At 63.8% G+C, this 57,671-nt stretch carries 48 protein-coding genes and 4 tRNA genes (2 of these 52 running past the window's edge); 16 read left to right on the top strand and 36 right to left on the bottom strand.

What is annotated here, in order from left to right; all coding sequences use genetic code 11:
• A protein-coding gene (locus K2U94_RS09030) for a S10 family peptidase (RefSeq protein WP_243066892.1) crosses the window boundary here: on the top strand, positions 1-612 show its 3' end. It extends 894 nt beyond the left edge of the window; 612 of the gene's 1,506 nt are visible here — the last part of the coding sequence; its start codon lies beyond the left edge, outside the window; its stop codon occupies positions 610-612.
• A gap of 254 nt (positions 613-866) precedes the next feature.
• On the opposite strand, the gene K2U94_RS09025 is transcribed toward K2U94_RS09030, so the two are convergent.
• Both K2U94_RS09025 and K2U94_RS09020 read right to left on the bottom strand, forming a co-directional pair.
• A complete protein-coding gene (locus K2U94_RS09025) occupies positions 867-2,336 on the bottom strand; it encodes a glycoside hydrolase family 15 protein (protein WP_243066891.1) in 1,470 nt (489 codons plus the stop codon).
• Positions 2,337-2,383: 47 nt separating this feature from the next.
• Positions 2,384-4,165, bottom strand: a complete 1,782-nt coding sequence (locus tag K2U94_RS09020) for an ABC transporter ATP-binding protein/permease (RefSeq protein ID WP_243066890.1) — start codon at positions 4,163-4,165, stop codon at positions 2,384-2,386.
• Between the two features lie 111 nt (positions 4,166-4,276).
• Between K2U94_RS09020 and K2U94_RS09015 the strand changes: the two genes are divergently transcribed.
• Entirely contained in the window at positions 4,277-6,409 is a 2,133-nt protein-coding gene (locus K2U94_RS09015; RefSeq protein ID WP_243066889.1) for a glycoside hydrolase family 3 N-terminal domain-containing protein, read from the top strand.
• A 200-nt stretch (positions 6,410-6,609) separates the two neighbouring features.
• On the opposite strand, the gene guaB is transcribed toward K2U94_RS09015, so the two are convergent.
• Positions 6,610-8,094, bottom strand: a complete 1,485-nt coding sequence (guaB, locus tag K2U94_RS09010; RefSeq protein WP_243066888.1) for an IMP dehydrogenase — start codon at positions 8,092-8,094, stop codon at positions 6,610-6,612.
• Between the two features lie 174 nt (positions 8,095-8,268).
• On the opposite strand from guaB, the gene K2U94_RS20530 reads away from it, so the two are divergent.
• The 6 genes from K2U94_RS20530 (at position 8,269) to K2U94_RS08985 (ending at position 13,491) form a co-directional block, all read left to right on the top strand.
• On the top strand, positions 8,269-8,481 hold the full coding sequence (locus K2U94_RS20530) for an FAD-dependent monooxygenase (protein WP_243080187.1): 213 nt from the start codon (positions 8,269-8,271) through the stop codon (positions 8,479-8,481).
• A 288-nt stretch (positions 8,482-8,769) separates the two neighbouring features.
• The gene (locus tag K2U94_RS09005) at positions 8,770-8,937 is read left to right on the top strand and encodes a hypothetical protein (protein ID WP_243066887.1); all 168 of its coding nucleotides are present in this window, start codon (positions 8,770-8,772) and stop codon (positions 8,935-8,937) included.
• A 232-nt stretch (positions 8,938-9,169) separates the two neighbouring features.
• A complete protein-coding gene (locus tag K2U94_RS09000) occupies positions 9,170-9,580 on the top strand; it encodes a hypothetical protein (RefSeq protein WP_243066886.1) in 411 nt (136 codons plus the stop codon).
• Positions 9,577-10,743: a GNAT family N-acetyltransferase gene (locus K2U94_RS08995; protein ID WP_243066885.1), complete on the top strand. Its 1,167-nt coding sequence runs from the start codon at positions 9,577-9,579 to the stop codon at positions 10,741-10,743. Before K2U94_RS09000 ends, K2U94_RS08995 begins: the two co-directional genes overlap by 4 nt.
• 30 nt (positions 10,744-10,773) lie before the next feature.
• Positions 10,774-12,177: a DHA2 family efflux MFS transporter permease subunit gene (locus tag K2U94_RS08990; RefSeq protein ID WP_243066884.1), complete on the top strand. Its 1,404-nt coding sequence runs from the start codon at positions 10,774-10,776 to the stop codon at positions 12,175-12,177.
• A 552-nt stretch (positions 12,178-12,729) separates the two neighbouring features.
• Complete coding sequence (locus tag K2U94_RS08985) at positions 12,730-13,491, top strand: outer membrane protein (RefSeq protein WP_243066883.1); 762 nt, start codon at positions 12,730-12,732, stop codon at positions 13,489-13,491.
• Positions 13,492-13,566: 75 nt separating this feature from the next.
• On the opposite strand, the gene K2U94_RS08980 is transcribed toward K2U94_RS08985, so the two are convergent.
• Positions 13,567-14,304, bottom strand: coding sequence for an RlmE family RNA methyltransferase (locus K2U94_RS08980; RefSeq protein ID WP_243066882.1), 738 nt, complete (start codon positions 14,302-14,304; stop codon positions 13,567-13,569).
• 66 nt (positions 14,305-14,370) lie between these two features.
• Positions 14,371-15,405: a Ppx/GppA phosphatase family protein gene (locus K2U94_RS08975; protein WP_243068837.1), complete on the bottom strand. Its 1,035-nt coding sequence runs from the start codon at positions 15,403-15,405 to the stop codon at positions 14,371-14,373.
• 244 nt (positions 15,406-15,649) lie between these two features.
• Between K2U94_RS08975 and K2U94_RS08970 the strand changes: the two genes are divergently transcribed.
• The 7 genes from K2U94_RS08970 (at position 15,650) to bcsN (ending at position 26,372) form a co-directional block, all read left to right on the top strand.
• A tRNA-Gln gene (locus K2U94_RS08970) sits at positions 15,650-15,723 on the top strand.
• Positions 15,724-16,023: 300 nt separating this feature from the next.
• Positions 16,024-16,848, top strand: coding sequence for a cellulose biosynthesis protein BcsS (gene bcsS, locus K2U94_RS08965; RefSeq protein WP_243066881.1), 825 nt, complete (start codon positions 16,024-16,026; stop codon positions 16,846-16,848).
• Positions 16,849-17,152: 304 nt separating this feature from the next.
• On the top strand, positions 17,153-19,465 hold the full coding sequence (bcsA, locus tag K2U94_RS08960) for a UDP-forming cellulose synthase catalytic subunit (RefSeq protein WP_243066880.1): 2,313 nt from the start codon (positions 17,153-17,155) through the stop codon (positions 19,463-19,465).
• A 2-nt stretch (positions 19,466-19,467) separates the two neighbouring features.
• Positions 19,468-22,182, top strand: a complete 2,715-nt coding sequence (locus tag K2U94_RS08955) for a cellulose biosynthesis cyclic di-GMP-binding regulatory protein BcsB (RefSeq protein ID WP_243066879.1) — start codon at positions 19,468-19,470, stop codon at positions 22,180-22,182.
• Positions 22,179-23,318: a family 8 glycosyl hydrolase gene (locus tag K2U94_RS08950; protein ID WP_243066878.1), complete on the top strand. Its 1,140-nt coding sequence runs from the start codon at positions 22,179-22,181 to the stop codon at positions 23,316-23,318. Before K2U94_RS08955 ends, K2U94_RS08950 begins: the two co-directional genes overlap by 4 nt.
• Positions 23,303-25,441, top strand: a complete 2,139-nt coding sequence (locus K2U94_RS08945; RefSeq protein WP_243066877.1) for a tetratricopeptide repeat protein — start codon at positions 23,303-23,305, stop codon at positions 25,439-25,441. Before K2U94_RS08950 ends, K2U94_RS08945 begins: the two co-directional genes overlap by 16 nt.
• Position 25,442: 1 nt before the next feature.
• Positions 25,443-26,372, top strand: coding sequence for a cellulose biosynthesis protein BcsN (gene bcsN, locus K2U94_RS08940; protein WP_243066876.1), 930 nt, complete (start codon positions 25,443-25,445; stop codon positions 26,370-26,372).
• Between the two features lie 40 nt (positions 26,373-26,412).
• On the opposite strand, the gene thyX is transcribed toward bcsN, so the two are convergent.
• On the bottom strand, positions 26,413-27,360 hold the full coding sequence (gene thyX, locus K2U94_RS08935; RefSeq protein ID WP_243066875.1) for an FAD-dependent thymidylate synthase: 948 nt from the start codon (positions 27,358-27,360) through the stop codon (positions 26,413-26,415).
• 153 nt (positions 27,361-27,513) lie between these two features.
• Here thyX and K2U94_RS08930 point away from each other — a divergent pair, with 153 nt between their 5' ends.
• On the top strand, positions 27,514-28,875 hold the full coding sequence (locus K2U94_RS08930; RefSeq protein WP_243066874.1) for a TAXI family TRAP transporter solute-binding subunit: 1,362 nt from the start codon (positions 27,514-27,516) through the stop codon (positions 28,873-28,875).
• Here K2U94_RS08930 and K2U94_RS08925 read toward each other — a convergent pair.
• The 30 genes from K2U94_RS08925 to K2U94_RS08775 all read right to left on the bottom strand — a co-directional run.
• Positions 28,856-29,110: a DUF1467 family protein gene (locus K2U94_RS08925; protein ID WP_243066873.1), complete on the bottom strand. Its 255-nt coding sequence runs from the start codon at positions 29,108-29,110 to the stop codon at positions 28,856-28,858. The genes K2U94_RS08930 and K2U94_RS08925 overlap by 20 nt on opposite strands.
• 10 nt (positions 29,111-29,120) lie before the next feature.
• Entirely contained in the window at positions 29,121-29,525 is a 405-nt protein-coding gene (gene mce, locus K2U94_RS08920) for a methylmalonyl-CoA epimerase (RefSeq protein ID WP_243066872.1), read from the bottom strand.
• A 14-nt stretch (positions 29,526-29,539) separates the two neighbouring features.
• Positions 29,540-31,207, bottom strand: a complete 1,668-nt coding sequence (locus K2U94_RS08915) for a ribonuclease J (protein ID WP_243066871.1) — start codon at positions 31,205-31,207, stop codon at positions 29,540-29,542.
• A 23-nt stretch (positions 31,208-31,230) separates the two neighbouring features.
• Positions 31,231-32,016 (bottom strand): biotin--[acetyl-CoA-carboxylase] ligase, encoded by a 786-nt coding sequence (locus K2U94_RS08910; RefSeq protein WP_243066870.1) that lies wholly within the window; start codon positions 32,014-32,016, stop codon positions 31,231-31,233.
• A gap of 49 nt (positions 32,017-32,065) precedes the next feature.
• Positions 32,066-33,499 carry an NADH-quinone oxidoreductase subunit NuoN gene (nuoN, locus tag K2U94_RS08905; protein ID WP_243066869.1) on the bottom strand — a complete coding sequence of 478 codons (1,434 nt, stop codon included), beginning with the start codon at positions 33,497-33,499 and terminating at the stop codon, positions 32,066-32,068.
• 10 nt (positions 33,500-33,509) lie between these two features.
• Positions 33,510-35,021, bottom strand: coding sequence for an NADH-quinone oxidoreductase subunit M (locus K2U94_RS08900; RefSeq protein ID WP_243066868.1), 1,512 nt, complete (start codon positions 35,019-35,021; stop codon positions 33,510-33,512).
• Positions 35,021-37,045, bottom strand: a complete 2,025-nt coding sequence (gene nuoL / locus K2U94_RS08895) for an NADH-quinone oxidoreductase subunit L (protein ID WP_243066867.1) — start codon at positions 37,043-37,045, stop codon at positions 35,021-35,023. The genes K2U94_RS08900 and nuoL overlap by 1 nt, the downstream gene beginning before the upstream one ends.
• A 4-nt stretch (positions 37,046-37,049) precedes the next feature.
• The gene (gene nuoK / locus K2U94_RS08890) at positions 37,050-37,358 is read right to left on the bottom strand and encodes an NADH-quinone oxidoreductase subunit NuoK (protein ID WP_243066866.1); all 309 of its coding nucleotides are present in this window, start codon (positions 37,356-37,358) and stop codon (positions 37,050-37,052) included.
• Positions 37,359-37,368: 10 nt separating this feature from the next.
• The gene (locus K2U94_RS08885; RefSeq protein WP_243066865.1) at positions 37,369-37,971 is read right to left on the bottom strand and encodes an NADH-quinone oxidoreductase subunit J; all 603 of its coding nucleotides are present in this window, start codon (positions 37,969-37,971) and stop codon (positions 37,369-37,371) included.
• A gap of 167 nt (positions 37,972-38,138) precedes the next feature.
• A complete protein-coding gene (gene nuoI, locus K2U94_RS08880; protein WP_243066864.1) occupies positions 38,139-38,627 on the bottom strand; it encodes an NADH-quinone oxidoreductase subunit NuoI in 489 nt (162 codons plus the stop codon).
• 9 nt (positions 38,628-38,636) lie between these two features.
• Complete coding sequence (nuoH, locus tag K2U94_RS08875; RefSeq protein WP_425332510.1) at positions 38,637-39,647, bottom strand: NADH-quinone oxidoreductase subunit NuoH; 1,011 nt, start codon at positions 39,645-39,647, stop codon at positions 38,637-38,639.
• A gap of 11 nt (positions 39,648-39,658) precedes the next feature.
• Positions 39,659-41,737, bottom strand: a complete 2,079-nt coding sequence (nuoG, locus tag K2U94_RS08870; RefSeq protein ID WP_243066862.1) for an NADH-quinone oxidoreductase subunit NuoG — start codon at positions 41,735-41,737, stop codon at positions 39,659-39,661.
• A 179-nt stretch (positions 41,738-41,916) separates the two neighbouring features.
• Positions 41,917-43,218 carry an NADH-quinone oxidoreductase subunit NuoF gene (nuoF, locus tag K2U94_RS08865; RefSeq protein WP_243066861.1) on the bottom strand — a complete coding sequence of 434 codons (1,302 nt, stop codon included), beginning with the start codon at positions 43,216-43,218 and terminating at the stop codon, positions 41,917-41,919.
• Between the two features lie 10 nt (positions 43,219-43,228).
• Positions 43,229-43,897, bottom strand: a complete 669-nt coding sequence (gene nuoE / locus K2U94_RS08860; RefSeq protein WP_243066860.1) for an NADH-quinone oxidoreductase subunit NuoE — start codon at positions 43,895-43,897, stop codon at positions 43,229-43,231.
• The gene (locus K2U94_RS08855; RefSeq protein WP_243066859.1) at positions 43,894-44,106 is read right to left on the bottom strand and encodes a hypothetical protein; all 213 of its coding nucleotides are present in this window, start codon (positions 44,104-44,106) and stop codon (positions 43,894-43,896) included. The genes nuoE and K2U94_RS08855 overlap by 4 nt, the downstream gene beginning before the upstream one ends.
• Positions 44,103-45,293, bottom strand: a complete 1,191-nt coding sequence (locus K2U94_RS08850; RefSeq protein WP_243068836.1) for an NADH-quinone oxidoreductase subunit D — start codon at positions 45,291-45,293, stop codon at positions 44,103-44,105. The genes K2U94_RS08855 and K2U94_RS08850 overlap by 4 nt, the downstream gene beginning before the upstream one ends.
• Before the next feature lie 72 nt (positions 45,294-45,365).
• Positions 45,366-46,007 carry an NADH-quinone oxidoreductase subunit C gene (locus K2U94_RS08845; RefSeq protein WP_243066858.1) on the bottom strand — a complete coding sequence of 214 codons (642 nt, stop codon included), beginning with the start codon at positions 46,005-46,007 and terminating at the stop codon, positions 45,366-45,368.
• A 71-nt stretch (positions 46,008-46,078) separates the two neighbouring features.
• Entirely contained in the window at positions 46,079-46,663 is a 585-nt protein-coding gene (locus K2U94_RS08840; protein WP_243066857.1) for a NuoB/complex I 20 kDa subunit family protein, read from the bottom strand.
• Complete coding sequence (locus K2U94_RS08835) at positions 46,654-47,019, bottom strand: NADH-quinone oxidoreductase subunit A (RefSeq protein ID WP_243066856.1); 366 nt, start codon at positions 47,017-47,019, stop codon at positions 46,654-46,656. The genes K2U94_RS08840 and K2U94_RS08835 overlap by 10 nt, the downstream gene beginning before the upstream one ends.
• Positions 47,020-48,161: 1,142 nt before the next feature.
• Positions 48,162-48,238, bottom strand: a tRNA-Asp gene (locus K2U94_RS08825).
• Positions 48,239-48,352: 114 nt separating this feature from the next.
• Positions 48,353-48,892: a COG3904 family protein gene (locus K2U94_RS08820; RefSeq protein ID WP_243066855.1), complete on the bottom strand. Its 540-nt coding sequence runs from the start codon at positions 48,890-48,892 to the stop codon at positions 48,353-48,355.
• A gap of 112 nt (positions 48,893-49,004) precedes the next feature.
• Positions 49,005-49,080: transfer RNA gene (locus K2U94_RS08815), tRNA-Val, on the bottom strand.
• A gap of 121 nt (positions 49,081-49,201) precedes the next feature.
• Positions 49,202-49,480, bottom strand: coding sequence for an HU family DNA-binding protein (locus tag K2U94_RS08810; protein ID WP_243068835.1), 279 nt, complete (start codon positions 49,478-49,480; stop codon positions 49,202-49,204).
• 323 nt (positions 49,481-49,803) lie between these two features.
• On the bottom strand, positions 49,804-52,227 hold the full coding sequence (gene lon / locus K2U94_RS08805; protein ID WP_243066854.1) for an endopeptidase La: 2,424 nt from the start codon (positions 52,225-52,227) through the stop codon (positions 49,804-49,806).
• A gap of 341 nt (positions 52,228-52,568) precedes the next feature.
• Positions 52,569-53,834: an ATP-dependent Clp protease ATP-binding subunit ClpX gene (gene clpX, locus K2U94_RS08800; protein WP_243066853.1), complete on the bottom strand. Its 1,266-nt coding sequence runs from the start codon at positions 53,832-53,834 to the stop codon at positions 52,569-52,571.
• A 279-nt stretch (positions 53,835-54,113) separates the two neighbouring features.
• Complete coding sequence (locus K2U94_RS08795) at positions 54,114-54,743, bottom strand: ATP-dependent Clp protease proteolytic subunit (protein ID WP_243066852.1); 630 nt, start codon at positions 54,741-54,743, stop codon at positions 54,114-54,116.
• A gap of 309 nt (positions 54,744-55,052) precedes the next feature.
• Positions 55,053-55,415 (bottom strand): hypothetical protein, encoded by a 363-nt coding sequence (locus tag K2U94_RS08790; protein WP_243066851.1) that lies wholly within the window; start codon positions 55,413-55,415, stop codon positions 55,053-55,055.
• 320 nt (positions 55,416-55,735) lie between these two features.
• Positions 55,736-57,094 (bottom strand): trigger factor, encoded by a 1,359-nt coding sequence (gene tig / locus K2U94_RS08785; protein ID WP_243066850.1) that lies wholly within the window; start codon positions 57,092-57,094, stop codon positions 55,736-55,738.
• An 89-nt stretch (positions 57,095-57,183) separates the two neighbouring features.
• Positions 57,184-57,268: transfer RNA gene (locus K2U94_RS08780), tRNA-Leu, on the bottom strand.
• 114 nt (positions 57,269-57,382) lie between these two features.
• Positions 57,383-57,671: the end of an AraC family transcriptional regulator gene (locus K2U94_RS08775; RefSeq protein ID WP_243066849.1), read on the bottom strand. The gene runs 719 nt beyond the window's last position; 289 of the gene's 1,008 nt are visible here — the last part of the coding sequence; its start codon lies off the right edge, out of view; the stop codon is at positions 57,383-57,385.

Genomic DNA, 57,671 nt, shown 5'->3' with positions numbered 1-57,671 from the left:
GACAAGGCTGCGCTGGAGCGAATCGTCAGCCGCCTCTCGGCCATGACCGGCCTGGCGCCCGAAAAACTGCGTCGGCTCGGCGGCCGCGTCAGCGCCGAGGATTGGACGCGCGATTCGGACCCTTCCGGCCGCACCGTCGCGAGCTTCTATGACGGCGCCACGCGCGGCCTCAGCCCGGACCCGAGGCGGCCTCCGTCCGAGTGGGCCGACCCCGTGCTCGACGCGCTGCGCGCGCCGTTGGCCGAGGCCATGGAGCAGGTCGTGACGGGAAGGCTCAAATGGCCGGTCGGCGATTCCAAATATGAAATTCTGAACGACAAGGTTTCGGAAAGCTGGGACTGGGGCCATGGTCGTCTCGGCCAGGAATCCCTGTCCGATCTTCACCGCGTCATGGCGCTCGATCCTCGCATCAGGGTTCTTGTGGCGCTGGGCCTCAACGATCTCGTGACGCCCTATTTCGGGACTTGCCTGCTGCTGGCTCAGAGCGCGGACATTGGTTCGCCGGAGCGGATCGATCTTCTTGCACTCGCCGGGGGCCACATGTTCTACGCCGAGGACGGCTCGCGCGCCGCCTTCCGCGATGCGGCGCGCAAAATGATCGAGGGAAAGTAACGGCCTTCCTCGTCCCACGATCCAGCGATGAGGCGCCAGCCGAAGGCATCATTCCGAACACTCGCTGCATTGTCGGCTTCCGGCGGATAGCGGAAGATCGCCCCCCCTCCCGCAAGGACTGCGTGCCTCATAAACCGGACGTTCCGCCCGCGACCGCTTTCCGACCAGCCCTTGAGAATGTGCTGTCTGTTCGGTTCGATCCGTCGAAGAGAGGAATTTGCGGCACGACCTGCTTCTGCTTGGGGAGAAGAATCTCACCGGTCCATCGAGCGCAAGGCCTGCCTGCGGCACGCGGACGCGATGATGAAGGAGGCGTAGCTCCAGGTCAGGTTCAAAGCCGAAGTCGGCGCGCCGTCGATATGGGAAAACTGCTCCGCGAGAACGCCCGATTCCGGCGCGAACCGGCGCACCGTGGCCATGACCGCGTCGCCGCGCTCGATCAGGACCCGCGCCAGCCTTTCGCGAAACTGCGGCCGGAGCGCCTCCTCGCCCAGGACCCAAGCCTCCTCGCCCAGCATTTCGGCGAGGCGTTCGCGATTGTAGAGCGAAAGAGCGATTGGTTCGCCGGTGGCGGCGGCTATGGCAAAACGGTAGTAGAATTCAGCCGCGCCGAGCGTGGAAAAGTAAAAAGCGCCGCCCGTGAAATAAACGTCGCCGTCATAGCGCCCGTGCGCAATTCCGCATTCCTTCGGCCGGTTGCGATTGATGAGATAGGCGCCATCGAAGAGTTGTTCGAGCCTGGCCAAAGTCGCCAGGGCTTTGGGATCGGCGGGACTGTGGGGACCGCTCAGCCGGGCCGCCTGGACCACGCCAAGGATGGCGGCGAAATCGAGCCGCATGGTCGGGGTGGGTTTCAGTGACGGATCGGGGAGCGGCGTCAGATAGGCGCCGGCGCCGGCGTCGAAATACTGATCGAGCGTTCGCGCCGTCTCCTGCGCCGCCAAGGCGCAATTTTCGGCGCGGCGCGCGTCGGCGAGCGATTGCGCCCATTCGGCTCCATCGCTCAGGACCGCGAATTGTGCGATCTGGGTGTGATAGTGGCGGCGACGATGCTCTTCCCAAATGTCGTAGCAGGGCTCCCGCCAATATTTGAGCGTATAGTCGAGATCGTCTTCGATCAGGGTCCGCATGGCGGCGATCGGCAGAAGCGGACGGAGGCTTTCGTTGCGCCAATAGCGCATCAGGGCGAGCGCCCGCAGCGCCGGGCCGTCATTCTGCGGACGCGACCATTGCAGAATGTCCAGCCGTCCGTCGGCGGTCAGACGCGCCTCGCCGAGCACGCTCTCGCCATGGATATCCGCCATTTCCTCGCGCGTGCGCACATATTTGACATGGTCCGGCAGGACGCCGGCGCGTTCTTCCTCGTCGTGCGGATTGGCGCGCCCGTCGAGCTGGCCCAACGCCAGACTGAATTCGACGAATTCCCCGAAAAGCCTCAGGCCCTCGTCGCCTAATGACCCGTCCTCGATGAGGTAGCGCAGGCCGTCGACGACCACGGAGGAATCGCGCAGCCAATGGAAGAAATAATCGGGATTTTCGGCGAGATCGGTGGAAGCGAGGATGGAGCCGCGCGCCGGACGGATGGTCTGACCGTAATTGGGGCGATGCTTGACCAGATGCGTCGCCGAAATGGCGCGCGGCATGAGTTCGGCGCAGCGCCGATATTGGCGCGCCAGCCAATCGTCCAGTCCTTGTGTCCAAGGCTCAGATCGCGGCTTGCTCATCGAGGACCTCATTCCGAAGACTGGCGACCGCCTTTCGGAAATCCTGCTCAGCCGGCGGCGCGGCGCTGGGCCAAGCTTTCACGTTGCGGTTTGCGGGTCAAACAGAGAATGCGCCGAAAGAACGGATCAGCGCCTTGCGATCCGGCAATATTGACCAGGGTCGAAGCGGAAAGCTCCTCGCTGAAAATGTCGAACAATGCCTTCCGCGACACGAGGGAGAGCGAATCGATGGCGGAATCGACGATGACCCAGAGCGGCTTGTGCAGCAGCACGCGGGCGAAGGCCACGCTCTGCTGCTCCGCGTCAGTGAGGTTCTGGTCCCAGCGTCCGCTCTCGTCCAGGCGGCCGACGAGGTGGGAGAGGCCCATCCGCGTCAGGGCGGCGTCGAACTGCTCCGCAGCGAAGATTTCCGTTTGCGCCGGATAGGCCAGAATCTCGCGCAAGGAGCCATCGGGAATATAGGGGCGCTTGGGCATGAACATGATCCGGTCATCCGACGGCAAGGCGATGCGCCCGGAGCCCCAGGTCCACAGGCCGGCCATTGCGCGAAACAGGCTGGTCTTGCCCACCCCCGGCGCGCCGACGATCAGCACATGCTCGCCCGCGGCGATTTCCACATGGGCCTCGTCGAACGTTATGCCGCCCGACCGTGACATGACCGTGAGATCGTCCAATAGCAGCCTGTTATCCGGCGAGACCGTCAACTCGATGCGGGGGCCGCCGCCGCCGATGCGGTCCATGGCCCCCAGCGCGCGACGAAAGGCGGCGACGCGCAACAGAGTGGCGCGCCAGTCCGCGATCACGCCGACATTGTCGACGAACCAGCGCAAAGACTGCTGCACCTGATCGAAGGCCCCGACCGCCATCAGCAGCCCGCCAAAGGTGAGGTTTCCGGCGAAATAGGCGGGCGAGGCGACGACGATCGGCGCGACGATGGTGAACCAGCCGTAGCCGGCAGTCACCCAGGTCAGCCGGGTGGTGACGCTGATCACCTGGCGCAGGATGACGAGAAGGCGGTCGAGCTGGGTGTTGAGCTGGGTCGATTCTTCGTTCTCGCCGCGATAGACGGCGATGCCTTCGGCGTGATCGTTGGCGTGCACCAGGGCGAATCGCAGGTTGGATTCGCGCGCATAGCGCTCGGCGTTGAGCTGAATGAGCCGCCGTCCGGCGCGCCAGGACAGCAATGAGGCCGCGCCGGCGTAAGTGAGCGCGGCCCAGACCATATAGCCGGGAATGCTGAAACGGGCGCCGCGGAACGACAGGACCACGCCCTCCGACAGGCCCCACAGCACGCCGATGAAACAGACGAGCAGCAGCGCGGCCTGCAGCAGGCCGACGCCGAGATCGGTCGAGACGTCGGAAAGATGATTGGCGTCCTCGTGGATGCGCTGGTCGGGATTGACGCCGATGGCCCCCGCCCCGGCGATGAGAAACGCGCGGCGGGGCGTCAGCCATTCAGAGATGAGGTCGCGCGTCAGCCCTTCGCGCAATTTCATCTTCATCGTCATGCTCAGCCACCTCTGAGCGACATTGAGAGCGAGCAGCGCGCCGGCGATGAAAACGTAGAGCAGGAGCTGCCGCCCAAAGCCGGCGATGTCCTTTTCGGAGAGAGAATCGTAAAAGGCCTTCGTCCATATGTTCAGGCGGATCTGCATGCCGGCGGTGGCGCCGACGACGGCGAGTAGCCCTCCCGCCAGGCTCAGAAGGGCGGCGCGCTGCGGCGAAGCGCCGAGGGCCCTCAGCAGGAGGCGCGCCAACGCGACGAAGCCGTCGTCCTGCGACTGCTTCTCGACCGCGGCCTCAGGAGCGGCGCCAGCATGTTCCGCCATCGATCCTCGACCGCTACCGTCGCCTCGCCAAGCGCCCGCTTTTGCATAATCCAGCTGCCTATAACATCATTGGCCGAGGCGTCGGGCAAGCGGGCAGGACGGGATTCGGGCATGGACTTGAACTGGATCGAAAAACTTCTCGCCAGAATGACCCTCGAAGAGAAACTTGGCCAGATGACCATGTCGCCGGCAGGCGCGGCGGCGACGGGACCGATTCGCGGCGAGGCGACGACGGAAAGCGTTCGCGCCGGCAAGGTCGGCTCCCTGCTGAATCTCTGGGGCCGGGAAGCGACCGATCGTTTCCAGAAGCTCGCGGTGGAAGAAACGCGGCTCGGCATTCCCCTGTTCTTCGGCGTCGATGTCCTGCACGGCCACCGGACTGTCTTTCCCATTCCCCTTGCCGAGGCGTCCGTGTTCGATCCCGATCTTTGGGAGCGCACGGCGCGGGCGGCGGCGCGGGAGGCCGCGGCCGACGGCGTCGATCTGACCTTCGCGCCCATGCTCGACACAACCCGCGACCCGCGCTGGGGCCGCATGGCCGAAGGCTTCGGCGAAGACCCCCTGGTCGGCGCGCGCTTCGCCGCCGCCAAGGTGCGCGGCTTTCAAGGCGGAGATCTCGCCTCGCCGGGCGCGCTCGCCGCGACCGCCAAACATTTCTGCTGCGGCGGCGCCGCGCTGGCGGGGCGCGAATATGCCGCCGCCGACATGTCCGAACGAACTCTGCACGAGACCTATCTGCCGCCGTTCCGCGCCGCCGTCGAAGCCGGCTGCGCCGCCATCATGTCGGCCTTCAACTCGCTTGGCGGCGTCCCGATGACCGCGCATGTTCCGTTGCTGCGCTCATATTTGCGCGGAAAGCTCGGATTCGACGGTGTGATCATGAGCGATTACGCCGCCATTGAAGAGCTGATCGACCATGGCGTCGCCGCCGACCGCGCCGAAGCGGCGGGCCTGGCGCTGAAAGCCGGCGTGGATATCGACATGGTGAGCGGCGTCTATCTTGCCGCATTGCCTGAAGCGCTTTCGCGCGGTCTCGCGGAATTGAAGGACATTGACGCGGCGGTGCGGCGAATCCTCACCCTCAAGATGAAACTCGGCCTGTTCGACGATCCCTACCGCCGAACGAAAGGGGCGCGCTCCGCATCGCGTGCGGCGAAAAAACTCGCCCTCGACGTCGCCCGGCGCGCCATCACCCTCCTCGCCAATGACGGGATCCTGCCGCTCGGCGAGAACATCCGCCGCATCGCCGTGGTCGGTCCGCTCGCCGAGGCGCGAGAGGAAATGGTCGGCCCCTGGACGCTGGCGGGCGACCCGCGCCAATGTGCAACCATTCTCGACGGCTTGCGCGCCGCCCTTCCGGAACGCGAAATCCATTGCCAGCTGGGCGTGACCATCGCCGGCGACGATGAAAGCGGCATTGCCGCGGCGCGGGCGCTTTGTCAGAACGCCGACGCCGCCATTCTCTGCCTGGGCGAGGCCGCAAACATGAGCGGCGAGGCGGCGAGCAGGGCGCGTCCCGAACTTCCGGGGCGCCAGCGCCAACTGGCGGAAGCCGTGCTGTCGAGCGGCCGTCCTGTCGTCGCCCTTCTCTCATCCGGCCGGCCTCTCATCGTTCCCTTTCTCGCCGAGCGCGCCCGCGCCCTGGTCGCGACCTGGTTTCTCGGCGCAGGCGCCGGCGAGGCGATCGCCGAGGTTCTGACCGGACGATTCGATCCAACCGGGCGGCTTCCCGTCACCTGGCCGCTGGACGTCGGTCAAATTCCGGTCTTTTTCGCCGAACGGCCCGCCGCCCGGCCGGCCAATCCGACCGATCCCTTCACCAGCAAATATATCGATTTGCCGAACGAACCTCTTTTTCCCTTCGGCCATGGCCTGTCCTACGCCCAGGTCAAACTGGACAATCTGCGCCTCGCCCACGCCGAATTCCGGCGGGGCGACCGCATCCGGGTTGCAATCGACGCGCAGAACCTTTCCGACCGGCCAGCGTTCGAAACCATATTCCTCTTTTCGCGTGATTGTGTCGCCACTGCCGCGCCGCCGGTGCTGGAGTTGAAGAATTGGGCCAAGGTGAAACTGGCGGCGCGGCAGAAAAGGACCGTTCGTTTCGCTCTCGCAGCCGAAGACCTGTCCTGCCTCGACGCCGATCTTCGGCCGATGCTGGAGCCGGGCGATTTCGACATTTTCGTCGGCCTCAACGCCGACCGGCGATTTCTTCTTTCCGCCCCCCTGCGCTGCCTGGACTGATCGGCTGACCCTGCCGCGAGTTTCCGCCAAGGCGCAAAGCCGCCCTTGCCGGAGGCTCTTGCGACCTTCCGCTTCGAGCCGGAAGCAGACCGTTGAGGGACGGCCGCTTACCGCCCATCTCGGACATGCGCCGAAGTCTTGATTTTCCAGTGCGCCGATCAACCCCGGCGTTCCGCGCTCGTCCGCGACGGCGCGCCCCCTCAGTGCCCGGTCGGATAGTTCGGGCTTTCTCGTGTGATCGTCACGTCGTGGACGTGGCTTTCGCGCAAGCCCGCGTTGGTGATGCGGACGAAGCGGGCGCGGGTCTGGAATTGGGGGATCGTGGAGGCGCCGACATAGCCCATGGCGGCACGCAAGCCCCCGGCGAGCTGGTGCAGGATCGGCCCGACCGGGCCGCGATAAGGCACTTGTCCTTCAACGCCTTCCGGCACCAGTTTCATCTGATCCTTGATGTCCTGCTGGAAGTAGCGGTCGGCCGAGCCGCGCGCCATGGCGCCGACCGAGCCCATGCCGCGATAGGCCTTGAACGAGCGGCCCTGATAGAGGAACGTCTCGCCCGGCGCCTCCTCGGTCCCGGCCAGCAGCGAGCCGATCATCACCGAATCGGCGCCCGCCGCGATCGCCTTGGCGAGATCGCCGGAATATTTGATGCCGCCGTCGGCGATCACCGGCACGCCGGCCTTTCTCGCCTCGGAGGCCGCTTCGAGCACCGCGGTAAGCTGCGGCACGCCAACGCCCGCCACCACCCGGGTGGTGCAGATCGAGCCCGGGCCGATGCCGACCTTGATGGCGTCGGCGCCGGCGTCGATCAGGGCCTTGGCGCCCTCGGCGGTGGCGATATTGCCGGCGATGACCGCGACCGCATTGGAGATGCGCTTGATTCGGGCGACCTGGTCGAGCACCGATTGCGAATGGCCATGGGCGGTGTCCACGACAACGCAGTCCACGCCAGCGTCGATCAGCATTTCGGCGCGCTCGAAACCCTTGTCGCCGACAGTGGAGGCGGCGGCGACCCGCAGGCGGCCGGCGTCGTCCTTGCAGGCCGAGGGGTGCAAAGTGGCCTTTTCGATGTCCTTGACCGTCACCAGCCCGACGCAGCGGTAATCGGCGTCAACCACCAGCAGTTTTTCGATGCGGTGCTGGTGCAGGAGGCGGCGGGCCTCGTCCTTGGTCACCCCTTCTCCCACCGTGACGAGTTGTTTCGTCATCAGTTCCGAGACCGGCTGGTCCGGATTGTCGGCGAAGCGCACGTCGCGGTTGGTGAGAATGCCGACCAGCTTGCCCGGCTTGTTGTCGACGCCGCGCACGACCACGGGAATGCCGGAGATCGCATTGCGGCTCATCAGGCCGAGGGCGTCGGACAGGGTCTCGTCGGGGAAAATGGTGATCGGATTGACCACCATGCCGCTCTCGTAACGCTTGACGCGGCGGACTTCCTCCGCCTGGTCGGCAGGCTCGAAATTGCGATGGATGACGCCGATGCCGCCGGCCTGAGCCATGGCGATGGCGAGGCGGGCCTCTGTCACCGTGTCCATGGCAGAAGACATGATCGGCAGGTTCAGTTCGATGTCCCGCGTCAGGCGGGTCTTTATGGAGACGCCGGACGGCATGACCTCGGAATGACCTGGACGCAGCAGCACGTCGTCAAAGGTCAGGGCTTCGGTCAGTTGCGGGAAACCGTTCATTGCCAGCTCCATCGGCGAAAAAGGCGCCGACCAATTCATTGAAGCGGCGGCCATTCGAGTTGGCGCGTGCTCATAGCATTTCTTTTGGCGGTTTCAAACCTTAGCGCGGCGCCAATCAAATATTATCGGGCGCGGGCGCTTAATGGGCGTGGAAAAGGGCCTGGAGCCACGAGAATGTCGAATCGGGAGCCGGACTATGCCGTGGCGGTGGTTGGCGCCGGCGCGGCGGGCGCGGCGCTTGCTCTCGTCCTGGCGCGCCAGGGCGTCAAAACCGCTACCTATCGGCGTGGCGATGCGCGGCAATCTCTTCGTCTATCGCGCGGCGGACGATCCCTGGATCGAGCGAATGAAGGCCTCGCCCGAACAGGAACTCCGCCGGATGATTGACCGGCCTCGGCCGCCTGATCGACGATTTCGCCCTGGACGACGCGCCGGCCTTGCGGTCGGTCAATCGTTATCGGAACGAGAATGTGACTCGGCCCGGCGTGGTTCTGATCGGCGATTCGTTCGCAACCGCCTGCCCCGCCAGCGGCTCCGGCCTCGACAAGGTCTTTTCCGGCGTCGCCCGCCTCGCCGTTTATCTGTCAGAATGGCTGGCGACGCCGGGCATGGGCGCGGAAAAGATCGCGCGCTTTCTATGCCGATCCGCAAAAGCGCGCCACCGACGCCGCCTCTTTGGCGCGCAGCCGCCAATTGCAGGAAATGTCCGTCGCCCCCGGCCTGCGCTGGCGGCTGCGCCGCGGCCTCGGCTTTCTTGCCCGGACCGCGCGCAGAGGCCTGCGCGCGGCGTTGCCGTTCGAGACGCCGCAAGTCCTCGCCGTCGCGCCGCATCGCGAAGCCTGACGAGGCGCGAGCGCCTTACCGCCGTCATTGCTTGGCTTCGCTCGCAATGGCGGCGTAGGATCGGACCAAGCGTTTCGTCCGCTGATGGCGCCGGCTCGAACCCGGCCGCGAGCGCTGTTTACGGTTAAAGCTAACCAATTCTTTAGACTTGCGCCGATTTGCCGCCGACTTCAGGCATGATGGAGCTGTGACCTTCCCGATTACGAACGGTCGAAACCCGTTGGAATGCGTTATGTCTGCCAATCTGCTCAAATGGCGCGCCGACGGCGCCGCCCATTTCGGCCGCCGCCCCTATCGCCGCTCGATGAGCGTGCTCATCTCCTCGCCCAAAATGTCGGCCGCCCATCACAGCGACGTCCCCGGCCAGAGCCTGTGGCAGGCGCGCGAGCGCAAGCGCGCCTGCCCGCATCGCGTGGTCAATGGCGATTGCGTCAACATATCCTTCACGACCGAACATTGGACCGACGAATTGCGCGCCGGCTATGCGGTGGATTACGCCAACGGCGTGCTGAGGCCCTGGTTGGGCGGCCACGATTTGTCGCGCCGCACACCGGCGCAACTCGCGATGACCATCGATTTCCGCGTCGATCCGTCCGCCCCCGGCGGCTTTGTCGACATCGAGCCCTGCCGGGTCGCGCGATGACCGAACCGGCGATCACCGCCCGCACGCTGGCGAGCCCCGCCGCGATCGAAAGCCTCGCGGCCGAATGGCGGGCGCTCGAAAAGGCGACGCCCGAGGCGACCGGCTTCCAGGCGCCGGCGTGGCGGCTGTGCTGCGAATCGGGCAAATCCGCCGCGCGGCTGGTCGCCGTTCGCGAGAACGGCCGGCTGGTCATGCTGCTGCCTTTGCAGATCGACCGCATGCGCGGGACGGCGGTCGCCCGCTGGCTCGGCGAACCGCTCGCCCAATATGGCGACGCGCTCGCTTTGCCCGGACCGCGCCGGCCGGACTGGCTCGCCGCGGCCGAGGCTGAAATCGGCCGCTGGGGCGACATCGATCTGCTCGCCCTGACCCGGCTGCGCGCCGATGGCGTTCTCGCCGCCTGCGGCGCCCCTCTCGTCCTGGCCAGCGCGTCTCGATTCGCCGCGCCCTTCGTCGACCTTGGCCGCGCGCCCCGGCGCCATCGCAGCATCGAGCGGCGAATGAAAAAGCTCGCGTCGCACGGCGAATTGCGCCTCGAAGCCGGCGCCGGCCCGCAGGATCGCCGCAACGCCGCCGAACAGGCGCTGGCCTTCAAGAGCGAATGGCTGCGCCGCCAGCGACGGTCCAGCGCCTCGCTGGCGGACCCCGACGTCGTGGCCTGCGCGCTGGCCCTGGCCGAAAAAGGCGTGCTCTGCGTCCACAGATTATGGGCCGGCGAAAGGCTCGTTTCCGTCGAGTTGGGCCTGCGCCGCGAGGACGCCTATCGCTCGCTGATCGCCGCCTATGATTCCGATCTGGCCGATTGCTCGCCCGGCCACGCCTTGACCTTGCTTCTCATGCCCCTGCTCGCCCGGCAGGGCGTCAAACATTTCGACTTCCTGCCGCCGGCGGACCCCTACAAACTGGCCTTCGCCACAGGCGCGACGACGATGGGCGCGCTCTATCGGCCGTTCAACGCCCGGGGCGCGGTCGCCGCATTCGCCCTCGCCCGCTTGCGGCCGCTCGCCAAGGATGCGGTCCATGCGCTGACCGATCCCGGGCTGCCGATAGGGTCCATGCTCCGCCATCTTGCGCGCGCCGCGGCGCGCTCCGACCGAGCTTGCGGCGAGTCTTCAAATATGGGGCAAAACAGGTTCCCCTCCGGCGCGGGGACGGCTATCTAAATTTTCCGTTTCCGCCGCCGGTTTCAAGCCTTGCGCCCTTTCATCCTCACGTCGCTGATCGTCGCCGTCGCTCTCTTCATGGAGAATCTCGACTCGACGATCATCGCGACGTCCCTCCCGGCCATTGCGCTCGATCTGAAACAGGACCCGATCGCGCTCAAGCTGGCGATGACCTCCTATCTGCTGGCGCAGGCGGTGTTCATTCCCGCTTCCGGCTGGGTCGCGGACCGATACGGCGCCAAGAGGGTTTTTCGCGCGGCGATCGTGGTGTTCACCGTCGGATCGATTCTCTGCGGCCTGTCCAGCAACCTGCCTGAATTCGTCGGAGCCAGGATTTTTCAGGGCTGCGGCGCGGCGATGATGACCCCGGTCGGCCGGCTGACCCTGTTTCGCTCGGTCGAGCGCAGCGAAATCGTGCGCGCCATGGCCTATCTCACCATTCCCGCGCTCGTCGGCCCGATGCTCGGCCCGCCGCTCGGCGGCTTCATCTCCACTTATCTCCACTGGCGCTGGAATTTCTGGATCAACGTGCCCGTCGGCGTCCTGGGGGTGGTCCTGTCGACGCTCTATATCCCCGACATCCGCGACGAAAACGTTTCCGCCTTCGATCGCAAAGGTTTCGCGCTGTCGGGACTGGGCCTGTCCAGCCTGATTTTCGGCCTGACGGTTTTGGGTCGCCACTTCATCCCGCGCAGCGCCAATATTGCCTTGATCGCATTCGGCGCAATCCTGATGGCCCTCTATATCCGCCACGCCATGACCTTCGCCAATCCCATTCTCGATTTGCGTCTGCTTCGGATCAGAACCTATTGGGCGAGCGTCGTTGGGGGCTTTTTCTTCCGGATCGGCGTCGGCGCCACGCCTTTTCTTCTGCCTTTGCTGCTCCAGCTCGGTTTCGGCATGACGCCTTTTCAATCCGGGCTGACCACTTTCGTCGCCACTGCCGGAGCCCTGGTGATGAAGGCGACGGCCGCGAGCGCCCTGAGTCGATTCGGTTTCCGCTCCACACTGCTGTTCAACGCCGTGATCAGCTCTGCCTTTCTCGCCCTGAACGGCTGGTTTCGGCCCGACACGCCGCAGGCGATCCTGTTGATCGCCCTTTTCATCGGGGGCTTTTTCCGCTCCCTGCAATTCACCGCCTTGAATTCGCTCGCCTTCGCGGATGTCGAACCCTCGCAGATGAGCAAGGCGACGAGCCTGTCGTCGGTCGCCCAGCAATTGGCGCTGGCTTCGGGCGTCGCGATCGCCGCCGCCGTCGTCGAAATGGCGCGGCGTTTTTTTCCCGGCGACGAGATCGGCTATCAGGTCTTCCCGCCCGCCTTTTTCGTCGTCGCCGCCATTTCGGCCGCCTCCGCCCTCATTTTCCTTCGTTTGCCGGTCGACGCCGGCGCGGCGCTCGCGGGGCGGGCCGCCGCCCGGGAGAGCGCGGAATAGAGTCGGCGTCATGCGCCGCGATCCCGAAGGTCGTTGTAAGCAAGAACGCGGCCGCTCTGGAGCGCGCAAAAATCTACGCCGTTCGGCAGGCCACGATTTCGGGGCGGCGATGGTAGAAACGCCTTAGTCAACTCTGTGGGAGTCCGCCGGGAGACCGCCAATTGCTGCAGGCATTTTTTTAAATAGATCACAAACAGTTAAAGCTAATACCTCGGATGATCATGCCGAATGAGCGACTCATCCGCGCCCCCACCGCCGTTTCTCAAGAACTCGGTCGGACTCTTTTCAAATTATGGCTAATAAATGGCAAATTTTACGCTCGCCACTTCGTCCTTAATGGAATATCAAATTTTCGTCATTGATTGTCATTACGCCGCGTCTCCGCCGAATCCCCGGCGAATACGGCCTGAAGTGAGGCACTTTTGCAACACGCCACGGCAATCAAGCCGACGAAGTTTTATTCGGCTAGCCTTGCCGGTTAAGTCGAATTATGGTCTTGCCACGATAGCGGCTTGCGGTCGTTTTGGCTTTTAGCAAGGAAGGAAATATCAAATGCGTACTCTTCTGCTCTCCACGGTCGCCTTTGCGGCTCTGGCGGGTTCGGCCTTCGCGGCCGACCTCCCCTCGCGCAAGGAAGCTCCCGTCTATGTCGCGCCCGTCCCGGCGTTCTCCTGGACCGGCTTCTACCTCGGCGCGGACATCGGCGGCGCGTTCGGCTCGACCAGCCTGCACTCCGACTGGACCGGCTGGAACTCGCACTCCCTCGACACCTCGGGCGTCATGGGCGGCGGCTATGTCGGCTATAACTATCAGTTCAACCAGAACTTCGTCCTCGGCATCGAAGGCGACTTCCAGGGCACCGGGGCCAACCAGAGCTACTCGTTCGTGACCCCGCCTCTGCCCGACGCTCCGCTCGGCGCGGCTCTGACCACCAAGACCGGCATCGACTGGCTGGCCTCGATCAACGGCCGCGTCGGCATCTCCTATGACCGCGCTCTGTTCTACGCCATCGGCGGCGCGGCCTGGGCTCAGGGCACCGCGTCCCTCACCGGCACCACCAACGGCATCTGGTACGGCACCGTCTCCAGGACCGCCGACCTGTCCGGCTACGATGTCGGCGGCGGCGTCGAATACGCCTTCACCCCGAACTGGGTTGGTCGCGTCGAATATCGCTACTACGACTTCGGCAACTACAACCTGAGCCCGTGGGTTGCTGCCTACACCCCGCTCCGCGAACAGACCTCGGTCAACACCATCCGCGTCGGCCTGGCCTATCTGTTCAGCGCCCCGGCTCCGGTCGTCGCCAAGTACTGAGAAAAGTACTGAGATCCGCAAGGATCAAGGAACTTCCCGATCAGGCCCGGTCTTACGACCGGGCCTTTTCTTTGTTCATTCGGTTTCCGCAAGATTGCTTCGCAATCCGCCGAAACGCATGGCGCGAAAGCCTGTCGCAAGGACATAGAGCTCGGCTGAATCCGCCCTGCTCGCGCCGGGCTTGACATGGCGCACGAGGGCATAGTCGCGTTTCAGCCGCGTCACCAATTCGCCTGTTTCGCCGCCCTGGAACAATTTGCAGAGGAAAAAGCCGCCCGGTTTGAGGACTTCGCCGGCGAATTCGACGGCAAGCTCGGCCAGGTGGATGATTCGCAAATGATCCGTCCGCTTGTGGCCGGTGGTGTTGGCGGCCATGTCGGAAAGCACGCCGTCCGCCTCCCCGCCGAGCATTGCCTTCAGCCGCTCTGGCGCTTCCGGCGCAAGGAAATCCTGCACTGCGAAATCGACGCCGGCGATCGGCTCGATGTCGAGCAAATCAATACCGACGACCTTACCGCGCCCTTCCGCCGACTTGACCTTCCTCGCCGCCGCCTGCGCCCATCCGCCGGGCGCCGCGCCGAGATCGACGATCTTCTGCCCCGGCTGCAGCAGATGGAACTTCTCATCGATCTCCAACAGCTTGAAGGCGGCGCGCGAACGCCAGCCCTCGCGCTTGGCGCGCGCGACATAGGGATCGTTCAACTGCCGCTGGAGCCAAAGGGTCGAAGAGAGCGTCCGCTTCCGCGCGGTTTTCACCCGCGTCTTCAATTCACGCCCGCCTGGTCCGCCCGGCCCTTTCGTCGTCTTCGCCATCCGCCGCCCTTTCGCCCGAGAAGACCCTCCCGTAGCTTCAAAAGCGCGGAATGAACAGGGCCCGTCTCAATCGACGGATCGGTCGGCCCGCATCAGTTCGAGCAGCATCCCCTCACGCAAGCCGCGGTCGGCGATTCGAATCCGCTCCGAGGGGAAGCAGCGCCGAATCCCCTCCAGAATCGCGCAGCCGGCGAGGACAAGGTCAGCGCGTTCCGGCCCGATGCAGGAGTTCTGCGAGCGCTCGGCATAAGACATGCGCCGCAGCCGATTCATCACGGCGTCGATTTCAGCGCGTGACATCCAAAGCCCGTCAACCCTCCGGCGGTCGTAGCGCGGAAGATTGAGGTGCACACCCGCCAAGGTCGTCACCGTCCCCGACGTCCCGAGCAGATGAAAGCGCTGGCAGCGCTCCTCGCACGACGCGCTGGCGAGAAAACTCTGCAATTCCGCCTCGACCAGATCGGTCATGGCCGAGAACTGCGCATAAGAAACTTCGGCGCCGCCGAAACGTTCGGCGAGCGTCACGACGCCGAGTTGAAGCGAAGTCCAATGGCGGATCCGGTCGCCCCCCGGGACGCCGGCGCCCGCCGCAAGCCAGACAATCTCGGACGAGCCGCCGCCGATATCGAACAGCACCACGCTTTTCGCCGCCGAATCGGCAAGCGACGCGCAACCCTCGGCGGCAAGCCGCGCCTCGGTTTCGCGGCTGATGATTTCGAGCTCCAGGCCGACGCGCTCGCGAACCCGTTCGATGAATTCGAATCCATTCGCGGCGGAGCGGCAGGCCTCGGTTGCAATCAGGCGCGAACGCGTCACCCCGCGCGCGGCCATTTTCTCGCGGCACACCAGAAGCGCGTCGATGGTGCGTTGGATCGCGGCTTCGGAGAGCCGGCCGGTTTGAGTCAAACCTTCGCCCAGCCGAACGATCCGGGAAAAAGAATCGACAATGCGAAAATGTTCGCCGGAAGCGCTTTCGGACTCACGAACTGGCCGCGCGACCAGGAGACGGCAATTATTCGTGCCAAGATCGAGTGCGGCATAGGTCGCTGACCGCCGCGCCAGCCGCCGGTCGCCGTTGGTGGAGAATCCCTGCAGGCGCACGGCCTGCTCGATGGAATTCCCGCTCCCTATCGCGTCGATCGACGACACAATTCCTCCCGCGCCTGGCGCCAGCGTCTTCTACCCATTGTCCGTCCAGCATAAAGCCCCGCGAAGAGGCCAGACAAGGCTTTTATGTGGAAAACCATCACAATGGCGCCACTTAGATCCTTGGTCGAAGGCCAAACAGGGGTTGCGTTTGATCCCTCACTTCGCTATTCCAATCCCACTTCGGCCACCGGCCCGGTGGGAGATAGTTCAACGGTAGAACAGCGGACTCTGACTCCGTTAATCTTGGTTCGAATCCAGGTCTCCCAGCCAAAAATTCCTGACCAGCTGAATCAAAACTGGAAAGTTCGCCGCCGCCGGGCCTGAAGTCCGGCGCGGGGCATGAGCTTTCGTCAAACGTCTACGGCGTTGCGTAGCGACATTGGCAACGCGTCGCGCCGGCGACGGAACGACCAAGCGTTAAACGCGGCTTAATCATGTTTCGTTTCCGGCGTTTCTGCGAAATCACCCGTTAATATCCGCAATTTAGCGATTGACATTACGCTTGGTCAATCATGCCCCGAACGGCACGCGCGACCGTTCGGGGGCTGATCGCTTGATTGGAATTCACGGATGAAAGCCGTTGCCAGACCATTTTCGGCGCAAACGCCAGCCCCTTTGCCGGCGCGTCGGTCGAAGTTTTTGCTGGCGGCGGCCTTGTGGATCGTCCAGGCCCAGGCGGCGGGCGCGGCCGACTGGTACACCGGCGACAAGACCACGGAGCCTGATTACGCGCCGACCGTCTTGCTGGACGCCTCCGGCTCGGCGACCACCACGCAGAGCGTTTTCGGCGCCGCCGCCGTCACCGGGGCGATCGACGGCGATTTCCGGCAGAACGGCTTCCGATTCCGGGTCGAGGGCGTCGCCGGAACCTATAATTACTTCACCACCCTGCCCGCCGTCGCGCCGGCGACCGTCGGCGTCCGGAAGAAAATCTACGCCGACCAGGAAGACGGCGGTGTGCTCGGCGGTTATGGCTGGGTCATGCGCAACTGGTCCTTCGCGCTGTTCGGCGGCATGGAGCTGAGCAATACGACCCTGTCCTATCCCGATCCTAATAATCCGACCGCCGGCTTCTCGATTGGCGCGAAGATCGCCGGTGAATTCTACGGCAATCCGACCCCCAATACGATGCTGAGCGGTTACGGATCCTTCAGCACGAACAATTCGGAATATTATTCCCGCATCAAGGCCGGTTACCGGATCTGGGGCAATGTCTTCATCGGTCCCGAGTTTCTTGCCCTGGGCAATCGCTTCTATTCGGAATATCGCGCCGGCGTCCATTTGACCGGCCTCACCATCGGCCGGCTCGCCTTTGGCCTCTCGGGCGGCGCCACCAGCAGCCGGGTCACCGGCTCCGGCGGCTATGCCCTCCTCGACGCCCAATTGGCCTTCTGACCTGAAGCCGCAGCGGAAAAAACGGACCGCAGTCTTTCGCGAACTCGCCACGACTCCGTCGCGAATGGCTTCCCTCGCCGATCCCATGAATTGAACGCCGCGCGGCCCGGCAGCGCCCCGTCTTGCCCACGAAAGCGCCGAATTCAGTGACGGCGCCGCAAGGTTTCCCCGACGCCATGGCGCTGATTTTAAATGAGAAACCTGCCGTTAATCATAAGAAAAAGAAGACTTTTTTCTATAATGACCACTTAACGCTGACGTTAAACATCTTCCTTTACGGTATCCAGTAACCAAGGAAGCGGGCATGGCGTTGGCGTTGCGTTTGAGTTTCTGGTTGGTGGCGGGACTGTTCGCCTTGCTGCTCCTGACCCAGCCGGTCAGCGTCGCCGCTCAGGGCATCCTCGGCGGCGCCGTTATCGTGCTCATGCTCGGCGTGTGGATTTTCCTGCGCGGCGCGCTGGCGCGCCAGCTGTTCTTCGCCCTCGCCACCTTTGTCGTCATCCGCTACATCTATTGGCGCGGCGCCGAGACCTTGCCGCCGATATCCGACGTCACCGGCTTCATCTGCGGCGTCATTTTGTTCGGCGCCGAGCTTTATTGCGTCGTCATCCTGACGATCAGCCTGATCATCAATATCGAACCGTTGCGGCGCCCGAAGCTCGAGCGCGACGCCGACCTGCCCACGGTCGATATCTTCATCCCGACCTATAATGAGGATGAATATATCCTCGCCACGACGGTCGCCGCGGCGAAATCGATGGATTATCCGGCCGACAAGCTCAACGTCTATCTGCTCGACGACGGCGGGACCGACCAGAAATGCGGCGACCGCAATCCCGAAAAGGCGAAGGCCGCGCGCGAACGCCGGGCGTCGCTTCAGTCGCTTTGCGCCGAGCTTGGCGCCCATTACCGCACCCGCGCCAAGAACGAGCACGCCAAGGCCGGCAATATGAACGCCCAATTGCCGCACACCGATGGCGAAATCATCGTCGTCTTCGACGCCGATCACGCGCCTTTTCGCGCCTTCCTGCGCGAAACGGTCGGTCATTTCCGCCGCGACCCGCGACTCTTCCTGGTGCAGACGCCGCACGTCTTTCTCAATCCCGATCCGATCGAGAAGAACCTGCGCACTTTCAACGCGATGCCGTCCGAAAACGAAATGTTCTATTCGATGACCCAGCGCGGTCTCGACAAATGGGACGGCTCATTCTTCTGCGGCTCGGCCGCGCTGCTGCGCCGCGCCGCTCTGCTTGAAACCGGCGGCTTTTCCGGCGTGACCATCACCGAGGACTGCGAAACCGCCTTCGAACTCCATTCGCGCGGCTGGCACAGCGTTTTCGTCGACAAGCCCCTCATCGCCGGTCTGCAGCCGGAGACCTTCTCGTCCTTCATCGGCCAGCGCTCGCGCTGGTGCCAGGGCATGTTTCAGATCATGCTCTTGAAAAATCCGACTTTCAAGAAGGGCCTGAAGCCGATCCAGAGGCTCGCCTATCTGTCCAGCATGACATTCTGGTTCTTCCCCGTGCCGCGGCTCATCTTCATGTTCGCGCCGCTCTGCTATATCTTCTTCGATATCAAGCTATTTGTCGCCAACGTCAACGAAGCCCTTTCCTATACGCTAGTGTACATGATCGTTAATATGATGCTCCAGAATTATATTTACGGCAGGCTGCGCTGGCCCTGGGTATCGGAACTCTACGAATACGTTCAGGGAATCTTTCTCGCCAAAGCCATCGTCTCGGTGGTCGCCTCGCCGCGCAAGCCGACCTTCAATGTCACCGCCAAGGGCCTGTCGCTCGACGAGGACCATTTGTCGGAACTGTCCTGGCCGTTCTTCGCCGCCTGGGGTCTCCTGCTCGTCGCCCAATTCGTCGCGCTTTGGCGCTATGCTTTCGATCCCGGCGCCAATGGCCTGATGCTGGTCGTCAGCCTGTGGAACGGCTTCAATCTGATGATCGCCGGAGCGGCGCTCGGCGCGGTGTCCGAGCGCAAACAGCCCGACCGCCATCCTCGCCTTGGCGTCGACCGCGAAGGGGCGGCGGTGATCGAGGGCGTGCGCTATCCGGTGCGGATCAAGAATGTGTCGGCCGGCGGCTGCGCCTTCGTCTTTACCGACGCGGCGCCGGAAAGCCTGGCGATACGCTCGGTCAGGGGCCGGCTCTATGTCAGGCCGATGCCGGCGGCGCGGCATCCGCGCCAGAGCCTCCCCTTCCATATCCTGCGCGAGACCACATCGCCCGACGAAGCCCTGGTCGGCGCCCAGTTCGACGATATGCGCCCGCGCGATTATTTCGCTCTGGCCGAATTGATGTATGGCGATTCCGATGCGCTCCCCCGCTTCCTGAGGTCGCGCCGCAGCCACAAGAACCTGCTCGCCGGTTCGGGCCAGTTCATCTGGTGGGGCCTTTCCGAGCCGGTCCGGGCGATCCGCTACGCCGTCAGGGATTGGCTCCCCGAGATCGCGCGCAAGGCGGTTCCCGAGCCTGAACCCGAACCGCGGACCGCGACCGAAATCGCCGATGTTTCGGTCGCCGGCCTGCGCAACCTGCTCGATCTCGCAGCGGCCCAGATGCGCGACGCCACGGCGCAAGCGGTCCAAACGGCGAAGAAGGCTTGACCATGAGCCCGAGGCCAAAGGCGGAAACGCGCTCGCCGCAGCACGCCCTTCGAGGGGCCGCGACGACCGCCGCCGTCATTCTGGCGCTCGCGGCGGCTCGCGCTCAACCCCGGACGGCGACGCCGGACGAGGCGCTTTTCCTGGCGCCGAACCGCATCGCCTTCGCGCCGCCGGCCTTCCTGGCCGATCGCGACGGCCCGGCCGCGAAAATCGATCCTGCCCCGGTCGGAACGATCGAGGCCGCGCCACGGATTCGCTTGCCGGCCGCATCGACGCCTGTCGCCGCCGCATCGCCGCCTGCGCCTCTTCCGCCGTCCGCCGCCGCCGCGCCGGGGCCAGGGCCGGCGCCCGCCCCCACCTCCGAGCCAAATGCGGCGGAAGGCGGCTTCGTGCTTCGCCATCTGCCCAACAATATCCAGGGCTTTCGTCTGAGCGGCGAAATCGGCGCGTCGGAATGGCCGATCTATCTTTCCGAGGCGCAGGCGCGCAGCAGATTGCGTTTCCAGCTCGGCTACATGTCGGCTGTCTCGGTCATGCCGGAGGCGTCGAAAATCATCGTGTCGATCAACGACGTCGAAATCGGCGCCACCCGGATCAGCGCCTTCGACAAGGTGCAGACCGTCGATTTCGACATTCCGCCCAATCTCGTCAAGCCCGGCTTCAATGCGGTGCGCATTGCGGTAGACGAGCGCCACCGCGTCGATTGCTCCCTCGAAGCGACTTACGAACTCTGGACCCAGATCGATCCGTCGCAGACCGGAATTCTGGCGCCGAGCAGCCAGAACGAGGCGCTCGGCCTCGCCGACCTCGCCGCGTTGCCGCCAGACTCCCAAGGCGCCCTGCCCGTGCGGGCGGTTCTGCCGGGACGGACCAGCCCAGGCAATATCGAACGCGTCATTCGCGCGGTGCAGATCATCGCCTCGAGCGGCCATTTCGAGCAGCCGATGGTCGATGTCGGGCCCATGGCGGGCGGCGCCTATGGCGTCAATCTGGTGGTCGGCCTCGCCGCCGACCTGGCCCGGATTCCCGATCTCGCCGCCTTCGGCGGGATCGACGGCCCCCGTCTCGCCTTCCTGCCGGCGACGGCGGCGCGACGCGCCACGATCGTCATCACCGGCAGGACGCAGGACGACGTCAATCGGGCCCTGCGCCAATTCGACAAGACGGCGCAGCCGCGCGGCTCACGCGCCGGCCTGCGCGCTTCGCAAGCCTTCCCCGGCTACCGCGTGACCGGCGGCGAGACCGTCAAACTCGCCGATCTCGGCCTCCACAGCGAGGAATTTTCCGGGCGCTATTTCCGCGTCGGCTTCAACATCATCATGCCGGCCGATTTCTATTCCGCCGATTACGCCAAGGTCCCGCTCGACCTTGCCGGCGGCTATGCGCCGGGCCTGCTGTCGAACGCCAAGATCATCGTCGCCATCAACGGCCATAACGCGGTCTCGGCCCCGCTATCCAACGCCCGTGGGGCAGTCTTCAAGGACAAGACCCTGCCCCTGCCGCTCGGATTTTTACGTCCCGGCCTCAATCGCATCGAGATCCAGGCGCAATTGCCGACCGCCGCGGACGCCGCCTGCGATCCGCTCGCGGCGATCGCCAACAAGAAGCGCTTCCTCTTCCTCGATTCGACCACGATCCGGATTCCGCAACTGGCGCGCATTGGCCGCGTGCCCGATCTCGCGGTCACCGCTTCAGGCGGATTCCCCTATATCGGCGGCGGGAAACAGCCCAAGCTTTACGCTCCATCGCCAGACATTCATTCGATCGCCGCCGCCGCCACCTTCGCCGCGCGCATGGCCGCCTCGGCCGGCCGCCCGATCGACTTCCGCTTCACCACGGCTCCGCCGGCGGTCGGCTCGGGCGCCACTTTGGTCGTCGCCGCCGCCGGCCAGCTCGATTTCGCGACGGCGCGCGCCCTTGGCCTCGACCCCGAAAGATTGCGCGCCGCCTGGGCCGATCGATCCGCCGCCCCCGCTGATTCCCTCGCCAAACCGTCGCCGGCCGACATTCGCGCCCGCAGCCGGCTGGTGCTGCAAAAGAACCTCCCGGCGGCCTGCCATTTGCGGCGCGCGCCGGTCGTCGGTCCCGCATCCGGGGTCCCGCCGGTCGATATTGCCGCACTGCTCGCCGAAGCGGCGAATCCCCCGGAAACGCCCGCCAATCGCGATCTATTCGATGCATGGTCGGAAAAGCTGGGCGGTCATGAGCGTTGGCGGCAATGGCTGAAAGGCGCCGGCGCGGAAATCGCCGACGTGGCCGGCGCGGCCTGGCGGGGAACGATGGACGAAGCGCAGGCGCTCATCGCGAACGGCGACGAGGCGGCGGCGAAAATCATCTACCGCAGCGACAATTCGCTTCTGATCGCCCAGACCGTGCGCGGCGCGGCAGCCGACGACGTCTGGACTTTGGTGACGGCGCCCAATTCCACCTTGCTGTCGCAATCGGTGGATTGCCTTTCCGATCCGCGCGTCTGGCGGCATGTCGACGGACGCCTCTCGCTGCTCGACGATTCCGACGGCGCCATTGCGACTTTGCCGGCAAGCCAGTTGCACTTTGTCGCGACCCAGCCCCTGTCGGTCTCCAATGTGCGCTTGATCTCCGCCAGCTGGCTGTCGCTCAATCCGGCGGTCTATGTCACCTTTACCCTGATCGTCGCTTTCATTCTCGCCGCCGCCACCCTCGAATTCGTGCGTAATGTCGGCCGGAGGGCGGAATGAGGCCCAGGATCGCCCACACCCTTTACTTCATCGGCCTGCTGCTCGTCGCGGGCGCCGCCCCCGCGCAGGCCCCCGCGCAGACGCCGTCGGCCGCGCCCGCCGCAACCGCGGAAAGGCTCGATCTCGACGCCAGCGAAAGGAAGCTCGGCGGAAGCCTGGCCAGCCCCGACCTCTGGGCGCGCTACAAGGCGCGCTTCATCACGCAATCCGGCCGCGTAGTCGATTACGCCAATGGCGCCATCAGCCATAGCGAAGGTCAGGGCTATGGCATGCTCCTCGCTGTCGCGGCGAACGACCATGAGGCTTTCGACCGCATTTGGGGCTTTACCCGCGCCAATATGATGACCCGGGAGGATCAGCTCATCGCATGGCGCTGGGATCCGCGCTCCCGCCCCCCGGTCACCGACATGAACGACGCCTCCGATGGCGACATCCTGGTCGCATGGGGATTGACGGAAGCGGCGGATTATTGGGGCGACGAATCCTATCGCGTCGCGGCGCGCCGCATCGCCGTCGAAATCGGCCGCAAATTGCTGCTGGTCGGCGGCGAGGCGGGGCCGCTGCTGCTGCCGGCAGTGGCCGGTTTCGCCAAGGAGGACCGGCCCGACGGTCCGGTCCTCAATCTGTCCTATTGGGTTTTCCCCGCGTTCGAGCGCCTGCCGCAAGTCGCGCCGGAAGTGGATTGGAATGGCCTCATCCAGTCCGGGCTGACGCTGATCAAGGCCGCGCGCGTCGGTCCCGCCCACCTGCCGCCGGACTGGATATCCGAACAGAATGGCAGATGGGAGCCGGCGACAGGCTTTGCCCGCGCCTTTTCCTATAACGCCATCCGCATTCCGCTTTACATGGCCATGGCGGGCGTCGGCGACCGCGCGACTTTCGCGCCCTTCGTCGCCTTATGGGCGCAGGATCCCGCGCTTGGGCCGGTCAATCTCGACGACGGCCGCCGCGGCGCGCCATTCGGCGATCGCGACTATGACGCCATCGCCGAACTGACCCTTTGCGCGACGCGGAAAACGCCCCTGAACCCGATGTTTTTTACCGCCGCGACCAACGCAAACTATTATCCGGCGACATTGCACCTCCTCGCGATTGTCGCCGCGCATCTGAGATATGCGTCATGTTCCAAAAGCTGAGGCCTCCCGGAAAACTCGCGCTTTCGGCGCTCGCTGTGGCTTTCGCCGCCGGCGCGGGCGCTTCAGCTTGCGCGCAGACGCCCGGCGCCGCCATATCTTCCGCCGCGATGCCGAGGACGAGCGGACCAGAGCGCCGGGTCGACGAGAGCGCCTTGCGCTATTATGCGTCGAGCGGCCAGACCGCCCGCGCCCAGGCGGAGTTGCGCCGCCTGCGCCGGCTTTATCCCGATTGGACTCCTCCCGACCTCAATTACGCCCAGGCCGCGCCCGGCGGCGAGGACGAGCAGGATTTGTGGAATCTCTACGGCGCCGGCAAGCTGGACGAATTGCGCCAGGCGATCGCGGAGCGGCGGAAGGCCGAGCCGGGCTGGGAGCCCTCGGCGGATCTGCGCGCCAAACTGGCCGCCAAATTGTTCCGAAACCGGATCGTCGATCTCGCCAAAAGCCAAAGGTTCGGCGACATCGTGCAGATGCTGAAGGATTCCGGCGCGCATCTCGAAGGCGTCGATATCGACGTGCTGTGGACGATCGCCGAAGCCTATCAGAAATCGCGCCTGACCGGCGACGCCCTGACCGTCTACAAGACCATCCTCCAGAATGAAACCGATCCGCCGTTGCGGCTGGCGACGGTGCAGAAGGCCATGGGGTCGCTGCGCATGGATCAGGTCGAGCAATTGCTCGCCATGGCGCACAAGGATTCCGCCGGCAAAAGCGAATTCGACGTCATCGCGCCCGACATCGCCCGCGCGCGCATCGCCGCCTTTCTTCACGACGAGCGCCAGCAGCAGGTCGACGCCCAGGATCTCAAGATCTTCGGCGATTTCGCCCATGGCGCCAGCGACCCCAACCAGCCGGCGCTGCTCGGCTGGTATTATTACAAGCTCAAGCTTTATGCGCCGTCGCTCGACTGGTTCAAATTCGCCCTCGCTCGCGGCGGCGACGCCATGGTGGCCCATGGCCTGGCCTTGTCGCTGCGCTGGCTCGGCAAGAGGCGCGAAACCGAGGAGGTCGCTTACGCCTGGCGCAAGCCTCTGGTCAACAATTCGATCCTCTTCATCGACACGCTCGAGACCGATCTGACCAAGCCGATTCCGCCCTATATCGAACCGGCGCGGCTCACCCGCTATGGCGAGGTCACGCTGGACAGCGCATCCGGGGAAGGCGCGCAGGCGCTCGCCTGGTACGCCTATAATTCCTGCCAGTTCGGCGCGGCGCTGCAATGGTTCGAACGCGCCGTCGCCTGGCGCCCCAAGGAAGGCACCGTCTATGGCTATGCCTTGACCTTGATGCGGCTGAAGAAGCGGCGCGACGCGGTCGATTTGATCAATCGCTACGACGGCCTGTTTCCGAAGGTCGTGGCGCTGCTGTTCCCCGACGGACGGCGGCATCCGCCGACCCCTTGCGACGACAATGGGCGCGCGAGGCGCTGGGCCGCCACAAGGGCCGCGCAAATGGGGGGCGTCAATGTTCCCGGGGCCTATACCCAGGATCCGGCGCGCCAATATGTCTGGGGCCGAGTCGCCGGGCCGGACGACGCCGCCAGCGGACGCGCCTCGCTCGCGGGAATGCCGAAAATTCGCCGGACGGAATTTCCCATTCATGTCGGACCGGAAAATCCGCTGCGCTTCGCGGCGGTCGGGCAGCCATCGGTCGTCAACGCCGCGGTCGGCGCGGACCCCGCGGCCAAACCCGGCGGCTATGCGCCCGAACCGCGACCGGGCGGCATCCCGCTGGTGGCCCATCGCGTTCCCGGCGTCGGCCCCATGCCCTACGAACGTTACGGATTTGCCCTGCTGCCCGGCTATAACGGCGTCACAACCGCCAGCGCGCCGACCGCGGCGGAACAGATCGCGCCGGCCGGAACCTTGTGGGCGCTCGAACGCCGGGAAGATCCTGTCCAGCTCGATTCGCCCGCCGCGCCGAGCCTGCCGCAATCGGTCCCGCCGGCCGCGGAGCCGCTCGCCCAATTCAATCGGGCGCCTCCCCAGGTCATCAATGCGGCGCCCGCCCAGATCAATGCGCCCGCCTCCGCCGCGCCGCCCATCATCGCGCCGCAGCCCGCGCCCGGTCTGCCCGCGATCGTCACGCCGGCCGCCAGGACCGATCCGATGAGGAATGGCTGAAATGAAAAAGACGCTTTTCCTTCTCCCTCTCGTGCTGAGCGTCGCCGCCTGCGGCGGGCGCCAGCAAAGCGGAGCCAATAATCTCGATATGGTGGCTCTGGCGACCGAATCGCCGGCCCAAGGCCGGTTCGACCCGCATCCGCGCAGAATCGCGGCAGATTTCGCTTTGGCGCATCTTCCGGACAGCGCCGGCCAGCCCAGGGCGGTCAGCGATCGCCGCCATCCCAACGGCTATTGGCAGAGAATAGAACTCGCCTCCGATGTCCCCTCGGCCGACAACCATGTCGAAATCGCCATCCAGAGCGGCAAGACGCTCTATTCGTCCAACAAGGTTCCAGTATGGAAACCTGGCGAGGCCGGCATTCGCGAGGAATTGACACGGCAATTCCCCGGCATGCGCATGGAGGTCGTCGCCAATGGCGACTATTCCAACCGCTATGGCCGGATCGGCGTGGCGATCGGCCGCAAGGGCAAGGATCTGCGCTGCATTTACGTCTGGCAATATATCGACGACGCGCGCCGCAGTTTCGAAAACGGCCGGCGCATACCGCTCGAAGGCGTCGAAGCGGCGCCCGCCACATTGCGGATCAAACTCTGTCGCGCCGACGCCACCATCGACGACCTTGTCCACGACGCGCGCGAGATCGTCGTCGATATTCCCGAAAATTACGGCTCCGCCCAAGCGATTGCCGAAGCGCCTCCCCGGCCGGCGCGCGTGGCCAAGCGACGGGCGGCCGAGCGACGGGCGGCCGAGCCCCGGCGACGCCCCGAATATGCGCAGGCGGCGCCCGCCGAGCCTTACGTGAACGCCCAAGGATTGCGCTATATGGCCCCGGTGGCGGCGCCGCCGCAACCGATCGCCGCACAGGCCCCGCACGCCGCGATCGGCGCCGACCTGCCGCCTGAAGCCCTGCGCGGACCGCGCCAGTGACCGCCGTTCCGGCCGAACGCGCGCCCTGCTTGCGGCGCGCCTATTTCTGCGCGTCTGCCTCGCTTAGGACATGCATCAGTTCGCGCCATTCGCGCGGCGAGAGGCCGCTGGCCTCCGGGGTCACCTTTTCGCCCGCGATTAGCTTTTTGACCACATTCAGCGCTGTCCGCGACAGGCTGACCGAACCGAGCCGGTATTCGACGAAAGCGTCGTAGGTCAAAGGCGTCCAGCGGCGCAGGACATCGAGCATTTTCTCGGCATAGACGCGAATTTCGTACTGGGCGTGAACGTCGGCGCGCAAGCGCAGGAAATGCATCAGATTGTGGAGATTGGTCTTCCAATACCATTGGGTATAGGTGTTCAAGGTCAGGTTCATGCGCGCGAGTTCGCGCGCCAATCCGGCGCGATTCGCGTCGGCGACGGTCGAATCCGGATTTTCATTGAGCATCCAGGCGTAATCGGCATAGGTTTTTTCCGCGTCCGACCGCAACATCTCCAGCACGCGGGCCGCCTCGTCGCCGGTCAAAATTTCCCCCCGCCCCTGGCGATTGGCGGTCGATTGCGCCGCGAGATGCTCCTCGTCCGGAATGTAGAACTCCTTGTCGAGGATCGAATAACGCGCCGAATATTCATTGATGCTGGCGGTTCTGTGCCTGATCCATTGTCTTGCGACGAAGATCGGCAGTTTGACGTGAAATTTGATCTCCGCCATTTCGAACGGCGTCGTGTGCCAATGCCGCATCAGATACATGATGAGGCCGCGATCCTCCGAGACCTTCTTCGTCCCCCTGCCGTAAGACACACGCGCGGCCTGCACCACCGCTGCATCGTCGCCCATATAGTCGATGACGCGGAGAAAGCCGTGGTCCAGAACCCGGATCGGCTCGAACAGAATTTCCTCCAAAGCGGGAACGGTCGGCCGCAAGGTCGCCGATCCGTCGGCCCGCATCGCGCGGATTTCATCGAGCTGGTTGTCGGAGAGCGCCATCGAATCCTCACCTCAATCAGGGCCGCGTTTTTTCAAGGTGCTTACAGGCTTTGAATCATTTTCACCAGCGCCAGCGTCATCGGCGCGAAATTGCCGTTTGCCGGCGCCTGACGCCGTCTTAATATTCGCCGCCCCAGCGCAGGAGCCAGAGGCTTGTTTGGACTTTTCGCCAAATCGCGCGCCATGGCCATCGCCGCCGCGATCGCCTTCCTGGCGTTGGCCGGGGCGCTGGCGGCGGTCTATTTCATATCTCCTCATGCGATGCTGCGCATCACGACGGGGCCGGAGGGCAGCCAGGCGCATCGTTTCATCGCGGCCTTCATCAAGGTCGCCGAAATCCAGCATCCGCGCATCAGGTTCAAGGCAGTCCCAGTGGCCGATGTGCGCGCCAGCGCCAAGGCCCTGGAGCAGGGCAAGGTCGATATTGCGGTCATCCGAAGCGACGTTCCGCTGCCCGTCAATGGCGAGACCCTGGTGATCCTGCGCCACGACGCCGTCGCGATCATCGTTCCCCATCATTCGGCTATTTCCAGCCTCGTCGATCTCGCCGGCAAGACCATCGCCATTCCGATCGGGCCCGCGCAGAATGAGAATTCCCACGCGCTCGATCTGCTGCTGAATTATTACAGCATCGCGCCCGACAGGGTGAAGCGCGTCTTCCTTCCGGTCGCGGAGATCGGCCCGGCGATCGCGCGCAAGCAGGCCGCGGCGGCGCTCGCCATCGGCCCGGTCGGCCCCGGCGACGTCGTCGATACGGTCGCCTCAATCGCCCGCGTGACCCAAGGCGCGCCGAAAATCCTGGGCTTCGACGACGCCGACGCCATCGTCAAACGTTTCCCGGCTTTCGAATCCTACGACGTCCCCGAGGGCGGATTCCACGCCAAGCCGGAAGTACCCGACGACACGGTGACCACGCTTGCGGTGAATTATCGCTTCGCCGTGCCGATCGCCATGCCCGACATCGTCGCCAACGCCATCGGCCGCTCGATCCTGACCGCCAAGGCGCAGCTGATGAACCTTTCGCCATTGGCCGGCCAGATCGAAGCGCCCGACGTCAGCGACCAGAATCCAATGCTGCCGATCCATCCCGGCTTCGCCGATTATCTCAACAATGGCGACCAGAGCTTTTTCGACCAGGCCCAGCGCTATCTCTATATCGTCGGCATTCCGCTGAGCGTCGGCGCCTCGCTGCTGACCCTGCTGGTCTCGTCAATGAGCGCGCGAAGCGCGAAAAACGACCGCATCGCCTTGCGGCGCCTGATCGCTTTGGCGGGCGAAGCGGCCACCGCCGATCGCGACCGGCTCGAAACCCTGGAGCAGGAATTGCACGAGGCGTTCGTCGCCTGCGTCGAAGCGTCAAGCGATTCCGACAAGGGCGAGCAATGGAAGACATCGCTCGCCATCCAGCATGCGATGCGGCGTTTCGAGCGGCGCCACGCCGCCTTGACGGCGGCGTCCGCTGCGACCCCGCGCGCCACGGACGAAAGCGTCGAAATCAGCCCGCCACATTCGTGATGACGACAATGATGCCATAGACGATGACGGCAAGGGCGGTGGTGGCGAGCGCCTTGCGAACCAGCATCGGCTTGACCGGCGCGCCCGGATCGGCTCCCTCGGGCAGGTCCTCATGCTCCTCTCGATGGTTGCGCACGCCAAAGGGCAGGACGGCGAACAGACACACCCACCAGGTCACGAACAGGACCGCTATGGTCATCGACAGGGAAAAGGGTGCGAAATTGAAATGGGCCATTCCCCGCCTCTCAGACCTGCTCGATTTCGACCAGGGTGCCGTTGAAATCCTTCGGATGCAGGAAAAGAACCGGCTTGCCATGGGCGCCGATCTTGGGATTGCCGTCGCCGATCACCCGCGCGCCGGTCGCTTTGAGGCGGTCGCGCGCGGCGAGAATGTCCTCGACCTCATAGCAGACATGGTGCATGCCGCCATCGGGGTTCTTTTCCAGAAATTTGGCGATGGGCGAGGCCTCGCCGAGCGGTTCGAGCAGCTCGATCTTGGTGTTGGGAAGCTCGATGAACACCACCGTCACGCCATGCTCCGGCTGGGCCGTCGGCTCGGACACCTTCGCGCCCAAGACGTTGCGATAGGTTTCCGAAGCGGCTGCGATGTCCTTCACGGCGATCGCAACATGGTTCAAACGGCCGATCATTCCTTGCTCCTCTATCAAACCTCGATCGCCAGCACATGGACATGCGGCTTTTTGCCCCAGACGGCGCCGACCGCCGCGCGCACCGCGCGCTCGACCGCGGTGCAAGCCGCGTCAATGTCCCTCTTGCGCGCGCGCGGGAGGGATTCCAGCGTCTCGAACAGAGCGCGGTCCACCACCTCGTCCATCGCGCGATTGTCGCGCGTTTTCCGCGGCAAGCCAAACATGGTGACGTCGGGCACGCCCGCCACGTCGCCCTCGGCCGTCAGCGCGAAAGCGATCGAGATGATTCCCGCCGCCGCCAGCCGATGGCGCTCGCGGAAACACTCTTCTTTTTCGCTCAGGATGAGGTCTCCGTCCTGATAGAGCCTGCCGTGCGCGATCTGGTCGAGATGGGCGGGCGCATCGGGACCGAGCGCGATGAGGTCGCCATTATGGGCGACCAGCACATTTTCGACCCCGGCTTTGCGCGCGAATTCGGCGTGGACCTGAAGATGCAGCGCCTCGCCATGGGCAGGCACGGCGGTCTGCGGCCGCAGCCATTGATAAAGCTGCGCGACTTCACCGCGCCGCGGATGGCCGGAGCAATGAATCAGGGCGTCGCGATCGGTGAGCACGTCCACGCCCTGCAGGATCAGGCCATTGACGATCGCATTCACCTCACGTTCGTTGCCGGGAATGGTGCGCGAGGAAAAGATCACCAGATCGTTCGGCGAAAGCTTGACCGGATGTTCGCCGCGCACGATCCTCGCCATCGCCGCCCGCGCTTCGCCCTGGCTGCCAGTGGCGAGAACGAGCGTTTTATGGGCGGGAATCCGGGAAAAACTGTCGAGCGACAGCAGTTCCGGCACGCCGTCGAGATAGCCGCATTCGCGCGCCACCTCCAGCGACCGCTCCATCGCCCGGCCGGCGAGCACGACGCGGCGCCCCGCCGCCTCGGCGGCGAGACAGACCGCGCGCAGCCGCGCGACATTGGAGGCGAAGGTCGTCACCAGCACCCGCCCCGGGGCGGCGAGGATTTTTTCGCGCAGGACCTCGGCGACCTGCGCCTCGGACGGGCTTTCGCCCTCGCGCAGAATATTGGTCGAATCGCAGATTAGCGCGCGCACGCCCTCGTCGCCGATCTCCTTCAACCGCCGGATATCGGTGGTCTTGCCCAGCCCCGGCGACGGATCGAGCTTCCAGTCGCCGGTATGGACGACGAGGCCGGCGCTGGTGCGGATCGCCAGCAGGTTGGACTCAGGGATGGAATGCGACATCGGCACGAATTCGATGTCGAAAGGCCCGAGATTGAGGCGGCCGCCCTGCTTAACCTCATGGATCGGCACATCCGGCGCGCCGGGTTCGGCGAGGCGGCGCGTCGCAAGCAGGCCGGCGGCGAAGCGCGTGGCATAGACCGGACAACCGAGACGCGGCCACAGCGAAGCGATGGCGCCGACGTGATCCTCATGGGCGTGGGTGACGATCAGGCCGAGAAGATCGGCGCGGCGTTTCTCGATGAAGGAGAGGTCCGGCAGGATGAGATCGACCCCGGGCATGTTCGCGCCGGCGAAGGCGACGCCGCAATCGACCAGGATCCATTTGCGCTTTTTTTCCGGCCCGAAGCCATAAAGCGCGGCGTTCATGCCGATTTCGCCGAGCCCGCCGAGCGGAGCGAATACGATTTCTTCCCTGTCTGTCGCCATTTCCCGCCTTCGAGGACCCGCCTTCACGCGCGCCGTGGATCGAACGCCACATCACCCGCCTCAATCGTCTCAACTGCTCCGCCTGCCTTTTCCAACAGCATGCGCCCTTGCGCGTCAATGCCGCGGAAGATTCCTTCCAGTTTCTCGCCGTTGCGCGTCACTTGCGCTCTCTCGCCCAGCCCGCCCGCGCGAGCGAGCCAGGCGGCGCGGATCGCGGAGAAATTCGCGCCCCGCGACCAGACCTCGAGCCAATGAGCGAATCTTTCCGATAATTCGGCGAACAGGGCGCCGCGATCGAACGAGGCCGCGCCGAGGCTGCGCAGGCTCGCCGTCGGATAGGGCGCGTCGACCGGAGAAGACTGACAATTCACGCCGACGCCGACCACGCAGGCGAACTGGCCGTTGCGCAGACTCGCGCCTTCGAGCAGCAGACCCGACAATTTGGCGCCGTCGCCCAGAGCGTCGTTCGGCCATTTCAGGAGGATCGCCGGCCCGGGCCCGGCGAGGACCCGCAAGGCGTCGATCAGCGCCACCCCGGCGACGAAGCCGATTTCGGCAAGCCGCGCCGGCGGCGCCGGATCGACCAGCAGCAGGCTGGCGTAAAGATTGCCGGGCGGAGAGTTCCACACCCGGCCCATCCGCCCCCTGCCCCTGGTCTGGGTCGCGGCGACGATCCACAGCCGTCCGGGATCGCCCGCGGCGATCCTGCTCATCGCCTCGTCATTGGTGGATGCGAGCGATGTAAAGACCTCCAGCCTGTAGCCGGCGCGCGCCGCCTGTGGCCCCACGGCGCAGTAAAAATCCTTCACGCCGGGGTCGCGCTTGGCCGACCGCCCCTCGCCCGCGCCAGACAAGGCCTTAGAACAGGGAATGCGCGGCGGCGGCGGCGGCGTCGACCAGGGGCGCCGGGAATATCCAGAACAGCAGCATGGCCAGCGACGACACGGCCAGAACCGCGCGCTGGGTCATGCTCGGACGGTCGAAGGCCGACTCTGGCTCGTCGAAATACATGATCTTGACGATACGCAGATAATAATAGGCCGAGACCGCGCTGGTCAGGATGCCGATCACCGCCAGCCAGTAGAGCTTGGCCTCGACCGCCGCCATGAAGACATAGAATTTGGCGAAGAAGCCCGCGAGCGGCGGCACGCCGGCGAGCGAGAACATCAGCATGGCGAGGAAAAAGGCCATGGTCGGATTGGTGCGCGAAAGACCGGAAAGATCGGCGATCTTCTCGACCGGCTTGCCGTTGACCCGCATCGAAAGGATGGCGGCGAAGGTCCCGAGCGTCATGACGAGATAGATCGCCATATAGATGGCGACGCCCCGCGCGCCCGCCTCGGTGCCGGCGGCGAGGCCGACCAAAGCGAAACCCATGTGGCCGATCGAGGAATAGGCCATCAGGCGCTTGATATTGGTCTGGACGATCGCCGCGAAGGAGCCGAGCGCCATCGAGGCCAGAGCCAGGAACACGATGATCTGCTGCCATTGGGCGACCGCGCCGGGAAAGGCGGTCATGATGACGCGAACCGTAATGGCGACGGCGGCCATTTTCGGAGCCGAAGCGAAAAAGGCGGTGACCGGGGTCGGCGCGCCCTCATAGACGTCCGGCGTCCACATATGGAAGGGAACGACCGACATTTTGAAGGCGAGGCCGGCGAACAGGAACACCAGGCCGAAGATCACGCCGGTATTGGGATGGCCGCCGATCGCGGAGGCGATGCCGGCGAAGGACACCGTTCCGGCGAAGCCATAGAGCAGCGAGGCGCCATAAAGCAGCATGCCGGACGACAAGGCGCCGAGGACGAAATATTTGAGGCCGGCTTCCGAGGCGCGGGCGTCGTCGCGGCTGATGGCGGCGACGACATAGAGCGACAGCGACATCAGCTCCAGGCCGAGATAGAGCGCGATCAGGCCATTGGCCGAGATCAGCATCAGCATGCCGAGGGTGGCGAGGACAATGAGAATCGGGAATTCGAACTTGTTCACCCCCGCGCCGCGCAGGAAATCACCCGCCATCAGCAGGACGACGATCGACCCCGTCAGCGACAAGGCCTTCATGAAATCGCCGAAGCCGTCGTCGATGAAGGCGCCGTTGAAGACGACACCGGCTTCGCGGTGGCCGAGCAGGATGGTGACCAGAGCCGCGCCAAGCGCGACGACCGCCAGTTCGGACATCGGACCGTCGTCATCCTTGCCGCGAATGGCGCCGACCAGCACCATGACGATCGCGCCGACCGCCAAAATCATTTCGGGGAGCGCATGAGCGAGTTCAAGACTGAGCGAATTCATGGAACGTCTCTCAAGGCAGCGTGAGGGCGGCGGTCTTGGTCAGCGCCAGCGCCGAATGATAGCCCTTGACCAATTCGGCGACCGAGCCGGAGCAGGCGTCGAGGATCGGGCCGGGATGGACGCCGTAATAGATCGTCAGCAGGACGAGCGGCGTCAGAACCGCCATTTCGCGCGGGTTCAGATCCTTCAGGCTCATGAGGCTGGGCTTCTCCAGTTTGCCGAAGATGACCCGCCAGTAAAGGTAAAGCGCATAGGCCGCCGAGAGGATCACGCCAGTGGTGGCGAAGAAGGCGACCCAGCTATTGGTCTGGAACGTGCCGAGCAGCGACAGGAATTCGCCGACGAAGCCCGAAGTGCCCGGCAGGCCGACATTGGCCATGGTGAAGACCATGAAGATCGCGCCATAGAGCGGCATGCGCTCGACAATGCCGCCATAGGCCGAGATTTCACGGGTGTGCATCCGGTCATAGACCACGCCGACGCAGAGGAAGAGCGCGCCCGAGACCAGGCCGTGCGAGACCATCAGGAACACCGCGCCCTGGACCGCCTGCTGGGTCATGGCGAACAGGCCCATGGTGACGAAGCCCATATGCGCCACCGAGGAATAGGCGATGAGCTTCTTGATGTCCTCCTGCACCAGAGCGACCAGCGATGTATAGATGATCGCGATGACCGACAGAGCGAAGACCAGCGGCGCGAAATAATGCGAGGCGTCGGGGAACATCGGCAGTGAGAAGCGGATGAAGCCGTAACCGCCCATCTTCAGCAGGATGCCCGCCAGGATCACCGAGCCCGCCGTCGGCGCCTCGACATGGGCGTCGGGCAGCCAGGTGTGGACCGGCCACATCGGCATTTTCACCGCGAAAGACGCGAAGAAGGCGAGCCACAGATATTTCTGCATGCTCGGATCGAACTTGGCGTGCAGCAAGGCGGTGATGTCGGTCGTATGCGTCTGGGCGTACATCGCAAGAATTGCGATCAGCATCAGCAGCGAGCCGACCAGCGTATAGAGAAAGAATTTGAAGGCCGCATAGATGCGGCGCTTGCCGCCCCACACGCCGATGATGAGGAACATCGGGATGAGGCCGCCCTCGAAGAACAGATAGAACAGCACGATATCGAGCGCGCAGAACACGCCGATCATCAGCGTTTCCAGCACCAGGAAGGCGATGAAATATTCCTTGACCCGGTTCTGGATCGACGACCAGGAGGCCGCGATACAGAACGGCATCAGGAAGGCGGTCAGCACCACGAAGGGAAAGCTGATGCCATCCACGCCCATCTTGTAGTTGAGCCCCGAGCCGAACCAGCTTTTCTGCTCGACGAACTGGAAGTCCGCGACGCCGGGAACGAATTTGCTCCAGGCATAAAGCGACAGAGCGAAGACGACGAGGGTCGTCCACAGCGCGATCCAGCGGATATTGTTCTTGCCCGCATCGGTTTCGCCGGGGACCAGCAGAATGAGCGCGGCGCCGACCAGAGGAAGGAAGGTCAGCCAGGAGAGAATGCCAAAACCAAACATCAGCGCGCCCCGTAGACCAAATAATAGGTGATGATCGCCGCGAGGCCAATCAGCATGGCGAAGGCGTAATTGTAGATGTAGCCGGTCTGCAGCCGCGCCACCCAGCCGGAACCGTCGAGCACGCGCGCGGCAATCCCGTCCGGGCCGAGCCGGTCGATGATCGCGCCGTCGCCGCCCTTCCAGAACAGCCGGCCGAGCCAGAAGGCCGGACGGACGAAGAGGAAGTCATAAAGCTCGTCGAAGTACCATTTGTTGAGCAGGAACTGGTACAGCGGCTGGAAGCGCTCGGCGAGACGGACCGGCGTTTCCGGCGAGACGATATAGAAATAATAGGCGATGACGAAGCCGAGCACCATCAGCAGCGAGGGCAGCAGCCCCGCCAGTTTCGGGATCTCCTCCATCGCATGCATGATGTGATTGTGCGGGCCGAAGAACAGCGAGCCTCGCCAGAACCCGGTCATATCTTCGCCGATGAAGGCGCCCTTGAAGATCATGCCGGCGAAAATCGCGCCGAACGACAGAACATAGAGCGGGATCAGCATCGTATTGGGCGATTCATGCGGATCGAGCGCGTGATGGCCGTGATCGTCGTGGCCATGATCGTCGTGGCCTTGGTCGGCGTGCGCGTGATCGTCATGCCCGTGCGCGTCGCCGTGAACCGCTTCCGCCCAGCGCGGCTTGCCAAAGAAAGTCATGAACACCAGGCGCCAGCTGTAGAACGAGGTCAATCCCGCCGCCACAACCGTCAGCACATAGCCATAGGTCGCGGCCTGGCTGTGCAGGCCCGCGGCATAGGCCGCCTCGATGATCGCGTCCTTGGAGAAATAGCCGGCGGTCAGCGGGAAGCCGGTCAGGGCCAAAGTGCCGGCGGTCATGCACCAGAAGGTGATCGGGATTTTCTTGGCCAGACCGCCCATCTTGCGCATGTCCTGCTCGTGATGCATCGCGTGGATGACCGAACCGGCGCCGAGGAACAGCAGGGCCTTGAAGAAGGCGTGGGTGAAAAGGTGGAAAATGCCGAGCGAATAGCCCCCTACCCCCAAGCCGACGAACATATAGCCGAGCTGCGAACAGGTCGAATAAGCAATCACGCGCTTGATGTCGTTCTGCACCAGGCCGATCGTCGCGGCGAAAAAGGCGGTGGTTGCGCCGATCACGGTGACGACGGCGAGCGCGGTCGAGGATTGCTCGAACAAGGGCGACAGGCGCGCCACCATGAACACGCCGGCGGTGACCATGGTCGCGGCATGGATGAGGGCGGAAACCGGCGTCGGGCCTTCCATGGCGTCAGGCAGCCAGGTGTGGAGCAGGAACTGCGCCGACTTGCCCATCGCGCCCATGAAAAGCAGCAGGCAGGTGAGCGTCATCGCATCCCAGTTGGAGCCGAAAATATGGATCGTCTTGTGGGCGAGGCCCGGGGCGGCGGCGAAAATCACATCGAAGCTGATCGACTTCGTCAGCATGAAAACCAGGAAAATGCCGAGGGCGAAGCCGAAATCGCCGACGCGGTTGACCACGAAGGCTTTCATCGCGGCGGCGTTGGCCGAAGGCTTTTCGTACCAGAAGCCGATCAACAGATAGGAGGCGAGGCCGACGCCTTCCCAGCCGAAGAACATCTGGGCAAGATTGTCGGCGGTCACCAGCATCAGCATGGCGAAGGTGAACAGCGACAGATAGGCGAAGAAGCGAGGCCGAGACGGGTCCTCGTGCATATAGCCGATCGAATAGAGATGGACGAGCGCGGAGACCGTCGTCACCACCACCAGCATCACCGCGGTCAAAGTATCGACGCGCAAGGCCCAGTCGATCTTGAGATCGCCCGAGGTCATCCAGTTGCCGAGCACCGGCGCGGAAAAGGGAGCGCCGGAAAAGCCGACACGGAAGAACACGATCCAGGACAGAAGGAGGGAAATGAACAGAAAGGTGGTGGTGACGATTTCGGACGGGCGGTCGCCGATCCGGCGGCCGAACAGGCCGGCGATCAGGAATCCGAGAAGGGGGAGAAAGACGATTGCCGAATACATGCTTTCAGCCCTTCATCATGTTGATGTCTTCGACCGCGATCGTGCCGCGGTTGCGGAAATAGGTGACGAGGATGGCGAGGCCGATCGCGGCCTCGGCGGCTGCCACGGTGAGGATGAACAGAGCGAAGATCTGCCCCGTCAGATCGTGGAGATGGGCGGAAAAGGCGACCAGATTGAGGTTCACCGAGAGCAGGATCAGCTCGACCGACATCAGGATGATGATGATATTCTTGCGGTTGAGGATGATGCCGGCGACGCCCAGGGTGAACAGGATCGCGGCGACGATCAGATAATGTTCGAGACCGATGACCATTGCGCGCTCCTCAAACGCCCGCCCGCGACGGGACTTTCTTAACTTCGATGGCCGAGGCGCGGGTGCGCGCGTTCTGCTCCGCAATGTTCTGGCGGCGGACGTTCGACCGATGGTGCAGGGTCAGGACGATGGCGCCGATCATCGCGGTGAGCAGGACGAAGCCGGCGGCCTCGAACAGATAGACATATTGCGTGTAGAGCACCTGGCCGAGCGCCGCGGTGTTGGTCAGATTTCCCGGCGTCGGCGTCGCGAGCACGGCCTGCGGCGCGACCGACCAGGCGCCGATCACCGTAATCAGCTCGACGAGCACAATCAGGCCGACCAGCATGCCGATGGGCAAATATTGCAGAAAACCCTGTTTCAGCTCGGCGAAATCGACATCGAGCATCATCACGACGAACAGGAAGAGCACCGCCACAGCGCCGACATAGACGACGACGAGGATCATCGCCAGAAATTCCGCGCCGGTGAGCAGGAACAGCCCCGCCGCATTGACGAAGGCGAGGATCAGGAACAGCACCGAATGAACGGGGTTGCGCGCCGCGATGACCATGACGGCGGATGCGATCATGACGATCGAGAACAGATAGAAGAAAGCCGTGGCAAGCGTCATGGTCCACCTGTGCGCCCGGCGAGCGGGCCTTGATCGTTTGCTCTCGTTTTTGACCTTGATCCCGAAAACCGGATTCCACTTATCGGGACCATGCTCTCGCCGACGCTGCTTAACCGTGAGTCGGCGCGAGGTAAAGTTGAGCTTTAGGCAGGGCGGGCGCCCTGCCTTCAGCGATAGGGGGCGTCGGCGGCGATGTTGCGAGCGATTTCGCGCTCCCAGATCGCGCCATTGTCGAGCAGTCGTTGCTTGTCGAAGAACAATTCCTCGCGGGTTTCGGTCGCGAATTCCGAATTCGGCCCCTCGACGATCGCATCGACCGGACAGGCTTCCTGGCAGAAGCCGCAATAGATGCATTTCGTCATGTCGATGTCATAGCGGGTGGTGCGTCGCGTGCCGTCATTGCCGCGCGGCGCGGCCTCGATGGTGATGGCCTGCGCCGGACAGATGGCCTCGCATAATTTGCAGGCGATGCAGCGCTCCTCGCCGTTGGGATAGCGGCGGAGCGCATGTTCGCCGCGGTAGCGCGGTGACTGCGGGTTCTTCTCATGCGGATAGTTCAGCGTCGCCTTCGGCTTCAGGAGATAGCGGAAGGACAGGAAGAAGGCGGCGACGAATTCCTTGAGGAGCAGGGCCTTGGCGGAGGAAACGATCTGCATGGCATGTCCTCAGTGGGCGACTTTGCCGATGAATTCAAGCACCCCGGCAACGACGACCACCGAGGCGAGCGAAATCGGCAAAAAGACCTTCCAGCCCAGACGCATCAGCTGGTCGTAACGGTAGCGCGGCACGAAAGCCTTGACCATGGCGAACATGAAGAAGAACCAGGTCAGCTTGAGCACGAACCAGATCACGCCCGGAATCCAGGTGAAGGGCGGGATGTTCACCGGCGGCAGCCAGCCGCCGAAGAACAGAATCGTCATCAGTGCGCACATGGTGACGATGGCGACATATTCGCCGAGCATGAACAGTAGATATTGGCTCGCCGAATATTCAACCATGAAGCCCGCGACCAACTCCGATTCCGCTTCCACCAGATCGAAGGGCGGGCGGTTGGTCTCGGCGAGCGCCGAAACGAAGAAGATCACGAACATCGGGAAGAGCGGCAGCCAGTACCAGCCGAACAGGCCTAAACGGGTGTCCTGGGCGCGAACGATGTCGGTGAGATTGAGCGAGCCGACGCAGAGCAGTACGGTGATGATGACGAAGCCGATCGAGACTTCGTAGGACACCATTTGCGCGGCGGAGCGCAGAGCCGCGAGGAAGGGATATTTCGAGTTGGACGCCCAGCCGCCCATGATGATGCCGTAAACGCCGAGCGACGAGATGGCGAAAATATAAAGAATGCCGACGTTGAGATTGGCGACGGCCCAGCCGTCGTTGACCGGGATCACCGCCCAGGCCGCCAGCGACAAGGTCGCCGTGACCAGGGGCGCGATCAGGAAGACGCCCTTGTTGGCGCCGTCTGGAATGATCGGCTCCTTGAACAGGAACTTGAACATGTCGGCGAAGCTTTGCAGGAGACCCCACGGTCCGACGACATTGGGGCCGCGCCGCAGCTGCACCGCCGCCCAGACTTTGCGGTCGAGCAGGATGTAATAGGCGACCAGAATCAGGCCGACCACCAGAAGCGCGAGGCTTTTGACGACGATCAGGAGAATGGAGAGCAGGAGGTCCACGTTCTTCTCTCCTATTCCGCGGCTTGCGCGGTGAGGCGGCCCTTGGCGAGGGCCGAACATTCCGCCATGACGCGCGAGGCGCGGGCGATCGGGTTGGTCAGGAAGAAATCGGAGACCGGCGACACCAAGGCGCCCTGCCCCAAAGTCCCGGCCGGAAGCGACGCGAGGCAAGCGGGATCGGAGGTCGCGATGGCGTCGATGCGCGCGAGCCAGGGGTAAGCCGCGTAAAGTTTCGCCCGCAGCTGCGCCAGAGAATCAAAGGGCAGCGGCTTGCCGAGCGCGGCCGAAAGAGCGCGGAAGATCGCCCATTCCTCACGGGCTTCGCCGGGCGGGAAGGCGGCGCGGTCGGAAATCTGGACCCGGCCTTCGGTGTTGACGTAAGTGCCTGATTTCTCGGTATAGGCCGCGCCCGGCAGGATGACGTCGGCGCGATGGGCGCCGCGGTCGCCATGCGAACCGACATAAACGACGAAGGCGCCCGGCTCGACCGAAATCTCATCGGCGCCGACGAGGAAGACCAGATCCAGCGCGCCCGCCTTGGCCATGGCCGAAGCGTCGAGGCCGCCGTCGCCCGGAACGAAGCCGATGTCAAGCGCGCCGACCCGCGCGGCCGCGGTATGGAGAATGGAGAGGCCGGTCCAGTCGCCTTTGGGGGCGCCGAGCCTGGCCGCGAGCGCAAGAATGGCGGCGCCGTCCTCGCGCGCCAAAGCACCCTGCCCCACCAGAATCAGCGGCCGCTCGGCCTTGGCCAGGATTTCGCCGAAACCCTCGCCCTGCGCGACCTTGGCGAGGACATCGGGCCCGGCGCCGAGATAGTCATATGTATAAGTCAGGTCGAGTTTCTCACCGATCACGCCGACCGGGAAATGGGAGTTGTGAGGACCGCCTTGGCGCCAGCGGCGGCGGATGCGGGCGTTGAGCACCGGCGCTTCCCAGCGCGGATTCGAGCCGACGATCAGCAGAGCGTCGGCATGGTCGACGCCTTCGATGGTCGCATTGAACAGATAGGAGGCGCGTCCTTTAGCGGGATCGAGCCTCGCCCCATCCTGGCGCGCGTCGATATTCTTGGCGCCAAGCGATTCGGCGAGCGACTTGGCGGCGTAAAGATCCTCGACCGAGGACAGATCGCCGCCGATGAAACCGATTTTCTCCGGCGCCGTCGCCTTGACCTTGGCCGCGATTGCGGCGAAGGCCTGCGCCCAGGTCGCCGGACGCAGCTTGCCGTTGTCGCGGACAAAAGGCCGGTCGAGGCGCTGAATCTTCAGCCCGTCCACGATCTGGCGGGCCTTGTCGGAAATCCATTCCTCGTTCACCGCGTCATTGGGGCGCGGCAGGATGCGCATGACCTCGCGGCCGCGAGTGTCGATACGGATCGAGGAGCCGAGCGCGTCCATGACGTCCACGCCCGCGGTCTTGTTATATTCCCAAGGGCGGGCGCGGAAATTCTGCGGCTTGGGCAGGAGCGCGCCAACCGGGCAGAGGTCGGTGACATTGCCCTGCAATTCGGAGGTCATCGCCTGTTCGAGATAAGTGGTGATCTCCATGTCCTCGCCGCGCCCGATCGCGCCCATGTCGGACGTGCCGCAGATTTCGGCGGTGAAGCGGACGCAGCGGGTGCAATGGATGCAGCGGGTCATCTCGGTCTTGACCAGCGGCCCGATATATTTGTTCTCCACCGCGCGCTTGCTCTCATGATAGCGCGAGCGGTCCATGCCGAAGGCGACGGCCTGGTCCTGCAGGTCGCATTCGCCGCCCTGATCGCAGATCGGGCAGTCGAGCGGATGGTTGATGAGCAGAAACTCCATCACGCCCTCGCGGGCCTTCTTGACCATCGGCGAATTGGTCAGCACCACCGGCGGTTCGCCATTGGGGCCCGGGCGCAGGTCGCGCACCGACATGGCGCAGGAGGCCGTCGGCTTGGGCGGGCCGCCCTTCACCTCGACCAGGCACATCCGGCAATTGCCCGCGATCGACAGGCGGTCGTGATAGCAGAAGCGCGGAATTTCCTTGCCCGCGACTTCACACGCCTGGAGCAAAGTATATTCCGGCGGGACATCCAGTTCGACGCCATCGACGATGATCTTGGCCATCATTCTTCCCTTTTGCCTCGCCCGCTGGAGCGGTCGAGGCGCCCCTCGCATCAGCTCGGCCGTAGCCCGTCGTTTGACGGGCGTCTTTCGACGCCCGGTCGCATTCGCTCCTAGCACCGGCTTCGCCGATGCGGAATTCATCTTTTGCCTCGCCCGCTGGAGCGGTCGAGGCCCAAACGTTATTGCGCCGCCACCTTGATCGCGTCCTTGTCGGCGCGCGCGGTATAGCTGTCGATACGCTCCTCGATCACCGGGCGGAAATGATTGATCAGTCCCTGCACCGGCCAGGCCGCGGCGTCGCCGAGCGCGCAGATCGTGTGCCCTTCGATCTGCTTCGACACCTCGAACAGCATGTCAATTTCCTTCTTCTGGGCGCGGCCCTCGACCATGCGCTCCATCACGCGCCACATCCAACCCGTTCCCTCGCGGCAGGGCGTGCATTGGCCGCAGCTCTCGTGCTTGTAGAAATGCGACAGCCGGGCGATGGCGCGGATGATGTCGGTGGACTTGTCCATCACGATCACCGCCGCGGTGCCAAGGCCCGATTTGAGCTTGGACAGGCTGTCGAAATCCATCGGGCAGTCGATGATCTCATGGGCCGGCACGCAGCGCACCGAAGAGCCGCCGGGAATGACCGCCAGCAGATTGTCCCAGCCGCCGCGAATGCCGCCGCAATGTTTGTCGATCAGCTCGCGGAAGGGGATCGACATCGCCTCTTCCACATTGCACGGCCTGTTCACATGGCCGGAGATCGAAAACAATTTCGTGCCCGAATTGTTTTTCGCGCCGAAGCCGGCGAACCACGCCGAGCCGCGACGCAGGATGGTCGGCGCGACCGCGATCGATTCGACATTGTTGACCGTGGTCGGGCAGCCATAGAGGCCGACATTGGCCGGGAACGGCGGCTTCAGGCGCGGCATGCCCTTCTTGCCCTCAAGGGACTCGATCAGCGCCGTCTCCTCGCCGCAAATATAGGCGCCGGCGCCGTGATGAACGAAAACCTCGAACGGATAATCGTGGATATTGTTCTTGCCGATCAGATTGGCCGCATAGGCCTGATCGACCGCCGCCTGCAGACGCTCGCGCTCGAAGATGAATTCGCCGCGCACGTAGATATAGGCGGCCGAAGCCCCCATGGCGAAACCGGCGACCAGACAGCCCTCGACCAGCAGATGCGGGTCGTTGCGCATGATCTCGCGATCCTTGCAGGTGCCGGGCTCCGATTCGTCGGCGTTGACCACGAGATAGGACGGCCGCGCCGGGTCGGGCTTGGGCATGAAGGACCATTTGAGGCCGGTCGGGAAGCCGGCGCCGCCGCGCCCGCGCAGGCCCGAATCCTTCATCTCCTTGACGATCCAGTCCTTGCCCTTTTCGAGCAGACCCTTGGTGTTGTCCCAGGCGCCGCGTTTTTTCGCGCCCTCCAGGCCCCAGTCGCCATAGCCATAGAGATTCTGGAAGATGCGGTCCTTGTCCTGAAGCATCCTCGCCTCCTCACTTGCCGGGGTGGGCGGGCTGCAAGGCAGCCTCAAGATCGGTGAGCGGACCGCTTTTGCCGTCGGCGCCGTAGAACTCGGTCAGCGAGGTCAGCCCGCCGAGCGGCTCGGAGCGCAAACGCCCGTTCTGCGGCCCGATATGGGTCGGGCGACCGGCCGCCAGATCGTCGAGCAGCCTGGAAAAACTGGCGGCGTCGAGGTCCTCGTAATAATCGTCGTTGATCTGGACCATCGGGGCGTTGCAGCAGGCGCCGAGGCACTCGACCTCCAGCCAGGAGAACATGCCGTCCGCCGTGACCTTGCGCTGCGGCCCGATGCGCTCCTCGCAGACGCGGATGAGTTCGTCCGCGCCCCCGAGTTGGCACGGCGTGGTGCCGCAGAGCTGCACGTAAAATTTCCCGACCGGCTCCAGATTGAACATCGTGTAGAAGGTCGCGATCTCAAGCACGCGAATGTAGGGCATGCCGAGAATGTCGGCGACCTTTTCGATGGCCTTCTGCGGCAGCCAATAGTCGTGCTGTTTCTGGGCTTGCCACAAGGCCGGAACCACAGCCGACGCCTGGCGGCCGGGCGGGTATTTGGTGATCTGGGCGTCGAGCCACGCCCGGTTTTCCGGCGTGAACTCGAAGCTCTCGGGCTGCTTCTCGGCGAGACGGCGAACGCTCATGATGACTGCTTTCCGTTGGAGCCGCGCACATCACGGTAAATAAGGAAACCGGCGACCAGCGCGGCGCCGATGAGAATGCCGAAATCGGATTGCGGCTGGAACAGGGGCGCGCCGTCCGACCAGCGCATGACAACGAGGAGGACGACGGCGGAGAGGAAGCCCGTCAGCAGAAAATGGCCGTTTTTGCGAAGGGATTCGACGACCGTCACCGATCCACCTCCCCGAACACGATGTCCTGCGCGCCGAGAATGGCGGACACGTCGGCGAGCATGTGGCCGCGGCTCAGCATGTCCATGGCCTGCAGATGGGCGAAGCCCGGCGCGCGGATCTTGCACTTATAGGGCTTGTCCGTGCCGTCGGAGACGAGATAGACGCCGAATTCGCCCTTGGGCGCCTCGACCGCCACATAGACCTCGCCCTCCGGCACACGAAAACCTTCGGTGAACAGCTTGAAGTGATGGATGAGCGATTCCATCGAACGCTTCATTTCACCGCGGCGCGGCGGCGTGATCTTGTGATTCGGCGCCAGCACCGGGCCCTCATTGGCGCGATCCAGCAGCTTGTTCACGCATTGTCGCATGATTCGCACCGACTGGCGCATTTCCTCAAGCCTTACGACCTGGCGGTCATAGCAATCGCCATGCTTGCCGACCGGAATGTCGAATTCCATTTCCTCGTAGCATTCACAGGGCTGGGCGCGGCGCAAATCCCAGGCGGCGCCTGAACCGCGCAACACCGGGCCAGAGAAACCCCATTTCCAGCAATCCTCCAGCGTCACCACGCCGATATCGACATTGCGCTGCTTGAAGATGCGATTTTCCACGAACAGGGCTTCAAGGTCGTCGCACAGCTTGAGGAAGGGATCGAGCCAGGCGCCGATGTCCTCGATCAGCTTGGGCGGCAGGTCCTTGGCGACGCCGCCGGGGCGGAAATAATTGGCGTGCATCCGGGCGCCCGAGGCGCGCTCGTAGAACACCATCAGCTTCTCTCGCTCCTCGAAGCCCCACACCGGCGGGGTGAGCGCGCCGACGTCCATCGCCTGGGTGGTGACGTTGAGGAGATGCGAGAGGAGGCGGCCGATTTCGCAATAGAGCACGCGGATGAGCTGGGCGCGGCGGGGAACCTCGACGCCGAGCATCTTTTCGATGGCGAGGCAGAAAGCATGCTCCTGATTCATCGGCGCGCAATAGTCGAGCCGATCGAAATAGGGCGTGTTCTGCATATAGGGCCGGGCTTCCATCAGCTTCTCGGTGCCGCGATGCAGCAGGCCGATATGCGGATCGACGCGCTCGACCACTTCGCCGTCAAGCTCGAGAACCAGCCGCAGAACGCCGTGCGCCGCGGGATGCTGCGGCCCGAAATTGATCGAAAAATTGCGCGGCGCCTGTCCGGACATTACTTGTTCGCCCATCAGTTTTTCACCTCGACGCTCGTCTTCGCCATGCCGCCCGCCAACCGTCCGCCCCGCTCAAGCCTGCTTCGTCGCCTTCTCGTCGCCGGGAAGGGTGTAGGACTCGCCTTCCCAGGGCGAGAGGAAATCGAAACTGCGGAATTCCTGACTGAGGCTGACCGGCTCATAGACCACGCGCTTCTGGGCGTCGTCGTAACGCACCTCGACATAGCCGGTCAGCGGGAAATCCTTGCGCAAGGGATGGCCGTCGAAGCCGTAATCGGTCAGCATCCGGCGCAGGTCGGGATGATTGGAGAACAAGACGCCATACATGTCATAGGCTTCGCGCTCAAACCAGTTCGCGGCGGGCCAGACATCGACGCAACTCTCGACCGGCGTGACCTCGTCGGTCATGCATTTGACACGGATGCGCAGATTGGCCTTGGGGTCGAGCAGATGCGCGACCACGTCGAAGCGCTTTTCGCGCGACGGCCAGTCCACGGCGGTGAGATCGATGAAGGAGATGAAGCCGTTGTCGCGCAGATAAGTCAGCGCCGGAACCCAGTTCTTCGCCTCGAACACGACCGTCAGCTCGTCATAGGCGATATCCGCCGACAGGACGGAACCGCCAAGGGCCGACCAGATCTTCCCGGACAAATCCTTCAGTTTTTCCCGCAAGTCCGCGGCGTGGTCCGTCACGGCGTTCTGCCCGTCAGCCATGCTTCACCCCAATATCCGGCTGGCGCCGGCAAGACAGAATGACGCGCCGGACGGCGCGCCGGATATTCGCGTCAGCGTTCGATCGTGCCGGTGCGGCGGATTTTGCGCTGCAGCAGCATGATCCCGTAAAGCAGGGCCTCGGCGGAAGGCGGACAGCCCGGGACATAGACGTCAACCGGAACGATGCGGTCGCAGCCGCGCACCACCGAATAGGAATAGTGGTAATAGCCGCCGCCATTGGCGCAGGAGCCCATCGAGATGACGTAGCGCGGCTCGGGCATCTGGTCATAAACCTTGCGCAGAGCCGGGGCCATCTTGTTGGTGAGCGTGCCGGCGACGATCATCACGTCGGACTGGCGCGGCGAGGCGCGCGGGGCGAAGCCGAAGCGCTCGACGTCGTAGCGCGGCATGGCCGCCTGCATCATCTCCACCGCGCAGCAGGCGAGACCGAAGGTCATCCACATCAGCGAACCGGTGCGCGCCCAATTGATCAGATCGTCGGTCGCGGTGACCAGAAAGCCCTTGTCGGCGAGCTGGTCGTTGATCGCCAGGAATGTAGGGTCGTCAGCGCCGATCGGCTTGCCGGTGCGCGGGTCGAGAACGCCCCGCGGCGCGGGCGCGACGATCGTGCTGCCCTTGTCGGAAATCAATCCCATTCCAGGGCTCCCTTTTTCCACTCATAGACGAAGCCGACGGTCAGCACGCCAAGAAAGACCATCATCGACCAGAAGCCGAAAGCGCCGATCTTGCGGAAGGCCACCGCCCAGGGGAACAGGAAGGCCACTTCCAGGTCGAAGATGATGAAGAGCAGCGACACCAGATAGAACCGGACGTCGAATTTCATGCGAGCGTCATCGAAGGCGTTGAAGCCGCATTCATAGGCCGAGAGCTTTTCGGCGTCGGGCGCCTTGAAGGCGAGCAGGAAGGGCGCGACCAGCAGCGCCCCCGAAATGACCGCCGACAGGGCGATGAAGATCACCAGCGGCAGATAATCGTTCAGGAGGACCGGCATGGGAGGGACGTCCTTGCTCTCAATTGTCCTTTTCCGGGCTGAGCGCCCCGGCGCGGCAGGCTGGCGCGCAGTCGCCCCCCGCCGCTGGATCACATTGGTTCCGTATCGCAGGGCGGCGCCGGGCGCAAGGCCAAAGCGCGCTCCGACGACCCCGGCCAGCGGCGCCATCGGCGCCGGATGTAATCATAAATCTCTTGGAATTCCAGATATTTCCAGCAAAGCCCAGGCGATTCCGACCATGATTTAGTTTAGCCTCATGCGAAAGTCGGACCCAGGGTCTTGCTGCATGGCACAAATGCGCCCTGCCCCGCCAGAAAGGCTGTCCGGAAAAGAACAACTGGTCGTGAGCCCCGCCGGCGCGGGACCGCGGTGGGAGCGGCTGGACGCGTCCCAAGGCCTCGGCGAATCGAGCGTGATCTGATTCACTGAGCTACTCCCTCCGGGTTGGATAATTTCCGGCGAAATTTAAGTTACTTTCCGGGCCTTCTGGTCGGATTCAATCCTGTTCCAATAAACCACGGCGCGCGGGCCCGCCCGCCATGGGCGGCGTGAGGTCGCCGGGGATGGTAGAAGGTCATCCAGCCACCGATCCCGACCTTGGCGTGCGTGCCCGTTCCCATGTGCGCAGGTAGACGCATTCATACTTCAGCGGCCTCCAGAGCCGTTCGATGAGGACGTTGTCGATGCAGCGGGCCTTGCCGTCCATCGAGATTCGGGCGCCGACGCGCTTCAAGCGGTCGGTCCAGGCAAAGGACATGAACCGGCTGCCCTGATGTTCATGTTCTCGGGCGCCCCGAATCGGTGGATGGCGTCGTTCAGAGCGCCTTATGTGGGAAACGGCTACAAATTCGAAATCGCCTGTTGAGACGAAGTTGCTGGAAAGCGAATGAAATTGAGTGATTCATTCTCACGACGGCAATTTGCGACCCCATAGATAAAATTGGCGCCGCGAAAGACAATATAAGTGGCAATGGGAACAACAAACAGCCGACGCGCCGCTCGTATCACGCCACGCGAGCTATTTCTGCTCCACCGCATTGCGCGGAGAAGCCATTCTGCGAATAAAGGGGATTGAAGCGGCAACAAGCTTTGCGCGCACACTCACGCCGCGCCATAGCGGAAAGGGCCGGGCAGGCATGAAATGGCGAGAGAGACGGGACTCGAACCCGCGACCTCCGGCGTGACAGGCCGGCGCTCTAACCAACTGAGCTACTCCCCCGCTCGACCGTGACGCTGTCGCGTCGATCGGAGGCCTGCGAATTAAGACAGGCGTGCCGGCAAGTCAAGCGCCATATGGCGAATTCGTGAACCTTCACCCACGCGCAAGCGTCACTCAGAACTTGCGGCTCGCCAGCCGCCAGCGCGCCATTTCCGCGCTCGTGACGAAATGGATGGTTTGCGAGGAAACGTGCTCGGCATAGCGGACAAGATCGCGGCTGACGCCCATGCGCGCGCTATAGCGCATCAGCATGCCCGCCATAGAGCCATCGTCATAGACGCGGCGCGTCTCGTCGAATATTCCGTCCGAAGTGTTGGCGAACATCCGGTGAATGCCAAGATAGGTCCCACGCGGCGCGACCCTTTTGATCCCGCCCATGAAGGCGTAAACGCAAGCCGAGAGGCATTTATGGGCGACGACGGTCGCAGCGCCGATTCGCCGGAACATCCGCCCCAACTCCATCGAAGCCATGACATAACCGCCCTGCGAATTGAGCAGGACGACGGTCCGCAAGTCGCGATTGCGAATATTTTCACGCAGGAACGCCAGGAAATCGTCCGGTGTGGAATTGGCGATCTGGCCTTGAGCGACGATGACGCGCGGGCAATGGGCCCGACAGGCGCCATCGGAAACGCTCTGGAGATGAAAATCCATCGCCCTCGCGGCGGGCGACGACAGAAGGAAAATGGCGAACGCCGCCAGGGCTGGAGCGGTTGTGAGCGAAGGACCGCCAAACTTCCCGGCCACCATCGATTTCCCTTCGGTTTGGTGGGCGGTGACGGGCTCGAACCGCCGACCCTCTCGGTGTAAACGAGATGCTCTACCAACTGAGCTAACCGCCCGAACCGACGTGACGACGCCCTGCCGGACGGGCCTCCCCGGAGATAGGTCGCGCGGCCGCCGCTGGCAAGACTGAATGTCGCGGCCGAGGCGCGGACGGGCCGCGCCCGGGCGAGAACCAGCTTACTTGTTGACGATGTCCTTGAGCTGAGCGCCGGGCTTGAAGCGGACGCTGCGGGACGCCGGAATGTCGATCTCGGCGCCGGTCGCCGGATTGCGGCCCTTGCCCGCCGCGCGGGTCTTGACGGAGAACGTGCCGAAACCAACCAAACGGACTTCTTCGCCTTTGTGCAGAGCGTCGGTTATGGCCGCAATCACCGCGTCGAGCGCCACACCGGCGGCCGCCTTCGAGCTTTCCGTCGCTTCCGCCACCGCATCGATCAATTCGGCTTTGTTCGTCATCTCGTTTTTTCCTTGAATGGGGCGCTTCTCGCCGGAGAGCGCCAAGGTGACCTGCCACGGCGCCCCCGACGCCGCGGAAATTGATTTCCCGTCGAGGCGCGGACGAATAAGGCGCCGCGAGGGCGACCGCAACTCGAATCGCACCCTTTCGACGCCGCCACTTTCCCTTTGAATCCGTGGCAAAGCAAGCGACCGCAAACCAAACAGGCCGAAAATGCCGAAAAAAAGCCAAGCTTTCGCGCCGCATTCGGGATGTGCTGCGCGAAAAAGCCGGGATGCGCCCGCATCCCGGCTTTTTTCCAGCGTTCGAACGGCGTCGCGCTTTAATGCGCGACGACGCCGACCGTCTCGTCCTCGACCTCGGCCTGCGGCTTGACCGCGCCCTCTTCCCAGGTGATCGGCTCCGGCATGCGCAGAAGCGCATGGCTCAGAACCTCCTCCATGCGGGAAACCGGCACGATTTCGAGGTTGTTCTTCACCGATTCCGGAATATCCACCAGATCCTTGGCGTTGTCTTCCGGGATCAGGACCTTCTTCAGCCCGCCGCGCAGGGCCGCGAGCAGCTTTTCCTTCAAGCCGCCGATCGGCAGCACGCGACCGCGCAGGGTGATCTCGCCGGTCATGGCGATGTCGCGGCGCACCGGAATGCCGGTCATGACCGAGACGATGGCGGTGGCCATCGCCACGCCCGCCGACGGGCCGTCCTTGGGCGTCGCTCCTTCGGGCACGTGGACATGGATGTCCCGCTTCTCGAACAAAGGCGGCTCGATGCCGAAATCCACCGCGCGGGAGCGGACATAAGAGGCCGCCGCCGAGATTGATTCCTTCATCACGTCGCGCAGATTGCCGGTGACCGTCATGCGGCCCTTGCCGGGCATCATGACGCCCTCGATCGTCAGCAGCTCGCCGCCGACCTCGGTCCAGGCCAGACCGGTGACCACGCCAACCTGATCCTCCAGTTCCGCCTCGCCATAGCGATAGCGCGGCACGCCGAGATAGGTTTCGACATTGTCCTCGGTGATGACGACCTTATCGATCTTCGTCTTGGAGAGCAGGATCTCCTTGACCGCCTTACGGGCGAGATTTGAGATTTCGCGCTCCAGATTGCGCACGCCCGCCTCGCGGGTGTAGCGGCGAATGATCTTGGTCAGCGCCGCGTCCTCGATCGTCCATTCGCTGGGCGACAGCCCGTGCTTTTTGGTCGCGGCCGGGATCAGGTGCTTGCGCGCGATCACCGCCTTTTCCTGTTCGGTATAGCCGGCAATGCGGATGATCTCCATGCGGTCCATCAACGGCGCCGGAATATTCAGCGTGTTGGCGGTCGTCACGAACATCACGTTCGACAGATCGTAGTCCACCTCGAGATAATGATCGTTGAAAGTGGCGTTCTGTTCGGGGTCGAGCACCTCCAGCAGCGCCGAGGACGGGTCGCCGCGGAAATCCATGCCCATCTTGTCGATTTCATCGAGCAGGAAGAGCGGATTGGAGGTTTTCGCCTTGCGCATCGACTGGATCAGCTTGCCGGGCATGGACCCGATATAGGTCCGCCGATGGCCGCGAATCTCGGCCTCGTCGCGCACGCCGCCGAGCGACATGCGGACGAATTCACGACCCGTCGCCTTGGCGATCGACTTGCCGAGCGAGGTCTTGCCGACGCCGGGCGGGCCGACGAGGCACAGGATCGGGCCGGTAAGCTTGTTGGCGCGGCTCTGCACGGCCAGATATTCGATGATCCGCTCTTTGACCTTGTCGAGGCCATAGTGCTCGGCGTCGAGAAGATCCTGCGCCGAGGCGAGATCCTTCTTGATCTTGGAGCGCTTGTTCCACGGGATCGAGACCAGCCAGTCGAGGTAATTGCGCACGACGGTGGCTTCGGCCGACATCGGCGACATCTGCCGCAGCTTCTTCAGCTCGGCCATCGCCTTGTCATGCGCTTCCTTGGACAGCTTGGTCCTCTTGATCTTCTCCTCCAGCTCGGAGAGATCGTCCTTGCCGTCCTCGTCGCCCAGCTCCTTCTGAATGGCTTTCATCTGCTCGTTCAGATAATATTCGCGCTGGGTCTTCTCCATCTGCCGCTTCACGCGCGTGCGAATGCGTTTCTCGACCTGAAGAACCGAGATTTCGCTTTCCATCAGCGCCAGACATTTCTCCAGGCGCTTGGTGACGGAGGTCATTTCCAGCACCGCCTGACGGTCAGTGATCTTGACCGACAGATGGGAAGCCACGGTGTCGGCGAGCTTGCCGGGATCGTCGATCTGCGCGACCGCCGAGACGACTTCGGGCGACACCTTCTTGTTGAGCTTCACATAACCTTCGAACTCGGACGCGACCGAGCGCGCCAGAGCCTCCGCCTCGACGGGATCGGGCGCTTCCTCGGGCGTGACCTCGGCCTCGGCCTCGTAATATTCGTCGGTGCGGACATATTCGGCGATCTTGGCGCGGGCCATGCCCTCGACCAGAACCTTGACGGTGCCATCGGGCAGTTTCAGCAATTGCAGCACGCTGGCGAGCACTCCGGCCGAATAGACGGCATCCGGCTTGGGATCGTCCTCCGCCGCATTTTTCTGCGTCGCGAGGAGGATGAACTTGTCCGCCTTCATCACCTCTTCGAGGGCGCGAATGCTCTTCTCGCGGCCGACGAACAGCGGCACGATCATATGCGGGAAAACGACGATGTCGCGCAGGGGGAGGACCGGATAATTGTCGGTCACGCCTGCGGGGGGGAGCACTCGCTTGGGGCTGGTCATCACTGAATCCTATCTGTCATGGCGCACCGGTCCTTCTCCGGGGCGATGGGATCCGCCCGAAAGAATTCCCGCCACGCCCACGTGGCTTTGAGACGCCGGCCCTTGCGCCCTGACGATCCGCGCGGGATCGAAAGGGGCTGCAACCTCTGTCTGCCCTGTCCCGATTCGCGGAGCGACCCGGAACAGTTTCGCGGCGCCGACGGCCTCCGCCCCATGCGCCGCGCGACCTTTTCAAGCATCGGCGGCGATTGGTTAACATTATCCGCAGATGGGGTTTTTCGACCCCCTTTCAAGCGCTCTTCGCGTTTGAGGCAGCCTCATAAACCCCCATTGCCTTCACTTTACGCGCTCGCACCGGATTTCTCGGCGCGTTCCGCATAGATGTAGAGAGGCTTGGCCTTGCCTTCGACGACCTCCGGCCCGATCACCACCTGCTCCACGCCTTCGAGGCCGGGCAGGTCGAACATGGTGTCGAGCAGGTTGCCCTCCATGATCGAGCGCAGGCCGCGCGCGCCGGTCTTGCGCTCGATCGCCTTGCGGGCGATCACGTTGAGGGCCTCGTCCTGGAAGGTCAACTCGACATTTTCCATTTCGAACAGGCGCTGATATTGCTTGACCAGAGCGTTTTTCGGCTCGGTAAGGATCTTTTTCAGGGCGTCCTCGTCGAGGTCCTCCAAGGTCGCGATCACTGGCAGGCGGCCGACGAATTCGGGGATCAGGCCAAATTTCAGCAGATCCTCAGGCTCGACACTGCGGAAGATTTCGCCGGTGCGGCGTTCGTCCGGCCCCTCGACCTTGGCCTGGAAGCCAATCGAGGTGCCTTTCCCGCGCGACGAAATGATCTTGTCGAGACCGGCGAAGGCGCCGCCACAGATGAACAATATATTGGTCGTGTCCACCTGCAGGAATTCCTGCTGCGGATGTTTCCGGCCGCCCTGCGGCGGCACGGAGGCGACTGTGCCCTCCATGATCTTCAGCAGGGCCTGCTGCACGCCCTCGCCCGACACATCGCGGGTGATCGACGGATTGTCCGACTTGCGGGAAATCTTGTCGATCTCGTCGATATAGACGATGCCGCGCTGCGCCCGCTCCACATTGTAATCGGAGGCCTGGAGCAGCTTCAGGATGATGTTCTCGACGTCCTCGCCGACATAGCCGGCCTCGGTAAGGGTGGTGGCGTCCGCCATGGTGAAGGGCACGTCGAGGATGCGGGCCAGGGTCTGCGCCAGCAGGGTCTTGCCCGATCCCGTCGGGCCGACCAGCAGGATGTTCGACTTGGCCAGTTCGACATCGGAATGTTTGGTCGAGTGATTCAAGCGCTTGTAATGGTTGTGGACCGCGACCGAAAGCACGCGCTTGGCCTGGTGCTGGCCGATCACGTAATCGTCGAGCACCTTGCAGATTTCCTTCGGCGTGGGAATGCCGTCGCGGGTCTTGACCAGCGAGGACTTGTTCTCCTCGCGGATGATGTCCATGCACAACTCGACGCATTCGTCGCAGATAAACACAGTCGGCCCGGCGATCAGCTTCCGCACCTCGTGTTGGCTCTTGCCGCAGAACGAGCAGTAGAGCGTGTTTTTCGAGTCGCTATTGCCAACCTTGCTCATGAGCTTCTCCTTGCGGCTGAACGGCGCCCCCTTCCGGCGCCGTTCGACCCGCTTGCGCCGCCCCCGGCGGAAAAATCCGCCTGAGGCCGCTGGGATTCTCGCCGCCGGTTCGACGAATCCGCGCTTACGCGCCCCGGTTCTTCCATCTAGTTCAAAATGCTAATGTATGCCCATGGTCGCTGATGGCAAGCTTCGCATTGTGCGGGACGCCATGCAAAGTGGGCGCCGTCCCCAGACATTCATCCTCATTTCTCCGGCGCCCCCATTTCTCCGGCGACATCATTTCTCCGGCGACTCCTCCGGACGCTTGCTGAGCACGTCGTCGATCAGGCCGAAGGCCTTGGCGTCCTCGGCCGCCATGAAATGATCGCGATCGAGGGTGCTCTCGATCGTGTCGTAATCCTGACCCGTGTGCTTCACATAGATCTCGTTCAGGCGTTTCTTGACCTTCATGATGTCTTCGGCATGGCGCAAAATGTCCGAAGCCTGGCCCTGGAAGCCGCCGGAAGGCTGGTGCACCATGATTCGGGCGTTGGGAAGCGCGAATCGCATGCCCGCTTCGCCCCCGCACAAAAGCAGCGAGCCCATCGAGGCCGCCTGGCCGACGCAGAGCGTCGAAACCTTGGGCTTGATGAACTGCATCGTGTCGTAGATCGCCATGCCGGCGGTGACCACTCCGCCCGGCGAATTGATGTACATCGAGATTTCCTTCTTCGGATTCTCGGCTTCGAGGAACAGCAATTGCGCGATGATGACCGAGGCCATGCCGTCCTCGACCGGGCCGGTCAGGAAGACGATTCGCTCGCGCAGCAGCCGTGAGTAAATATCGAAGCCGCGCTCGCCGCGCGGGGTGTTCTCGATGACTTGCGGGATGAGATATTGATTGTAGACGTCAACCGGATCGCGCATAGACCATTTCCTTCGGCGGGATTCGCCGCTGTTTTGCCTCATCCCAACATAATGCGCTTGCCGGCCGAGGCAATGGCCGCCACGCCTCGTCACAAAAATGCAAGATCGGGGCCGAAACAGGGCAGACACGACTCGCGGGAAAATTCAGCCGCCGCGTGGCGGAGCCCGAATCGGCCCGGCGCCGCGCGACACGAACCCGAGCAATAGGCGGGCGCGTGTGAAAAAAGTTCTAAGAATCTGCTGGGAACGCGTCACCGGGCGGCGATGGCGGCCAATGGCCGGCGCATGACGCATGAGTTCCATCCCGACTTATTTCCGGAGCGGCCCCCTCACCTCTCCGCGCAACCGAAGAGCACCGCCCGCACACATTCGGCGGTAACGCTCCGAAAGGGTCGCGGCGGGGCGCGGCTGCAAAGTCTCGTTGACGCCGCGGGCGCCGTCGGCGAGGAGTTGAGCGGCTTCGTCGAAAGTGAAATCCGAGCTGAGTCTCAGCCTGCCGGCGGCGTCAAGCCTGACCAGGAAGGCGGCGAGCTTCTCCTGGAAGTCGGCGGCGGAGGCCGACATCACCTCGTCACAGCGGCCGAAGGCCTCGCGGTTGATCTCAAGGGCATGGGCGGGCGATGCGGCCTGGATCAAGCGGTGCATCGCGGACAACAGGAACGACGGCGCCACGCCCGAAGTCGTCGCCGCCTATTGCGCCTGCATGGACAACAAGATGCCTGAGAGCGAAACCCGGTCGATCACGCAGTGGGAGAAATCCCGCCCGGTGGAAATGCACGAATGCGACAGGGAGGCCGGCTGGAAATAAGCCGATCGGCGCCTTTCGCGGCGACTCGTCGCCGCGAGAATTGGAAATATCGCCTTTCCATCGGTCGTTTGGCGCTTTCCCAACAAACGTCACACTGCGCGGCACAAGAGCCGGATGCGCCACAAAAGAAAACGCCCGCGAGTACGCGGGCGTTTCGACGGACGATACCTGGAAAGTCGTGAACTCAGGCCGTCTTTTCTTCGTCCTCGGCCTTGAACAGCTCTTCCTTCGCGACGGTCTTGTCGGTCACCTTCGCCTGCCCGACGATGTGATCGACCACCTTTTCCTCATAGATCGGCGCGCGAATCTCGGCCAGAGCCTGCGGATTCTTCTGGTAATATTCCCAGAACAGCTTCTCCTGGCCGGGGAACTGGCGGGCGCGCTCAACGATGGCGCGGGTCACCTCGTCGTCGCCCACGCGAACGCCCGCCTTGTCGCCGACTTCCGCCACGACCAGGCCGAGGCGCACCCGGCGCTCGGCGATGCGGCGATATTCGGCGCGCTGCGCCTCCTCGGTCGTGCCCTCGTCGGCAAAGGTCTTGCCGGCGGCGTTCTGCTCGGCCTGGATCTGCCCCCAGATGCCGTTGAATTCATGCTCGACCATGTCCTGCGGCAATTCGAAATCGAACTTCTTGTCGAGGGCGTCGAGCAGGGCGCGCTTCAGCTTTTCGCGCGAGGCCCGGTCATAATCCGCCTTGATTCGCGCGATGACCGCCTCGCGCAGTTTGTCGAGACTCTCCAGCCCGAATTTCTTGGCCAGTTCGTCGTCGATCGCGACCTCTTGCGGCGCGGCGACCACCTTGACCGTGACGTCGAAGACGGCTTCCTTGCCGGCGAGGTGTGCGGCCTGATAGTCCTCCGGGAAGGTCACCGTGACCTTGCGTTCGTCGCCAACCTTGGCCCCTTCGAGTTGAGCCTCGAAGCCCGGAATGAACGAGCCGGAGCCGAGCACCAGATCGACGCCCTCGGCCGCGCCGCCCTCAAAAGCTTCGTCGCCGATGCGACCGACGAAATCGATGGTCAGCTTGTCGCCATTCTGAGCCTCGGCGCCCTCCTCGCGGTCGGCATAGGCGCGATTGCCATCGGCCAGGGCCTTGAGCTGCTGCTCGATTTCCTCTTCCGGAACCTCCGCGACCAGACGCTCAAGCTCGATATCCTCGAACGAGCCGACTTCGAAGCTCGGCAACACTTCGAAAGCGATCTTGAAGGACAGGTCGCCGGTCGCCTCCAGCACCTTTTCCATTTCGTCGCGGTCTTCCGGGAAATCCAGCTTGGGTTGGCCGGCAAGGCGCATGTTGTTGTCGGAGAGAATTTTGTTCTGGGCGTCGGTCACGGCCTGCTGGACGACGTCGCCCATGATCGATTTGCCGTAAAGACGCTTCAAATGGCTGGCCGGGACCTTGCCCGGGCGGAAGCCGTTGATGCGCACCTTGTCCTTCATCTCGGCAAGCTGGGCCTCAAGCTTCTCCGCAAGCTCCGCAGCCGCGAGCACCACCTGATATTCGCGCTTCAGCCCCTGCGAAAGCGTTTCCGTCGTCTGCATCGTCAAAACCTTCTCAAACCTCTCCACCGCGATAGCTCTTTGGCCATTTGCGGGATGAAACCAGCCGATTCGAGCGTTTGGCGCCGTACTGGTGCGGGCGGAGGGACTCGAACCCCCACGATTTTCACCACCGGAACCTAAATCCGGCGCGTCTACCAATTCCGCCACGCCCGCGCGCGCCATTCCGCCGGCTTTCGCCGACCGCCCACGTAGGCTGCGCTCTATAGCAATGACACAAAAGGAAAGCAGCAAAAAAATGGGATCGCGCGCCTTTCACGCGTCTCGCCGTCAGTTCCGCGCCTGCCGCTTGCGCCAGTCGCCGGGCGGCAGGCCGAAACAGCGCTTGAAGGCGCGGTTGAAGGCGGCTTCCGATTCATAGCCATACTGCTCGGCTATGGCCTTCATGGGAAGGCTGTCCGTCTTCATCTGCTGCGCCGCCAGTTGCAGCCGCCATTTCGCCAGATAGCGTATCGGCGGCTGGTCGAGATAGCGGCGGAAATGCTCGTTGAGCACGCTGCGCGAGGTCCCGACCCGGCGCGCCAGCTCCTCCACGCTCCAATCCTTCATCGGCTCGGCG

Source organism: Candidatus Rhodoblastus alkanivorans, assembly GCF_022760755.1.
GTDB lineage: Bacteria > Pseudomonadota > Alphaproteobacteria > Rhizobiales > Beijerinckiaceae > Rhodoblastus > Rhodoblastus alkanivorans.
Note: the sequence above shows the minus strand (reverse complement) of the source record. Positions and strands in the feature narration are given on the sequence as shown.

Bases quoted from the DNA above. Each gene is read 5' to 3' on its own strand.
- K2U94_RS09025 (WP_243066891.1), bottom strand. From the start codon at position 2,336: ATGAGCAAGCCGCGATCTGAGCCTTGGACACAAGGACTGGACGATTGG.
- K2U94_RS09020 (WP_243066890.1), bottom strand. From the start codon at position 4,165: ATGGCGGAACATGCTGGCGCCGCTCCTGAGGCCGCGGTCGAGAAGCAG.
- K2U94_RS09015 (WP_243066889.1), top strand. From the start codon at position 4,277: ATGGACTTGAACTGGATCGAAAAACTTCTCGCCAGAATGACCCTCGAA.
- guaB (WP_243066888.1), bottom strand. From the start codon at position 8,094: ATGAACGGTTTCCCGCAACTGACCGAAGCCCTGACCTTTGACGACGTG.
- K2U94_RS20530 (WP_243080187.1), top strand. From the start codon at position 8,269: ATGTCGAATCGGGAGCCGGACTATGCCGTGGCGGTGGTTGGCGCCGGC.
- K2U94_RS09000 (WP_243066886.1), top strand. From the start codon at position 9,170: ATGTCTGCCAATCTGCTCAAATGGCGCGCCGACGGCGCCGCCCATTTC.
- K2U94_RS08995 (WP_243066885.1), top strand. From the start codon at position 9,577: ATGACCGAACCGGCGATCACCGCCCGCACGCTGGCGAGCCCCGCCGCG.
- K2U94_RS08985 (WP_243066883.1), top strand. From the start codon at position 12,730: ATGCGTACTCTTCTGCTCTCCACGGTCGCCTTTGCGGCTCTGGCGGGT.
- K2U94_RS08980 (WP_243066882.1), bottom strand. From the start codon at position 14,304: ATGGCGAAGACGACGAAAGGGCCGGGCGGACCAGGCGGGCGTGAATTG.
- bcsS (WP_243066881.1), top strand. From the start codon at position 16,024: ATGAAAGCCGTTGCCAGACCATTTTCGGCGCAAACGCCAGCCCCTTTG.
- bcsA (WP_243066880.1), top strand. From the start codon at position 17,153: ATGGCGTTGGCGTTGCGTTTGAGTTTCTGGTTGGTGGCGGGACTGTTC.
- K2U94_RS08955 (WP_243066879.1), top strand. From the start codon at position 19,468: ATGAGCCCGAGGCCAAAGGCGGAAACGCGCTCGCCGCAGCACGCCCTT.
- K2U94_RS08950 (WP_243066878.1), top strand. From the start codon at position 22,179: ATGAGGCCCAGGATCGCCCACACCCTTTACTTCATCGGCCTGCTGCTC.
- K2U94_RS08945 (WP_243066877.1), top strand. From the start codon at position 23,303: ATGTTCCAAAAGCTGAGGCCTCCCGGAAAACTCGCGCTTTCGGCGCTC.
- bcsN (WP_243066876.1), top strand. From the start codon at position 25,443: ATGAAAAAGACGCTTTTCCTTCTCCCTCTCGTGCTGAGCGTCGCCGCC.
- thyX (WP_243066875.1), bottom strand. From the start codon at position 27,360: ATGGCGCTCTCCGACAACCAGCTCGATGAAATCCGCGCGATGCGGGCC.
- K2U94_RS08925 (WP_243066873.1), bottom strand. From the start codon at position 29,110: ATGGCCCATTTCAATTTCGCACCCTTTTCCCTGTCGATGACCATAGCG.
- mce (WP_243066872.1), bottom strand. From the start codon at position 29,525: ATGATCGGCCGTTTGAACCATGTTGCGATCGCCGTGAAGGACATCGCA.
- K2U94_RS08915 (WP_243066871.1), bottom strand. From the start codon at position 31,207: ATGGCGACAGACAGGGAAGAAATCGTATTCGCTCCGCTCGGCGGGCTC.
- nuoN (WP_243066869.1), bottom strand. From the start codon at position 33,499: ATGAATTCGCTCAGTCTTGAACTCGCTCATGCGCTCCCCGAAATGATT.
- K2U94_RS08900 (WP_243066868.1), bottom strand. From the start codon at position 35,021: ATGTTTGGTTTTGGCATTCTCTCCTGGCTGACCTTCCTTCCTCTGGTC.
- nuoL (WP_243066867.1), bottom strand. From the start codon at position 37,045: ATGTATTCGGCAATCGTCTTTCTCCCCCTTCTCGGATTCCTGATCGCC.
- nuoK (WP_243066866.1), bottom strand. From the start codon at position 37,358: ATGGTCATCGGTCTCGAACATTATCTGATCGTCGCCGCGATCCTGTTC.
- K2U94_RS08885 (WP_243066865.1), bottom strand. From the start codon at position 37,971: ATGACGCTTGCCACGGCTTTCTTCTATCTGTTCTCGATCGTCATGATC.
- nuoI (WP_243066864.1), bottom strand. From the start codon at position 38,627: ATGCAGATCGTTTCCTCCGCCAAGGCCCTGCTCCTCAAGGAATTCGTC.
- nuoG (WP_243066862.1), bottom strand. From the start codon at position 41,737: ATGGCCAAGATCATCGTCGATGGCGTCGAACTGGATGTCCCGCCGGAA.
- nuoF (WP_243066861.1), bottom strand. From the start codon at position 43,218: ATGCTTCAGGACAAGGACCGCATCTTCCAGAATCTCTATGGCTATGGC.
- nuoE (WP_243066860.1), bottom strand. From the start codon at position 43,897: ATGAGCGTTCGCCGTCTCGCCGAGAAGCAGCCCGAGAGCTTCGAGTTC.
- K2U94_RS08850 (WP_243068836.1), bottom strand. From the start codon at position 45,293: ATGTCCGGACAGGCGCCGCGCAATTTTTCGATCAATTTCGGGCCGCAG.
- K2U94_RS08845 (WP_243066858.1), bottom strand. From the start codon at position 46,007: ATGGCTGACGGGCAGAACGCCGTGACGGACCACGCCGCGGACTTGCGG.
- K2U94_RS08840 (WP_243066857.1), bottom strand. From the start codon at position 46,663: ATGGGATTGATTTCCGACAAGGGCAGCACGATCGTCGCGCCCGCGCCG.
- K2U94_RS08835 (WP_243066856.1), bottom strand. From the start codon at position 47,019: ATGCCGGTCCTCCTGAACGATTATCTGCCGCTGGTGATCTTCATCGCC.
- K2U94_RS08820 (WP_243066855.1), bottom strand. From the start codon at position 48,892: ATGGATTTTCATCTCCAGAGCGTTTCCGATGGCGCCTGTCGGGCCCAT.
- K2U94_RS08810 (WP_243068835.1), bottom strand. From the start codon at position 49,480: ATGACGAACAAAGCCGAATTGATCGATGCGGTGGCGGAAGCGACGGAA.
- lon (WP_243066854.1), bottom strand. From the start codon at position 52,227: ATGACCAGCCCCAAGCGAGTGCTCCCCCCCGCAGGCGTGACCGACAAT.
- clpX (WP_243066853.1), bottom strand. From the start codon at position 53,834: ATGAGCAAGGTTGGCAATAGCGACTCGAAAAACACGCTCTACTGCTCG.
- K2U94_RS08795 (WP_243066852.1), bottom strand. From the start codon at position 54,743: ATGCGCGATCCGGTTGACGTCTACAATCAATATCTCATCCCGCAAGTC.
- tig (WP_243066850.1), bottom strand. From the start codon at position 57,094: ATGCAGACGACGGAAACGCTTTCGCAGGGGCTGAAGCGCGAATATCAG.